55 protein-coding genes and 5 tRNA genes (1 of these 60 cut by a window edge) are annotated in these 56461 nt (G+C 59.3%); 41 read left to right on the plus strand and 19 right to left on the minus strand.

Annotation, left to right across the window (positions count from 1 at the left end; translation table 11 throughout):
- The 13 genes from BFP93_RS06270 to BFP93_RS06330 form a co-directional block, all read left to right on the plus strand.
- Nucleotides 1-1311 (plus strand): FimV/HubP family polar landmark protein (locus tag BFP93_RS06270; protein ID WP_305116872.1); only part of this gene is annotated, 1311 nt, incomplete at its 5' end.
- Between the two features lie 170 nt (nucleotides 1312-1481).
- Nucleotides 1482-2306 carry a tRNA pseudouridine(38-40) synthase TruA gene (gene truA / locus BFP93_RS06275; RefSeq protein WP_065892466.1) on the plus strand — a complete coding sequence of 275 codons (825 nt, stop codon included), beginning with the start codon at nucleotides 1482-1484 and terminating at the stop codon, nucleotides 2304-2306.
- Between the two features lie 64 nt (nucleotides 2307-2370).
- A complete protein-coding gene (locus tag BFP93_RS06280; RefSeq protein ID WP_065892467.1) occupies nucleotides 2371-3003 on the plus strand; it encodes a phosphoribosylanthranilate isomerase in 633 nt (210 codons plus the stop codon).
- 245 nt (nucleotides 3004-3248) lie between these two features.
- Complete coding sequence (gene accD / locus BFP93_RS06285; RefSeq protein WP_005789754.1) at nucleotides 3249-4169, plus strand: acetyl-CoA carboxylase, carboxyltransferase subunit beta; 921 nt, start codon at nucleotides 3249-3251, stop codon at nucleotides 4167-4169.
- Entirely contained in the window at nucleotides 4166-5473 is a 1308-nt protein-coding gene (folC, locus tag BFP93_RS06290; RefSeq protein WP_065892468.1) for a bifunctional tetrahydrofolate synthase/dihydrofolate synthase, read from the plus strand. The genes accD and folC overlap by 4 nt, the downstream gene beginning before the upstream one ends.
- Nucleotides 5457-6119, plus strand: a complete 663-nt coding sequence (locus BFP93_RS06295) for an SPOR domain-containing protein (protein WP_065892469.1) — start codon at nucleotides 5457-5459, stop codon at nucleotides 6117-6119. Before folC ends, BFP93_RS06295 begins: the two co-directional genes overlap by 17 nt.
- Before the next feature lie 242 nt (nucleotides 6120-6361).
- Nucleotides 6362-6919, plus strand: coding sequence for a CvpA family protein (locus BFP93_RS06300; RefSeq protein WP_003234314.1), 558 nt, complete (start codon nucleotides 6362-6364; stop codon nucleotides 6917-6919).
- A 40-nt stretch (nucleotides 6920-6959) separates the two neighbouring features.
- Complete coding sequence (gene purF / locus BFP93_RS06305; protein WP_065892470.1) at nucleotides 6960-8465, plus strand: amidophosphoribosyltransferase; 1506 nt, start codon at nucleotides 6960-6962, stop codon at nucleotides 8463-8465.
- Nucleotides 8466-8529: 64 nt separating this feature from the next.
- Entirely contained in the window at nucleotides 8530-9741 is a 1212-nt protein-coding gene (locus BFP93_RS06310) for an O-succinylhomoserine sulfhydrylase (protein ID WP_065892471.1), read from the plus strand.
- 11 nt (nucleotides 9742-9752) lie between these two features.
- Nucleotides 9753-10517 (plus strand): SDR family oxidoreductase, encoded by a 765-nt coding sequence (locus tag BFP93_RS06315; protein WP_065892472.1) that lies wholly within the window; start codon nucleotides 9753-9755, stop codon nucleotides 10515-10517.
- Between the two features lie 100 nt (nucleotides 10518-10617).
- Nucleotides 10618-10693: transfer RNA gene (locus BFP93_RS06320), tRNA-Val, on the plus strand.
- Nucleotides 10694-10748: 55 nt separating this feature from the next.
- Nucleotides 10749-10825: transfer RNA gene (locus tag BFP93_RS06325), tRNA-Asp, on the plus strand.
- Nucleotides 10826-10930: 105 nt separating this feature from the next.
- Nucleotides 10931-11007: transfer RNA gene (locus BFP93_RS06330), tRNA-Asp, on the plus strand.
- Nucleotides 11008-11164: 157 nt separating this feature from the next.
- On the opposite strand, the gene BFP93_RS06335 is transcribed toward BFP93_RS06330, so the two are convergent.
- The gene (locus BFP93_RS06335; protein ID WP_065892473.1) at nucleotides 11165-12448 is read right to left on the minus strand and encodes an NAD(P)/FAD-dependent oxidoreductase; all 1284 of its coding nucleotides are present in this window, start codon (nucleotides 12446-12448) and stop codon (nucleotides 11165-11167) included.
- 184 nt (nucleotides 12449-12632) lie between these two features.
- On the opposite strand from BFP93_RS06335, the gene BFP93_RS06340 reads away from it, so the two are divergent.
- A tRNA-Val gene (locus BFP93_RS06340) sits at nucleotides 12633-12709 on the plus strand.
- Between the two features lie 35 nt (nucleotides 12710-12744).
- On the opposite strand, the gene BFP93_RS28810 is transcribed toward BFP93_RS06340, so the two are convergent.
- Entirely contained in the window at nucleotides 12745-13218 is a 474-nt protein-coding gene (locus BFP93_RS28810) for a hypothetical protein (RefSeq protein WP_176717552.1), read from the minus strand.
- Nucleotides 13219-13374: 156 nt separating this feature from the next.
- Between BFP93_RS28810 and BFP93_RS06350 the strand changes: the two genes are divergently transcribed.
- From BFP93_RS06350 to pcp, 3 genes are read left to right on the plus strand one after another with little or no spacing between them, the layout of a single operon-like run.
- Nucleotides 13375-14088, plus strand: a complete 714-nt coding sequence (locus BFP93_RS06350; RefSeq protein ID WP_065892474.1) for a DUF969 domain-containing protein — start codon at nucleotides 13375-13377, stop codon at nucleotides 14086-14088.
- Nucleotides 14085-15035 (plus strand): DUF979 domain-containing protein, encoded by a 951-nt coding sequence (locus BFP93_RS06355; protein WP_065892475.1) that lies wholly within the window; start codon nucleotides 14085-14087, stop codon nucleotides 15033-15035. The genes BFP93_RS06350 and BFP93_RS06355 overlap by 4 nt, the downstream gene beginning before the upstream one ends.
- 7 nt (nucleotides 15036-15042) lie before the next feature.
- On the plus strand, nucleotides 15043-15672 hold the full coding sequence (gene pcp, locus BFP93_RS06360) for a pyroglutamyl-peptidase I (protein WP_065892476.1): 630 nt from the start codon (nucleotides 15043-15045) through the stop codon (nucleotides 15670-15672).
- 1 nt (nucleotide 15673) lies between these two features.
- On the opposite strand, the gene BFP93_RS06365 is transcribed toward pcp, so the two are convergent.
- The 3 genes from BFP93_RS06365 to BFP93_RS28815 are packed head-to-tail and all read right to left on the minus strand — an operon-like array spanning nucleotide 15674 to nucleotide 17925.
- A complete protein-coding gene (locus BFP93_RS06365) occupies nucleotides 15674-17071 on the minus strand; it encodes a heavy metal sensor histidine kinase (protein ID WP_065892477.1) in 1398 nt (465 codons plus the stop codon).
- The gene (locus BFP93_RS06370) at nucleotides 17068-17739 is read right to left on the minus strand and encodes a heavy metal response regulator transcription factor (RefSeq protein WP_065887152.1); all 672 of its coding nucleotides are present in this window, start codon (nucleotides 17737-17739) and stop codon (nucleotides 17068-17070) included. Before BFP93_RS06370 ends, BFP93_RS06365 begins: the two co-directional genes overlap by 4 nt.
- Nucleotides 17740-17781: 42 nt before the next feature.
- Nucleotides 17782-17925 carry a hypothetical protein gene (locus tag BFP93_RS28815; RefSeq protein ID WP_158254510.1) on the minus strand — a complete coding sequence of 48 codons (144 nt, stop codon included), beginning with the start codon at nucleotides 17923-17925 and terminating at the stop codon, nucleotides 17782-17784.
- Nucleotides 17926-18025: 100 nt separating this feature from the next.
- On the opposite strand from BFP93_RS28815, the gene BFP93_RS06375 reads away from it, so the two are divergent.
- On the plus strand, nucleotides 18026-18721 hold the full coding sequence (locus BFP93_RS06375; protein ID WP_065892478.1) for an HAD-IA family hydrolase: 696 nt from the start codon (nucleotides 18026-18028) through the stop codon (nucleotides 18719-18721).
- On the opposite strand, the gene BFP93_RS06380 is transcribed toward BFP93_RS06375, so the two are convergent.
- Both BFP93_RS06380 and csrA read right to left on the minus strand, forming a co-directional pair.
- Nucleotides 18703-18966: a hypothetical protein gene (locus BFP93_RS06380; protein WP_065887155.1), complete on the minus strand. Its 264-nt coding sequence runs from the start codon at nucleotides 18964-18966 to the stop codon at nucleotides 18703-18705. The genes BFP93_RS06375 and BFP93_RS06380 overlap by 19 nt on opposite strands.
- 205 nt (nucleotides 18967-19171) lie before the next feature.
- On the minus strand, nucleotides 19172-19366 hold the full coding sequence (gene csrA / locus BFP93_RS06385) for a carbon storage regulator CsrA (protein ID WP_003192511.1): 195 nt from the start codon (nucleotides 19364-19366) through the stop codon (nucleotides 19172-19174).
- Between the two features lie 260 nt (nucleotides 19367-19626).
- Here csrA and BFP93_RS06390 point away from each other — a divergent pair, with 260 nt between their 5' ends.
- Entirely contained in the window at nucleotides 19627-19992 is a 366-nt protein-coding gene (locus tag BFP93_RS06390; protein WP_065887156.1) for an SPOR domain-containing protein, read from the plus strand.
- Between the two features lie 31 nt (nucleotides 19993-20023).
- Here BFP93_RS06390 and BFP93_RS06395 read toward each other — a convergent pair whose 3' ends face one another.
- The 3 genes from BFP93_RS06395 to BFP93_RS06405 all read right to left on the minus strand — a co-directional run bounded on the left by BFP93_RS06395 (nucleotide 20024) and on the right by BFP93_RS06405 (nucleotide 22251).
- Entirely contained in the window at nucleotides 20024-20713 is a 690-nt protein-coding gene (locus BFP93_RS06395) for an endonuclease (protein ID WP_065892479.1), read from the minus strand.
- Nucleotides 20714-20717: 4 nt separating this feature from the next.
- On the minus strand, nucleotides 20718-20969 hold the full coding sequence (locus BFP93_RS06400; RefSeq protein ID WP_170827563.1) for a DUF1654 domain-containing protein: 252 nt from the start codon (nucleotides 20967-20969) through the stop codon (nucleotides 20718-20720).
- 193 nt (nucleotides 20970-21162) lie between these two features.
- Nucleotides 21163-22251, minus strand: a complete 1089-nt coding sequence (locus BFP93_RS06405) for an asparaginase (RefSeq protein WP_065887159.1) — start codon at nucleotides 22249-22251, stop codon at nucleotides 21163-21165.
- Between the two features lie 449 nt (nucleotides 22252-22700).
- On the opposite strand from BFP93_RS06405, the gene BFP93_RS06410 reads away from it, so the two are divergent.
- Genes BFP93_RS06410 through BFP93_RS06440 form a run of 7 tightly spaced genes read left to right on the plus strand, consistent with a single transcriptional unit; the run spans nucleotide 22701 to nucleotide 29669 of the window.
- Entirely contained in the window at nucleotides 22701-23660 is a 960-nt protein-coding gene (locus BFP93_RS06410; RefSeq protein ID WP_065892480.1) for a sugar ABC transporter substrate-binding protein, read from the plus strand.
- A gap of 58 nt (nucleotides 23661-23718) precedes the next feature.
- A complete protein-coding gene (locus BFP93_RS06415; RefSeq protein ID WP_065892481.1) occupies nucleotides 23719-25272 on the plus strand; it encodes a sugar ABC transporter ATP-binding protein in 1554 nt (517 codons plus the stop codon).
- Nucleotides 25269-26246 carry an ABC transporter permease gene (locus tag BFP93_RS06420; protein ID WP_065887162.1) on the plus strand — a complete coding sequence of 326 codons (978 nt, stop codon included), beginning with the start codon at nucleotides 25269-25271 and terminating at the stop codon, nucleotides 26244-26246. Before BFP93_RS06415 ends, BFP93_RS06420 begins: the two co-directional genes overlap by 4 nt.
- 3 nt (nucleotides 26247-26249) lie before the next feature.
- Nucleotides 26250-27272, plus strand: coding sequence for a LacI family DNA-binding transcriptional regulator (locus BFP93_RS06425; protein WP_065892482.1), 1023 nt, complete (start codon nucleotides 26250-26252; stop codon nucleotides 27270-27272).
- 23 nt (nucleotides 27273-27295) lie between these two features.
- Entirely contained in the window at nucleotides 27296-28213 is a 918-nt protein-coding gene (gene rbsK / locus BFP93_RS06430) for a ribokinase (RefSeq protein WP_065892483.1), read from the plus strand.
- Entirely contained in the window at nucleotides 28210-28614 is a 405-nt protein-coding gene (rbsD, locus tag BFP93_RS06435) for a D-ribose pyranase (protein WP_065887170.1), read from the plus strand. Before rbsK ends, rbsD begins: the two co-directional genes overlap by 4 nt.
- Nucleotides 28615-28640: 26 nt before the next feature.
- The gene (locus tag BFP93_RS06440) at nucleotides 28641-29669 is read left to right on the plus strand and encodes a nucleoside hydrolase (protein ID WP_065887172.1); all 1029 of its coding nucleotides are present in this window, start codon (nucleotides 28641-28643) and stop codon (nucleotides 29667-29669) included.
- A 33-nt stretch (nucleotides 29670-29702) separates the two neighbouring features.
- Here the strand turns inward: BFP93_RS06440 and BFP93_RS06445 are convergent, their stop codons facing one another.
- On the minus strand, nucleotides 29703-29909 hold the full coding sequence (locus BFP93_RS06445) for a hypothetical protein (protein ID WP_065887173.1): 207 nt from the start codon (nucleotides 29907-29909) through the stop codon (nucleotides 29703-29705).
- Nucleotides 29910-30065: 156 nt separating this feature from the next.
- On the opposite strand from BFP93_RS06445, the gene BFP93_RS06450 reads away from it, so the two are divergent.
- Together BFP93_RS06450 and BFP93_RS06455 are read left to right on the plus strand one after the other, a co-directional pair.
- On the plus strand, nucleotides 30066-30374 hold the full coding sequence (locus BFP93_RS06450; RefSeq protein WP_065892484.1) for a hypothetical protein: 309 nt from the start codon (nucleotides 30066-30068) through the stop codon (nucleotides 30372-30374).
- Between the two features lie 145 nt (nucleotides 30375-30519).
- Complete coding sequence (locus tag BFP93_RS06455) at nucleotides 30520-30840, plus strand: I78 family peptidase inhibitor (protein WP_065887177.1); 321 nt, start codon at nucleotides 30520-30522, stop codon at nucleotides 30838-30840.
- Nucleotides 30841-30912: 72 nt separating this feature from the next.
- Here the strand turns inward: BFP93_RS06455 and BFP93_RS06460 are convergent, their stop codons facing one another.
- Nucleotides 30913-31125 (minus strand): cold-shock protein, encoded by a 213-nt coding sequence (locus BFP93_RS06460; protein ID WP_003234260.1) that lies wholly within the window; start codon nucleotides 31123-31125, stop codon nucleotides 30913-30915.
- A gap of 289 nt (nucleotides 31126-31414) precedes the next feature.
- Nucleotides 31415-31729, minus strand: a complete 315-nt coding sequence (locus tag BFP93_RS06465) for a hypothetical protein (RefSeq protein WP_083205615.1) — start codon at nucleotides 31727-31729, stop codon at nucleotides 31415-31417.
- 366 nt (nucleotides 31730-32095) lie between these two features.
- Here BFP93_RS06465 and thrS point away from each other — a divergent pair, with 366 nt between their 5' ends.
- From thrS to BFP93_RS28235, 12 genes are all read left to right on the plus strand, one after another.
- Nucleotides 32096-34018 (plus strand): threonine--tRNA ligase, encoded by a 1923-nt coding sequence (gene thrS / locus BFP93_RS06470; protein ID WP_065887180.1) that lies wholly within the window; start codon nucleotides 32096-32098, stop codon nucleotides 34016-34018.
- The gene (infC, locus tag BFP93_RS06475; RefSeq protein ID WP_170827566.1) at nucleotides 34018-34569 is read left to right on the plus strand and encodes a translation initiation factor IF-3; all 552 of its coding nucleotides are present in this window, start codon (nucleotides 34018-34020) and stop codon (nucleotides 34567-34569) included. Before thrS ends, infC begins: the two co-directional genes overlap by 1 nt.
- Before the next feature lie 59 nt (nucleotides 34570-34628).
- Nucleotides 34629-34823, plus strand: a complete 195-nt coding sequence (gene rpmI, locus BFP93_RS06480; RefSeq protein WP_002553160.1) for a 50S ribosomal protein L35 — start codon at nucleotides 34629-34631, stop codon at nucleotides 34821-34823.
- 29 nt (nucleotides 34824-34852) lie between these two features.
- Nucleotides 34853-35209: a 50S ribosomal protein L20 gene (gene rplT / locus BFP93_RS06485; protein WP_003192488.1), complete on the plus strand. Its 357-nt coding sequence runs from the start codon at nucleotides 34853-34855 to the stop codon at nucleotides 35207-35209.
- Between the two features lie 109 nt (nucleotides 35210-35318).
- Nucleotides 35319-36335, plus strand: a complete 1017-nt coding sequence (gene pheS, locus BFP93_RS06490; RefSeq protein ID WP_003192486.1) for a phenylalanine--tRNA ligase subunit alpha — start codon at nucleotides 35319-35321, stop codon at nucleotides 36333-36335.
- A gap of 26 nt (nucleotides 36336-36361) precedes the next feature.
- On the plus strand, nucleotides 36362-38740 hold the full coding sequence (gene pheT, locus BFP93_RS06495; protein ID WP_065892485.1) for a phenylalanine--tRNA ligase subunit beta: 2379 nt from the start codon (nucleotides 36362-36364) through the stop codon (nucleotides 38738-38740).
- A gap of 3 nt (nucleotides 38741-38743) precedes the next feature.
- Entirely contained in the window at nucleotides 38744-39046 is a 303-nt protein-coding gene (ihfA, locus tag BFP93_RS06500) for an integration host factor subunit alpha (protein ID WP_002553164.1), read from the plus strand.
- Nucleotides 39027-39383, plus strand: a complete 357-nt coding sequence (locus BFP93_RS06505; protein WP_003174972.1) for a MerR family transcriptional regulator — start codon at nucleotides 39027-39029, stop codon at nucleotides 39381-39383. The genes ihfA and BFP93_RS06505 overlap by 20 nt, the downstream gene beginning before the upstream one ends.
- A gap of 90 nt (nucleotides 39384-39473) precedes the next feature.
- Nucleotides 39474-39550, plus strand: a tRNA-Pro gene (locus BFP93_RS06510).
- A gap of 325 nt (nucleotides 39551-39875) precedes the next feature.
- Nucleotides 39876-46505 (plus strand): DUF3320 domain-containing protein, encoded by a 6630-nt coding sequence (locus BFP93_RS06515; RefSeq protein ID WP_065892486.1) that lies wholly within the window; start codon nucleotides 39876-39878, stop codon nucleotides 46503-46505.
- Nucleotides 46506-46810: 305 nt separating this feature from the next.
- Complete coding sequence (locus BFP93_RS06520; RefSeq protein WP_241088504.1) at nucleotides 46811-47704, plus strand: hypothetical protein; 894 nt, start codon at nucleotides 46811-46813, stop codon at nucleotides 47702-47704.
- Nucleotides 47705-47790: 86 nt separating this feature from the next.
- A complete protein-coding gene (locus tag BFP93_RS28235) occupies nucleotides 47791-48075 on the plus strand; it encodes a hypothetical protein (protein ID WP_141687947.1) in 285 nt (94 codons plus the stop codon).
- A gap of 527 nt (nucleotides 48076-48602) precedes the next feature.
- Here BFP93_RS28235 and BFP93_RS06525 read toward each other — a convergent pair.
- Nucleotides 48603-49025 (minus strand): winged helix-turn-helix transcriptional regulator, encoded by a 423-nt coding sequence (locus BFP93_RS06525; RefSeq protein WP_065892488.1) that lies wholly within the window; start codon nucleotides 49023-49025, stop codon nucleotides 48603-48605.
- A gap of 113 nt (nucleotides 49026-49138) precedes the next feature.
- Here BFP93_RS06525 and BFP93_RS06530 point away from each other — a divergent pair, with 113 nt between their 5' ends.
- On the plus strand, nucleotides 49139-49873 hold the full coding sequence (locus BFP93_RS06530; RefSeq protein ID WP_065892489.1) for an SDR family NAD(P)-dependent oxidoreductase: 735 nt from the start codon (nucleotides 49139-49141) through the stop codon (nucleotides 49871-49873).
- A 70-nt stretch (nucleotides 49874-49943) separates the two neighbouring features.
- Here BFP93_RS06530 and BFP93_RS06535 read toward each other — a convergent pair whose 3' ends face one another.
- From BFP93_RS06535 to BFP93_RS06555, 5 genes are all read right to left on the minus strand, one after another.
- Nucleotides 49944-51422, minus strand: a complete 1479-nt coding sequence (locus BFP93_RS06535; RefSeq protein ID WP_065892490.1) for a trypsin-like serine peptidase — start codon at nucleotides 51420-51422, stop codon at nucleotides 49944-49946.
- A 115-nt stretch (nucleotides 51423-51537) separates the two neighbouring features.
- A complete protein-coding gene (locus tag BFP93_RS06540; RefSeq protein ID WP_065892491.1) occupies nucleotides 51538-53523 on the minus strand; it encodes an avidin/streptavidin family protein in 1986 nt (661 codons plus the stop codon).
- 159 nt (nucleotides 53524-53682) lie between these two features.
- Nucleotides 53683-55023, minus strand: coding sequence for an MFS transporter (locus BFP93_RS06545; protein ID WP_065892492.1), 1341 nt, complete (start codon nucleotides 55021-55023; stop codon nucleotides 53683-53685).
- A gap of 55 nt (nucleotides 55024-55078) precedes the next feature.
- Nucleotides 55079-55903 carry an aspartate/glutamate racemase family protein gene (locus BFP93_RS06550; RefSeq protein ID WP_065892493.1) on the minus strand — a complete coding sequence of 275 codons (825 nt, stop codon included), beginning with the start codon at nucleotides 55901-55903 and terminating at the stop codon, nucleotides 55079-55081.
- A 33-nt stretch (nucleotides 55904-55936) separates the two neighbouring features.
- Nucleotides 55937-56461, minus strand: the 3' portion of a protein-coding gene (locus BFP93_RS06555) for a hypothetical protein (protein WP_065892494.1). It continues 366 nt past the right edge of the window; only the last 525 of its 891 coding nucleotides appear in the window; its start codon lies off the right edge, out of view; the stop codon is at nucleotides 55937-55939.

Consider the following 56461-nt stretch of genomic DNA (forward strand, 5'->3'; position numbering starts at 1 on the left):
CCTATCGTGCTCGGTGTGCTTGGTGGCGCAGCCGTCATCCTGGCGTTGCTGCTCCTGCTATTGTGGGTACGCCATCGCAACGCCCGTCTTGAAGAAGAGAAGCACCTGCGCATGGCGCGAGCGCTGGCTGAAGAGCCGGAGTTCACATCGAGCCTGGAGCGCGACCTGCCCTCCGACAGTTTCGAAGGCCTGGAAGTGGCGCCGCTGAATGCTGCGCCCACGCCTGCGCCTGCACCCACGCCTGCGCGCGCTCCGGTGGTTGAGCCGGTCGTGCCGAGCGTCGCCTCCGTGCTTGCGCCGCTGGCGGTTGCGGTTGCCCCACAGAACGCCAGCGATGCGCTGGCCCAGGCCCAGTCCCATATCGACCGTGGCCACCTGAACCAGGCGGCCGATGTACTTGAACAAGCAATCAAGCGCGAGCCCAAGCGCAGCGATCTGCGTTTGAAATTGATGGAAGTGTACGGGCTGCAAAATAACAAGGACGGTTTCGTCAACCAGGAGCGTCAACTGGTGGCCAACGGTGAAAACCATGCCCAGGTCGAGCAGCTCAAAAGTCGTTTCCCGGCCATGGCGGTGTTGGCGGCAGGCGTAAGTGCGGCAGTGGCCGCTGCGGCCCTGGACGCGCAGTACGTCAAGGACTTGCTGGAAGACAAGCCGGCTGCGCCTGCGCCAGAGCCTGTGGATACCGATTTCGATCTGAGCCTGGACGAGCTGGAGGCGGCATCGCCGGCTGAGGTCAACGACGATCAGCAGACATTCGAGGCGCTTCTTCAGCAGCAGACGGCAGCCAATGCCAGTGCCGACGACCTGTCGGACTTCGACCTGGATCTGCAACTGGATGCACCGGCGTCCGCGCAATCGGATGATGACTTCCTCTCCGGGCTCGAAGAGCAGATGAAGGATGCGCCTGCCGTCGAGCCGCCGACCCTGGCCCCTACGGCCCTGGATGACTTCGATTTGCCGGAAGATTTCGACCTCTCCCTGGCGGACGAGCCCGAATCGGCGGCCAAGCCGGACGCCTTCGCGTCGGAGCTGGATGACGTCAACGCCGAGCTGGACCGTCTGTCCCAGAGCCTGGAGCATCCCTCCATCGAGCCATCGTTCACGGCTGAAGATGCCGCGCTCGGTGACGATGAGCCCGAGTTCGATTTCCTCTCGGGCACCGATGAGGTCGCCACCAAGCTGGACCTCGCCCAGGCCTATATCGACATGGGCGATGCCGATGGCGCCAAGGACATCCTGTCCGAAGTGCTGACCGAGGGCAACGAGAGCCAGCGCGGCGAGGCCAAGGAAATGCTCGGCCGGATCTGAAGGCTGATAAACCTCCACTGTGGGGCAGGGCGTGCTTCTCCCCACAGTTGGCTTGGCGCCCCTCCCCAACAAAAGCGCCCGTCGCGCAGCCGTCGCCTTTATAATGCCCGCCTTCGCGCAACTCATCAGGCTCTCAGTTCTTGGCAAATATAGATAACGCGGCCGCCGAAATGGCGGCCGCAGGCTTTTACCGCATCGCCCTCGGCGTGGAATACAAAGGCTCGCGCTATCGCGGCTGGCAGCGCCAGGCATCCGGCGTGCTGACGGTGCAGGAAACCCTGGAAAACGCTTTGTCGAAAGTCGCTGACTCGCCGGTGTCGCTGATGTGTGCCGGGCGGACCGACGCGGGGGTGCATGCCTGCGGCCAAGTGGTGCATTTCGACACCCAGGCCGAACGCTCGATGAAGGCCTGGGTAATGGGCGCCAATATCAATCTGCCCCATGACGTCAGCGTCACGTGGGCCAAGGTCATGCCGGCGCATTTTCATGCGCGTTTCAAGGCCATCGCCCGGCGCTACCGCTACGTGATTTATAACGATCAGATCCGCCCGGCGCACTTGAACCAGGAAATTACCTGGAACCACCGCCCGCTGGATGCCGAGCGCATGGCCGAGGCCGCGCAGCATCTTGTCGGGGTGCATGATTTCAGCGCATTCCGTGCCGGCCAATGCCAGGCCAAATCGCCGATCAAAGAAGTCCACCATCTGCGCGTGACCCGTCATGGCAAGATGATTGTGGTGGATATCCGTGCCGGGGCATTCCTGCACCACATGGTGCGCAACATTGCGGGTGTGTTGATGACCATCGGTACCGGCGAACGTCCGGTGGAATGGGCCAGGGAAGTGCTGGAAAGCCGCGTGCGCCGTACCGGTGGGGTGACGGCGCATCCGTTCGGCCTGTATCTGGTGGAGGTGGAGTACCGCGACGAGTTCGAACTGCCGGAGCGTTTTATCGGGCCACACTTCCTCACCGGTTTCAGCGAACTTGGCGGCTGACGCCCTCAAGCGCTTTTGTTACCATCCGGGACTTTCTCGGTTCAATCCCTGAGGTTTCTACGATATGTCAGCCGTTCGCAGCAAGATTTGCGGGATTACCCGCGTCGCAGACGCGTTGGCGGCGGTCGAGGCGGGGGCGGATGCCATAGGTCTGGTGTTTTACGCCAGGAGCCCACGCGCGGTGGATGTGTTGCAGGCCCGGGCCATCATCGCCGCGCTGCCACCGTTCGTGACCACCGTGGGCTTGTTCGTCAATGCCAGCCGGTGTGAACTCAATGAAACCCTGGATGCCGTGCCGCTGGACATGCTGCAGTTTCACGGCGACGAAACCCCGGACGAATGCGAGAGCTACCAGCGTCCCTATATCAAGGCGCTGCGCGTCAAGGCCGGCGACGATATCGCCGCCGCCTGTGCCGCTTATACGGGCGCGCGCGGGATTCTGCTGGACACCTATGTCGAAGGCGTTCCCGGCGGTACGGGCGAAGCGTTCGACTGGTCGCTGATCCCGGCGGGCTTGAGCAAGCCGCTGATCCTGGCCGGTGGGCTCACCCCGTCGAATGTCGGCGCCGCCATCGAGCAGGTTCGGCCGTATGCCGTGGATGTCAGCGGCGGGGTGGAGCAGGGCAAGGGCATCAAGGATCACGCCAGGATTCGCGCGTTCATGCAGGCCGTGCGCAACAGCAGCGGTGCGATGTGACGGCTGGCAGTCTGCCGCCGTCCATAACTACCACTGTGTAAAACAGCACCGGCGCCGCCCGCGGGAGGCCCGGAAACGAAGTGGCAACCCTGCGCTGGCAGGTTGTCTGGAAGGCTGAGGATACAGGCGGGAAATGGCTGGTCGAACCTCTGACCCCGTCCCGCCGACATCATCGCCACATATGAATTTAGCTCAAGGGCATACGCGGGGCTGTGTTCAAGCCACCGGTACTGGAGAAAGAAAGCATGAGCAACTGGTTAGTAGACAAACTGATCCCTTCGATCATGCGTTCCGAGGTGAAGAAAAGCTCGGTTCCTGAAGGTCTGTGGCACAAGTGCCCATCCTGCGACGCGGTGCTGTACCGCCCGGAGCTGGAAAAGACCCTGGACGTTTGCCCCAAGTGCAACCACCACATGCGTATTGGCGCGCGCGCGCGTATCGACATCTTCCTCGACGCCGACGGCCGCAACGAGCTGGGCGCGGACCTCGAGCCGGTCGACCGTCTCAAGTTCCGCGACAGCAAGAAGTACAAGGACCGTCTGGTCGGCGCGCAGAAGCAGACCGGCGAGAAAGACGCGCTGATCTCCGTCAGCGGCAAGCTGCTGGGCATGCCGGTGGTGGTGTCTGCGTTCGAATTCTCCTTCATGGGCGGCTCCATGGGGGCCATCGTCGGCGAGCGTTTCGTGCGCGCCGCCAACTATGCCCTGGAAAACCGCTGCCCGATGATCTGCTTCGCCGCTTCCGGTGGCGCGCGTATGCAGGAAGCGCTGATTTCCCTGATGCAAATGGCCAAGACCTCGGCGGTATTGGCGCGTCTGCGCGAAGAAGGCATTCCGTTCATCTCGGTATTGACCGACCCGGTATACGGCGGCGTTTCCGCCAGCCTGGCGATGCTGGGCGACGTGATCGTCGGCGAGCCCAAGGCCCTGATCGGCTTTGCCGGCCCGCGCGTCATCGAGCAGACCGTGCGTGAAAAATTGCCGGAAGGTTTCCAGCGCAGCGAGTTCCTGCTCGAACACGGCGCCATCGACCTGATCATCCCGCGCGGTGAGCTGCGGCCACGCCTGGGTAACCTGCTGGCGCAAATGATGGGCCTGCCAACGCCTGTCTACGTCGCGCCTAAAGTCGAGCCGATTGTCGTGCCGCCGGTGCCGGCAAACCTATGACCCAACGTACCCTGGGCGAATGGCTCGCCTACCTCGAGCAGTTGCATCCGTCCGCCATCGACATGGGCCTGGAGCGCTCGCAACAGGTAGCGGCCCGCCTGGGGTTGGGTCGCCCGGCACCGCGTGTTATCACCGTAACCGGCACCAACGGCAAAGGCTCGACCTGCGCCTTTGTCGCCGCGCTGCTGCAGGCCCAGGGGCTGAAAGTCGGCGTCTACAGTTCGCCGCACCTGTTGCGCTATAACGAGCGGGTGCAGCTCAATGGCGTCGACGCGAGCGACGCGCAACTCTGCGAAGCCTTCGCCGCCCTCGATGCCGGGCGTGGCGATATTTCCCTGACCTATTTCGAGATGGGCACCCTGGCGGCGCTGTGGCTGTTCGAGCGTGCGCAACTCGATATCGTCGTGCTGGAAGTGGGCCTGGGTGGGCGTCTGGACACGGTCAACGTGGTGGATGCCGATGTGGCGCTGGTCACCAGTATCGGTGTCGACCATGTCGATTACCTGGGCGATACCCGCGAATCCGTGGCTTACGAAAAGGCCGGGATCTTTCGCCCGGGCAAACCTGCGCTGTGCGGTGATCCAGACCCACCGCAACCCTTGCTGGACAAGGTGCGGGAGCTCGATTGCCCGTTCTACCTGCGTGGGCGCGACTTCAATCTCCAGATCAACGATCAGCATTGGCAGTGGTCCGGGCGCGATGCCCGGGGTCAACAGGTAGTGCTGCGCGATTTGCCGCTGCTGAACCTGCCGATGGAGAATGCCGCGCTCGCGCTGCAAGCCTATCTGTTGCTGGATCTGCCGTGGAATGCCGGGCAAATTGCCGCAACCCTGCTGGCGACGCGGGTTGTGGGGCGCCTGGATCGGCGCACCGTCGAGTGGCAAGGCAAGCGTCTTAACCTGCTGCTGGATGTGGGTCATAACCCCCACGCTGCAGAATACCTGGCGCAGCGGCTGACGCGCACGCCATTGTCCGGCCGTCGCCTGGCGGTGTTCGGCTTGCTGGCTGACAAGGATCTTGATGGCGTGGTTGCGCCGTTGCTCGCCAGCGTAGAGTCCTGGGCCGTTGCGCCGCTGGATACGCCGCGTAGCCGTGCGGCGGCTGAACTGCAAATCGCCTTGCAGAACCTTGGTGCGCCGGTGGCGTCGTATGCAAGCGTCACTGCCGCCCTTGAGGCGCAATGTGCGGTGGCGACGGCCGACGACGAGATTCTGTTGTTCGGATCATTTTATTGTGTTGCCGAGGCGCTCGAATGGCTGGCCCGGCGCTCCACGGAGGAAGCTGCACATGGCATTACTCGATAGCGCATACAAGCAGCGAATGGTCGGAGCCTTGGTGTTGGTGGCATTGGCGGTGATTTTCCTGCCGATGCTGTTTTCCCGTCAGGACGAACAGCGCCAGGTAGTGGTTGAAGCGCCCGCTGCGCCCCAGGCGCCGGTGGTGCCCCAGGTTCAGGTGGAACCGGTGGTGGTGCCTGAACCGCAGGCCCTGCCTGAGGAAGAGCCCGTGCCGACCGATGCCGAGGTCGCTGCCCAGCAGGCGCCTTCCATGCCTGTGCAGCCGAGTGTTCCCGTGGTCAAACCGGCTCCGTCAGCGCCTGTCGCAGCCGCCAAGCCTGCCGCGCCGACACCTGCGCCCAAGCCGGTCGCGCCACAGCCTGCCGCGCCGGGCAAGCCGGACGTAGGTCAGAGTCGTATCGACCCGAATGGGTTGCCGATCAGTTGGTCGATTCAAGTGGCCAGCCTGGGCAGCCGTGAAGGCGCCGACGCTTTGCAGAAAAAACTGCGGGCCCAGGGCTACAACGCGTATATCCGCAGCGCCGATGGCAAGAACCGTGTGTTTATCGGGCCGCTGATCGAGCGCGCCGAAGCGGATCGCCTGCGCGATTTGCTCGATCGCCAGCAGAACCTCAAGGGGTTTGTGACCCGTTTCCAGCCTGAGCGCGGCTAGGCGGGACGATAAGGTCAACATGTGGGAGGGGGCTTGCCCCCGATAGCGGTGGATCAGTCAGCACATCTGATACTGAACCACCGCCATCGGGGGCAAGCCCCCTCCCACATTGGTTTTCGGCTGTCTTGAAACAGTGTTCCCATTGCGCAATTCATTGATTTGCAAAGCACCCGTAATCACCGCTTACCGATAGCCCGGCGCTCTGCTAAAATGCGCCGCCTTATCCGTACGTAGGCTGCACTGTGCCATTTACCTGGGTTGATTGGGCGATCGTTGCAATCGTCGCCATCTCCGCGTTGATCAGTCTGAGCCGCGGCTTCGTCAAAGAAGCACTGTCGTTGCTGACCTGGATCATCGCAGGAGTCGTAGCCTGGATGTTCGGTGGTTCACTGTCGGTCTACCTGGCCGGGTACATAGAAACGCCTTCGGCTCGCGTCATCGCGGGCTGCGCCATCATGTTCATCGCCACGCTGCTGGTGGGGGCAATGGTCAATTATCTGATTGGCGAGTTGATACGTGTCACCGGCCTGTCCGGGACCGATCGATTTCTCGGCATGGCCTTCGGCGCCGCGCGTGGCGCGTTGCTGGTGGTCGTGGCGGTCGGGCTGTTGAGCCTGGGGCCGGTACAGCAGGATGCGTGGTGGCAGGAGTCGGTACTCGTGCCAAAATTTCTATTGGTTGCAGATTGGTCCAAGAACCTCATTCTGGGGTGGAGCAGTCAGTGGCTGGCCAGCGGAATCAGCGTACCCGCTGATCTTCCGTTCAAGGAACACCTTTTGCCGGCCAAAACGCCTCAGTAAGAGTGTTCAGTCAAGATTCATTAAGTAGGGGTTGCGTCGCATGTGTGGCATCGTCGGTATCGTCGGTAAGTCGAACGTCAATCAGGCGCTGTATGACGCGCTAACCGTCCTCCAGCACCGCGGCCAGGACGCTGCCGGTATTGTGACCAGCCACGACGGCCGGTTATTCCTGCGCAAGGACAATGGCCTGGTACGTGACGTGTTCCACCAGCGTCATATGCAGCGCCTGGTCGGGCACATGGGCATTGGCCATGTGCGTTACCCGACCGCCGGTAGCTCGACCTCGGCCGAAGCGCAACCGTTCTACGTCAACTCGCCTTACGGCATTACCTTGGCGCATAACGGCAACCTGACCAACGTTGAACAGCTGGCCAAGGAGATTTACGAATCCGACCTGCGCCACGTCAACACCAGTTCCGACTCGGAAGTGCTGCTCAACGTGTTCGCCCACGAGCTGGCCCAGCGCGGCAAGCTGCAGCCCACCGAAGAAGACGTGTTCGCGGCGGTGATCGACGTGCACAACCGTTGCGTCGGTGGTTATGCCGTGGTGGCGATGATCACCGGTTACGGCATCGTTGGTTTCCGTGACCCCCACGGCATCCGCCCGATCGTGTTCGGCCAGCGTCACACCGACGAAGGCGTCGAGTACATGATCGCCTCCGAAAGCGTATCCCTGGATGTGCTGGGCTTCACGTTGATCCGCGACCTGGCACCCGGTGAAGCGGTCTACATCACTGAAGACGGCAAGCTGCACACCCGTCAGTGCGCGGTTGCGCCGACACTCACGCCATGCATCTTCGAACACGTCTACCTGGCGCGTCCGGACTCGATCATCGACGGCGTATCGGTCTATAAAGCTCGCCTGCGCATGGGTGAGAAGCTGGCCGACAAGATCCTGCGCGAGCGTCCCGAACACGACATCGACGTGGTCATCCCCATCCCGGACACCAGCCGTACCGCCGCGCTGGAGCTGGCCAACCACTTGGGTGTCAAGTTCCGCGAAGGCTTCGTCAAGAACCGCTACATCGGCCGTACCTTCATCATGCCCGGCCAGGCCGCACGCAAGAAGTCGGTACGCCAGAAGCTGAACGCCATCGAGCTGGAATTCCGCGGCAAGAACGTTATGCTGGTGGATGACTCGATCGTACGCGGCACCACCTGCAAGCAGATCATCCAGATGGCCCGTGAAGCCGGTGCGAAGAACGTGTACTTCTGTTCTGCGGCGCCTGCCGTGCGCTACCCGAACGTGTACGGTATCGACATGCCGAGCGCCCACGAACTGATCGCCCACAATCGTTCCACGCAAGACGTGGCTGACCTGATCGGTGCCGACTGGTTGATCTACCAGGACCTGTCTGACCTGATCGAGGCGGTGGGCGGCGGCAAGATCAAGATCGCCGAGTTCGACTGCGCCGTGTTCGATGGCAAGTACGTGACCGGTGATATCGATGACGCCTACCTGAACAAGATCGAGCAGGCGCGCAACGACTCGTCGAAGATCAAGACCCAGGCGGTCAGTGCGATCATCGATCTGTACAACAACTGAGTAGACACCGGCCCTGAGGGGCCGGTTTTGTATCTTAAATAAAGAATATGTGAGGAGTGGCAGCATGAGTCAGGAATGGGATGCCGGTCGGTTGGACAGCGACCTCGATGGCGTAGCTTTCGATACCCTGGCTGTGCGCGCCGGCCAGCACCGTACCCCGGAAGGGGAGCACGGTGACCCGATGTTCTTCACCTCCAGTTATGTGTTCCGCACGGCGGCCGACGCCGCCGCGCGCTTTGCCGGTGAAGTGCCGGGCAACGTTTACTCGCGCTATACCAACCCGACCGTACGTGCGTTCGAAGAGCGCATCGCCGCCCTGGAAGGCGCAGAGCAGGCGGTGGCCACGGCGACCGGCATGGCTGCCATCCTGGCGGTGGTGATGAGCCTGTGCAGCGCCGGCGACCACGTGCTGGTGTCGCGCAGCGTGTTCGGTTCGACCATCAGCCTGTTCGAGAAGTATTTCAAGCGCTTCGGTATCGAAGTGGACTACGTGCCCCTGGCGGATGTGTCCGGGTGGGATGCGGCGATCAAGGCCAATACAAAGCTGCTGTTCGTCGAGTCGCCGTCCAATCCGCTGGCTGAACTGGTGGATATCGCCGCGCTGTCCGAAGTGGCGCACGCCAAGGGCGCGATGCTGATCGTGGATAACTGCTTCTGCACCCCGGCCCTGCAACAGCCGTTGAAGTTGGGCGCGGACATCGTGGTGCACTCGGCCACCAAGTTCATCGACGGCCAGGGCCGTTGCATGGGCGGCGTGGTGGCCGGTCGCAGCGAGCAGATGAAGGAAGTGGTGGGCTTCCTGCGCACCGCCGGCCCGACCCTGAGCCCTTTCAACGCGTGGATCTTCCTCAAAGGCCTGGAAACTCTCGGCCTGCGCATGAAGGCCCATTGCGCCAACGCCCAGGCCCTGGCCGAGTGGCTGGAACAGCAGGACGGTATCGAGAAGGTGCATTACGCCGGCCTCAAGAGTCATCCGCAGCACGCATTGGCCCAGCGCCAGCAGCGCGGTTTCGGCGCAGTGGTGAGTTTCGAGGTGAAGGGCGGCAAAGAGGGCGCCTGGCGCTTTATCGATGCCACGCGACTGATCTCGATCACCGCCAACCTGGGCGACAGCAAAACCACCATCACGCACCCGGGCACCACCTCCCACGGGCGCCTGGCGCCGCAGGAGCGCGAGGCCGCGGGCATCCGTGACAGCCTGATTCGCGTCGCGGTCGGGCTGGAAGATGTCGCCGACCTGCAGGCAGACCTGGCCCGCGGGCTGGCGGCTTTGTGATCGAGTGGTCCATGGAGGCCGCAGCGGCCAGTAATGGGCGCGTTGCGCTGGTGACCGGTGCGGCGCGCGGCATTGGCCTCGGGATTGCCGCGTGGCTGATCAGCGAAGGCTGGCAGGTGGTGTTGACCGACCTGGACCGCGAGCGCGGTTCCAAGGTGTCCAAGGTGCTGGGCGAGAATGCCTGGTTTATCACCATGGACGTGGCCGACGAGAAGCAAGTGGCCCAGGGTGTCGCCGAGGTATTGGGGCAGTTTGGGCGCCTGGATGCGCTGGTGTGCAATGCGGCGGTGGCCGATCCACGCAATATCACCCTGGAAAGCCTTGACCTGGCGTACTGGAACCGCGTGCTGGCAGTCAATCTCAGTGGGCCGATGCTGCTGGCCAAGCATTGCGCGCCGTACCTGCGCGCCCATGGTGGCGCTATCGTCAATTTGGCCTCGACACGGGCCCGCCAGTCGGAGCCGGACACCGAAGCCTACGCGGCGAGCAAGGGTGGCCTGCTGGCGCTGACTCACGCCCTGGCGATGAGCCTGGGGCCGGAAGTGCGGGTCAATGCGGTCAGCCCCGGCTGGATCGATGCGCGAGATCCTGCTGCGCGGCGGGCCGAGCCGCTTACCGATGCCGACCATGCGCAGCATCCGGCGGGCCGGGTAGGGACGGTGGAGGACGTGGCGGCCATGGTGGCGTGGCTGCTGTCGCGCCAGGCCGGGTTTGTCACCGGACAGGAGTTCGTGGTGGACGGCGGCATGAGCAAGAAGATGATCTACAGCGAGTAGGGCGGTCTTGAAGCATTTTTGTCTTTTTCAGAAAAACTTCAAGCGGGCTATTGACTTAGGTCCGCTATCTGCGTAAATTTCGCGGCCTCAACGAAGCAAAGGGTGATTAGCTCAGCTGGGAGAGCATCTGCCTTACAAGCAGAGGGTCGGCGGTTCGATCCCGTCATCACCCACCACTTCTTGAGAGTTTTGCCTTAGGGCAAGACGCAACGTTAAAGGTTGCACCGACGCGCAGCGGTAGTTCAGTCGGTTAGAATACCGGCCTGTCACGCCGGGGGTCGCGGGTTCGAGTCCCGTCCGCTGCGCCATATTTTCCAGGTTCGATGTGTCGGACTTGAGATTGAACAACCCAGGTTGATCGATCAGATGTTTAAAGGTGATTGAGGCTTTACGCTCAGTCAGCCAAGCGATACGCAGCGGTAGTTCAGTCGGTTAGAATACCGGCCTGTCACGCCGGGGGTCGCGGGTTCGAGTCCCGTCCGCTGCGCCATATCAGCTTCAAGGCCCACTGAACGCCTTGAAGCACAAGCGAAGCCATTGGCGGACCTTGATTCGATAGCAAAGACCCTGGTCGAAAGACCGGGGTTTTTTGTGTTCGCGATTTGTCGTTCCGGGCAAGAAGCCGGCGAACCGGCTCCCCTTGTTCATCAAAAACCCAGCTTGTCCCGCAGCCCGTAATACCACGCGCCCATTGCGGCAAAGGGCGTGCGCAACAGCTGTCCACCCGGGAACGGGTAATGGGGCAGGTCGGCAAAGGCGTCAAAGCGCTCGGCCTGGCCTCTCAATGCTTCGGCCAAAACCTTGCCGGCCAGGTGCGTATACGTCACGCCATGGCCGCTGCAGCCTTGCGAGTAATAGATGTTGTCGCCGAGGCGGCCCACCTGCGGCAGACGCGACAGGGTCAGCAGGAAATTGCCGGTCCAGGCGTAGTCGATCTTCACGTCCTTGAGCTGTGGGAACGCCTTGAGCATCTTTGGCCGGATGATCGCCTCGATATTCGCCGGGTCCCGTGCGCCATACACCACGCCGCCGCCGAAGATCAGGCGCTTGTCGCTCGTGAGGCGGTAGTAGTCGAGCAGGTAATTGCAGTCTTCGACACAGTAGTCCTGCGGCAACAAGGTCCTGGCCAATTCGTCGCCCAATGGCGCAGTGGTAATCACCTGGGTGCCGCACGGCATTGATTTGGCCGCCAGCTCCGGCACCAGGTTGCCCAGGTAAGCATTGCCCGCAACGATGATGAACTTGGCCCTGACCTTGCCTTCGGCGGTATGCACCACCGGGTTGGCGCCGCGCTCGATGCGCACGGCGGCCGACTGCTCAAAAATTGTGCCGCCGAGGGACTCGACGGCCGCTGCTTCGCCCAATGCCAGGTTGAGTGGGTGGATATGCCCACCGCTCATGTCCAGCAGGCCGCCTACATAGTTGTCACACGCCACGACTTCGCGGATGCGACGCTCATCCAGCAGTTCCAGTTGCGTATGGCCGTAACGCTCCCACAGGCGCTTCTGTGATTCCAGGTGGCCCATGTGCTTGCTGTTGAACGCGGCGAACACACCGCCATCCTTCAAGTCGCACTGGATCTGATATTTGGCCACGCGCTCACGAATGATCCTGCCGCCCTCGAAGGCCATCTCACCCAGCAGCTGCGCCTGCGTGGGCCCGACGCTGCGCTCGATGACATCAATGTCGCGGCTGTAGCTATTGACGATCTGCCCACCATTACGACCGGACGCACCAAAACCTACCTTGGCGGCTTCCAGGACCGTCACGCGAAAGCCGTTCTCGAGCAAAAACAGCGCGCTGGAAAGACCGGTATAACCGGCGCCAATCACACAAACATCGGTTTCGACCTCACCTTGCAGCGCCGGACGCGGCGGAACCGCGTTCGCGGAGGCGGCGTAATACGACTGGGGGTAGGGGGTGTTCGCCATCCTGGAACCTCTGTTTTATATTTTTTACGAGTGCGGCGATCCTACCTGAGTTGAAAATAGCCTGCCAGCCACCCGTAATTCACGGGCGCCTGACCCGCGAATAAAAAATTCGCATATTCATAGGGTTAGCTGCAAAAAAGATGTTGACACCCCTACGGAATTCCGTAGAATGCCGCCTCACAGCAGGCACGTAGCTCAGTTGGTTAGAGCACCACCTTGACATGGTGGGGGTCGTTGGTTCGAGTCCAATCGCGCCTACCAAACAAAATCCGCTCTGCTGGGCGGTCTGGAAGGGCTCACCGAAAGGTGGGCCCTTTTTTGTTGTCTGGAATTTGATCGTTCCCTCGCTCCGCGTGGGAATGCATCGGGTGACGCTCCGCGTCACCATTGCGCATGTCTGAATTTTGCGCTGAAAGCGGGACGCAGAGCGTCCAGTGAGGCATTCCCACGCAGAGCATGGGAACGATCAGGTCAACAGCGTCTTGCGGCGCTGGTGTCTCGGTCAACAGAAGAGCGTCGCCACCGACAGCAGACAAATGATCTGGACCACCATCTGGCAGCGTATCTCGCCAATTGCTGTCGCCATACTGCTCATCTGACCGGCATACATAGCTGGAGCCCTCATTGTCGACAATAGCGCCCTGGATGCTGCGCAGGCGCATCATCGTTGAGTATAGGGCGAATCCCGAATCCCTCCAGTTACCCAATCGCGCAGTACCAATATCCACAAAATTTATTGGTCTGCAGCAACAGTTTTTCTTGTTGGACACCTCCCGCCTCAAGGCAGCAAAGTTGCCGCCACTGCTCGACCTTCCAGGTCAACAATAAAAAAACCGAGCCGACTGCACGCCACTTTCATGCTGTGAGCCCTTTGCTCACATCCTGCTGTAATGGCGCCGCAGCGCGCACTAAAGGACCTCTTCGCCATGCAAACTGTTGTGAATTTATGGCCGTTGATCGGCGTACTTGTCATCGTGGTCGGCTTTGTATTGCGCTTCAATCCGTTGCTGGTGGTTACCGCCGCCGCTATCGCCACCGGGCTCGCCGCCCAGTTCCCGCTGGAGAAAATTCTCGCCACCATGGGGGATGGTTTCCTCCAGACCCGTGCGCTGCAATTGATCCTGTTATTACCGCTGGCGGTGATTGGCCTGTTGGAGCGACATGGCCTGCGCGTGCATGCACAGAACTGGATCGCCCGTTTCGAGCGCGCGACGGTGGGGCGTCTGCTGATCATCTATCTGTTTGTACGTGAATCCACTGCGGCCATGGGGCTGACCAGCCTGGGTGGGCATCCGCAGATGGTGCGGCCATTGCTCGCGCCGATGGCCGAAGGTGCGGCGGATAAACGCTACGGCAAGCTGCCGGACAAGCTGCGTCACAAGGTATTGGCCATGTGCGCCGCCACCGACAACGTGGGGCTGTTTTTCGGTGAGGACATCTTCGTCGCCTTTGGTGCGATCGCCTTGATGCACACCTTTCTGCTGGGCTCGGGGATCGATGTGGAGCCGCTGCATATTGCGGTGTGGGGCATCCCGACGGCGATCTGTGCCTTTATCATTCATGCCATTCGACTGCATCGATTTGATCGACGGTTGACCCGTGAGATGAGCGCCGCCCCCTCGGTGGAGGCTGCGCAATGATTATTTCCATTCAATACCTGTACTGGCTGGCCGGTGTGCTGTTGCTGATCACCGCGGGCATGATCCTGCTGGATCGCACCCATCCCAAGCGTTGGTCGACGTCGCTGTTCTGGCTGCTGTTTGCCATTCCGTTCCTGGTGGGAGAGCGCCTGCCTTCGGTGGTCATCGGTGGCGGCATCGTGGTGATGGCGTTGATTGCCGGCCTGGGGGGCGTCGGCCGTGGCCAGCATGCGCAATTGCATGACAAGGCGTCCCGCGCCAGTGCCGCTCGCCTGGGTCACAAGCTATTCATACCCGCACTGGCCATTCCGCTGACCACGGTGATTGGCTCGGTATTGCTCAAGCACACCGAAATCGGCGGTGTGCCGCTGCTCGATCCGAAGAACACCACCTTTGTCTCTCTCGGCATCGGCTGCCTGATCGCCCTTGGCCTGGCCTGCTGGCTGACTCGCGATACGCCCGTGCAGGCCTTGCGCGAATCGCGTCGCCTGACCGAAGCCCTGGGCTGGGCCATGGTGCTGCCGCAGATGCTGGCCATGCTCGGGCTGTTGTTCAATGAAGCCGGGGTTGGCACGGCGGTCGCCCACATCACCACCACTTACATCAATCTGGATTTCAAATTGGTGGCGGTAATGGTCTATGTGCTGGGCATGGCGTTGTTTACGGTGATCATGGGCAACGGCTTCGCGGCGTTCCCGGTGATGGCCGGCGGCGTCGGGGTGCCGGTGCTGGTGGGCATCTACGGCGGCAACCCGGCGGTCATGGCCGCGATCGGCATGTTCTCCGGCTACTGCGGTACGCTGATGACACCGATGGCGGCCAACTTCAATATCGTACCGGCAGCATTGCTGGAACTGCCGGACAAGAACGCGGTGATCAAGGCCCAATTGCCCACCGCGTTGATGATGCTGGTGGTCAATATCGTGCTGCTTTATCTGTTGATGTGAGGCCAGGATTAAAACCCTATTGCTGACCGGCTTCGAGCCTTTCGACCACGACGTGGTGAACCCCTCCTGGGAGGCGGTGCGCCTGCTTGAAGGGGTAGAACTGAGTGATGACGTGCGGATCGTCGCGCGCCGATTGCCCTGCGCTTTCGCCACTGCTGCAGAGACCTTGCTTCAGCTGATTGAGGAGCTGCAACCGGCCATGGTCATCGCGACCGGCCTGGGCCCCGGGCGCTGTGATATTTCCATCGAGCGCGTCGCGATCAACGTCAATGATGCGCGCATCCCGGACAACCTGGGCGCCCAGCCGATTGACACGGCGGTGGTGGAGGGTGGCCCGGCCGCTTACTTCTCGACATTGCCGATCAAGAGCATGGTCAGGGCGGTGCGTGAGGCGGGTATTGCGGCCTCCGTTTCGCAGACGGCGGGGACTTTTGTGTGCAATCAGGTGTTTTATCGATTGCAGCATGCGCTGGCAGGTTCTGCGGTGCGCAGTGGGTTTATCCATGTGCCGGGCTTGCCGCAGTTCGGTCAGCCGTCGATGGAATTGCCTGTGTTGGTGGAGGGCTTGCGCCTGACGGTCTTGGCGGCTTGGCAAACCCAGGCGGATATCGTGGAAACAGGTGGTCGGGTGAGCTGATTCAGTCTCGAGCGGGAAAAAACAGCTCGAAAGTGGTGATGCCGTCCTCACTGCTGACCCGATACTGCCCGTTATGCAGTTGCATGATGGTGGCCACGATCGACAGCCCCAGTCCATTGGATTGGGAGGAGCGCTCGCGGGACTCATCCACCCGGTAGAACCGTTCGAACAGCCGCGGCAGATGCTCGGCGGGAATGGTCTCACCCTGGTTGCTGACCCTCACGTTGACGCCCTCGTCGGTTGCAATCGCCTGGACGCTCAGCGCCGAGCCCGGCGCTCCATACTTGATGGCATTGGCGCACAGGTTCGCCAGGGCGCGGCGCAGGAGCATCGGCTCAGCCCAGATCACGCCTTTGCCCTGGACAACGATGTGCATGCCCGCGTCAGCGGCCAACCCTTCGAAATAATCGGCGATGCGCTCCACTTCATCTGCCGCGTCCAGCGCCTGGCGTTGGCGCAACGCGCTGGCCGGGTCGGTGCGCGCCAGGAACAGCATGTTGTCGAGCATCCGCGCCAGGCGTTCAAGCTCCTCGACATTGGACGCCAGCAGTTGCTGGTAGCTGTCGACGCTGCGCTGCTGCTGCAGGGCAACTTGGGTTTCGCCGAGCAGGTTATTGATCGGCGTGCGCAGTTCGTGGGCCATGTCGGTCGAGACCTGGCCCAGTTGCACAAAGCCCTTGGACAAACGCTCAAGCATGGTGTTGAACGACTCGATCATCGGTAGCAGTTCTTTCGGGGCGCCCTCGCTGTCGAGGCGCTCGGCCAGGTTGCCGACGCCGATCCCTTGCGCGTGCCGGGCCAGGCGGCGCAAGGGCAGCAAGCCGCGATGCACCAGCAGGTACCCGGCCAATGCCAGGATGATCGCGGCGATGCTCGCCAGGATATAAACGCTCAGTCGATAGCTGGCGAGTACCGCGGTGCGCTCGGTCATCAGGCGGCCGCTGGTGACTTGCAGGCTGCCCAGGTCACCGGCGTTGATGGTCGCCGCGACCGTCGAGAAGGGAATGCCGTTGAGCCCCGGCAAGTGCTGTACATCGCTCAGCGCCAGTACGTGATTTCCGGGCACCGGCTCTATCGCAGGCAGTTCGATATTGGCCGGGTTCACCAGCAGCAAGGGGGGTTGACCGGGGGCCGCAATGCTCAATACGGATTCACGGTTGCCGAGCATGTTCTGGAACAACTCGGGTTTGGTCTTGATCAGGTCCAGGGTATTGCTGTCGCTGAGCAGGTTGCGCAGTTGATCGACGCGGGAGATCAGCGCGGTGTCGTCGCGGCGGATCAACTCGCGCTCCAGCTCGCGGTACAGGGCCACGCCGAGGGTGGCCAGCAAGGCAAAGGCGAGCAGGGCGAAGATCAACGCCAGGCGCAGGGTCAGCGAGTAATGACGGCTGCGGCTCATGGCTGGGTGTCGAAGCGGTAGCCGATGCCACGCACGCTGTGGATCAACTTGAGTTGGAACGGATCGTCGATTTTCAAGCGCAGGCGCCGCACGGCCACGTCGACCACGTTGGTGTCACTGTCGAAATTCATGTCCCATACCCGCGAGGCAATCAGCGAGCGTGACAGCACCTGGTCCTGGTGGGTGGCGAACAGGTGCAGCAGGGCGAACTCTTTATTGGTCAGGGTAATGCGCGTGCCGGCGCGGGTGACGCGGCGCTTGAGCACGTCGATTTGCAGGTCGGCGATCTGCAGGTGTTCTTCTTCCCGAATCGGGCCGCGCCGGGTCAGGGTGCGCAGGCGCGCGACCAGTTCGGCGAAGGAGAAGGGCTTGATCAGATAATCGTCGGCGCCCAGCTCCAGGCCCTTGATGCGGTCAGCGATATCATCGCGGGCGGTCAGGAACAGCACCGGCGTATCGGCCTCCCGGCGCAGGCGGCGCAGCACTTCCCAGCCATCCATTTTCGGCATCATCACATCGAGCACGATCACGTCGAACGGCGTTTCCAGGGCCTGGTGCAAACCGTCCACGCCATCGCGGGCCAGGCTGACGCTGTAGCCCAGTTCCTGCAAGCCATTGAGCAGATAGTTGCCGGCTTTGGGTTCGTCTTCGACTACGAGGATGTTCATGGGAAATGCCCTGATTCAATGGGTTGCGCCAGTTTAGCCTGATCAATTGTCACTGGCGCAACCGATGCCTTGCACCCGGTAATCCAGCACGTGTTCCCGGTCCTGATGAGCCGCCGGCAGTGAGTCCACAGTAACCAGGCGACCTGAACAGCCAACCAACAGGATGATGACAAGTTCGTCATTCAAGGTTTGGGGCGGGGCGCCTGGCAACGTTTACAAGTGGCGAGGTGAACCGTAGATTGCATGGCATCGATCATTTGCTTGAACGCCTGGGGAAAGCCGCGTCGTGTCCAGCCAAAATCCTGCCGTATTTACCCGGCATTACCGTGCCTTTCTGTTCGATATGGACGGGACCCTGCTCAACTCCATTGCCGCCGCCGAGCGGGTATGGAGCCGTTGGGCCGAACGCCATGGCCTGGATGTGGAGGCGTTCCTGACCACCATCCATGGCGCCCGCGCGATTGATACGATCACGCGCCAGGCGTTGCCGGGCGTAAACGCTCAAGCCGAAGCGGCGTGGATTACCGACGCTGAAGTGAACGATGTCGAGGGCATCGTGGCGATTGGCGGCGCGGTTGATTTCCTCAAACGCTTGCCTGCCGGGCAGTGGGCACTGGTCACGTCTGCGCCCAAGGCCTTGGCCCTGCGTCGAATGGAGGCTGCGGGTATTCCCGTGCCGGCGATAATGGTGACGGCCGAAGATGTCGCCAGCGGCAAGCCTGATCCGGCGTGTTACGTGCTCGGTGCCCAGCGCCTGGGCGTGCCGGTGCAGGATTGCCTGGTGTTCGAGGATGCGACGGTCGGCATTCGAGCCGCAGAAGCGGCGGGAGCGGATGTGATGGTGGTGACCTCGACGCACCTGGCTGCCATAGAGACCGAGCATGCCTGTATCGACGGGTATGAAGGACTGCAAGTGCTGCGAGAAGCCGATGGCCGGCTGGCTGTGCGGGAAGGGGAAGACCGTCAGCGTGTTGCTTTTTGATGCGCGCGATGCGCCTCACGCTGGCATAGCTTGCGCAGGACTGTCTTCTGCATCGGCTTGAGGCAGAACGCAAACAGGTAGGCGCACAGCAGTAATGCCAGGTCCAGCCACGAGTGGTCCGCCGCGTCGACAGCCCCCTGGACTTCCAATCGCAGTCCATACCCGAGCGCCAGGAATACCAGGCCTATCAGCAAGGTGATTGTCCAGGACAGGGAAACCATGGGCTGTGTAACGGTTGGCCTCATCGACGTGCTCCTGAATGCACTCGGACCGCAGGATGACGTGGGATTTGGCTGCGAATGATGCAACAAGTTCCTGGCATCATGGCAGTTTCATCTTGCAGCGCGGGGACATGTACGAGGCGTACAGCGTGGATAAAAAAAGCGAATGGGCCGATCAGGTTTTCGCCAGCCGTTACGGTAAAGCAAAAGGCTGGCTACTGGAGGTGCTTCAAGGCGTCTGGTTTTTGTCCGGCGCAGTGAGGCCGGCCTGGATGCGCTGATAAATTTCCTCGCGATGCACGGCAACATCCTTGGGGGCGTTGATGCCGATTCGTACTTGCTGGCCGCTAACGCCCAGGATGGTGATCGTAATGTCATCACCGATGTTTATGCTTTCACCAACTTTTCGGGTGAGTATAAGCATGGACTTCTCCTTGATTACTTTTAAGGACACATGTTCAGACAGGGCAGGTGTCGGATGTGCGTAGCTTACTGCGAAGCGCTTCCCTGTGACTGCCTCTTTTAGGACGCATAGAGGCGACATTAATTCCCATGGCGGCATCATACAGGTCGCGATACATGATTCGCATTGTTTAAGCCAACGTTTATGACGGCCAGAATAGACAGTGAATGGTAAAGTCGCCTCTTTATCTTCGAAGGAGCAGGGCAGTGCGTAAAGTAGCGATGGCAATTGCAGTGTTGGCATTGGCCGGATGCGGCGAAGGTGAGCCTGTCAATGCCCCCAAGGCCAAGCCCGTCGTGACCGAAAGCCAGCCACAAACCGGTGCGATTGCCGCGCAGGAATGGGATGTATGGGTGGGCCCGCCGGATCACAAGCTGCAGGCGCTCACTGACTTGACCGCCTGGTTGCTGGAGCATGGTTTCAATTTTTACATCGTGAAGGCAGACGGCAAGGACCAGGTGCTGCTTGGCCCGTTTGCCACCAAGGCCGAGGCTGAGGCCAAGCAGACGCTGCTCAACGAAAAGATGGCCCGGGCCAAGAAAACCGACACCGTGTCGGAAGTCATCGAACACAAGGTCGCGCAGTAACGGGTCGGGTGGGCGCCGATTGCGCCCACCCTCAGCCGCAGGCCTTCAGGTTCACCGGGCCGACAAATTCATTGCCTCGGCCCATCACACAGCCCACCGTCTGGTTGCGCTGGCGCTCCCAGGGTTGCACCGGGTAGGTCTTGTTCCAGGCTTCATACAGTTGGCGATCCTGTTTCGACAGGCGCAGGCCGTATTGCTTGCTCATATAAAAATAGGTGCGTGCGATCATCCCGCGAATCGATGGGCGCGGCATGACCTTCTTGGCCTTGAAGTCCACCTGGGTCAGGCATGAACCGTATTGCCCGCTTTGCACCGGCAGCCAGCCGAAGCTGAAGTTGTTACGGTCGCCATTCACCTCGCCGACGCTCGGCACCAGGTTGTGCAGGTCGGCTTCGGCACGCTTGAACACGTCGTCATGGCGCGTGCAGTTTTTACGCCCGCCATTTTGCCAGCACTGGCGCTGATGGCCGATCTGCCAGGCGGGCACAATGTGTTCCCACTCGATGCGCGCGGCGCGGTTGGCGTTCTTGCGCGGGATGTAGCCGCAGGCTTTCAGGTCAATGCGGTTGCCGGCGTATTTGCAGCCGCAATAAAACTCGGTGGATTGGGGGGCGTAGAGCTTCCAGGCGATTTTCTTGGCTTCACTGAAGGTTCGTGGGGCTTGGGCGTTGGCGGTGACAGCAAAAAACAGGCAGCACACAGCGAAAAAACGGACACTCATTCAATCAATCTTCCTTCGGCACAACCCAGAAAATCTGCACGCCGCCGTCATCCCTGTAGGCGAGAGTAACGTTGTCGTTTTCCGCAATTTCTTCAAGCAGGCGCGCCCACTCGTCCTCGGGCTCATCCGGCAGGCGGAAGATCAACGCCGCCTTGGCTTTCTGGGCGTTGGTCGAATTAATGATTTTTTGTACGCGAATGGCCAGGCGCTGGTAGGCGTCAGGCGCTGCGGGTGCTGCGGAGGAGGGCTTTGCCACGGAGTATTCCTTAGTAAGCTGTACGCACATACAGTATTTAACTGTAGGTATTTTCGCAACTGCTTAAATTCAAAGACGTCCGTCTGACAGCGAATTTGGAAATTTGCTGTGATTTGTTGCAATAAGTTTTAGGCGTGAACCTGATGTGGCGAGGAAGCACGCTACCTCGCCACCCTTTCAGGAAGGTCTGGAATCAGTATTCCCAGAATATCCGTTGCAGCTCTTTGCTGTCCTGAGTCTTGGTCAGGGCGACCATTGCCAGGATGCGGGCCTTCTGCGGGTTCAGGTCAAGGGCTGCCACCCAGTCGTATTTATCGTCTGGCTGTTCAGCGTTGCGCAGCACCATGCCACCGGCATTGACGTGCGAAGAGCGGATGATCTGCACGCCTTGTTTACGCAATTCCACCAGCGCCGGAACGACCTTGGACGACACCGAGCCATTGCCGGTGCCGGCATGAATGATGGCTTTGGCGCCGGCTTGGGCCAGGGCTTTGTAGGCCGTGTCGCTCACGTTGCCGTAGCCGTAGGCAATTTCAACGTCAGGCAGGCTCTTGATGGTCTTGATGTCGAATTCCGAATCCAGGGTGTGACGCTTGGCCGGCAGGCGGAACCAGTAGGATTTGCCTTCAACGACCATGCCCAATGGGCCCCACGGGCTCTTGAACGCCTCGGTCTTGATATTGATCATCTTGCTCACGTCGCGACCCGATTGGATCTCGTCGTTCATGGTCACCAGCACGCCTTTGCCGCGTGCGTCCTTGCTACCGGCGACGGCAACGGCGTTATACAGGTTGAGCATGCCGTCCGCCGACATCGCAGTACCCGGGCGCATGGAGCCGACCACCACGATAGGCTTGTCGGTTTTTTCAACCAGGTTAAGGAAGTAGGCGGTTTCTTCGAGGGTATCGGTACCGTGGGTGATCACGATGCCATCCACGTCCTTGCTGTCGGCCAATTCGGCGACGCGGCGACCCAGTTGCAGCAGGTTTTCGTTATTGATGCTTTCCGACGCAATTTGCATCACTTGTTCGCCGCGTACATTGGCGATCTGGCTAAGCTCAGGAACACCGGCGATCAATTGTTCGATGCCGACTTTGGCGGCCTGGTAGGTGGCGCTGTTGGCAGCACTGGCACCCGCACCGGCAATGGTGCCGCCAGTGGCGAGGATTACCACGTTGGCGAGCTTGGTCTTGCTCTCGACTTCTTTCGCTTGAGCGGCGACAGGGAACAGCAGCAGGAGGGCCATCGCCCCAGGAACAAAGGATTTCAATGCAGATTTCATTATTTTTCTCTCTGGTTTTGACGAGTGCGGTAGCAGATGTATCCAGAACACCCGGGCGACTCTGAACGTCCGAGGCGCTGAGAAATAGCAGGATTTGTACCAGGCCAATCATGAAAGAATGGATAAAATAACTTATTGATTTAAAACAACTTAAATTGCTTGTTCGGGCTCCTCTGACACGCTGCTGTCCGGCTTTCCGAACGCATGGGGCATTGATGTTCGGTTGTCCGAAAGCCTTGATGGTAATTACCTGGGGTTCTGTGTGAAATCGTCGCCAGCCCTGTCGTTTCAACCAGCGCCGGAGTGAACGGTATCTTCAGGATGAAAGGTGAGTGCCGACCGTTGACAAATCTCGACAAGGTTCTCATAGTTCTGACAACGCAAACGTTTGCGAGATGTTTCTTCGGCGCGAGCGTTGCTCACAATAATCATAAGATCGGAGTACACCCATGAAGCTGCCATTTGCAGGACGTCTTCTCGCTGTCGCTGTGCTTGCCGCCGCATCCGCTGCCCTGCCTCTCTCTTCTGCATTCGCTGACGACGCTGCCGCCAAACCCAAGGTCGGCCTGGTGATGAAGTCCCTCGCCAACGAATTTTTCGTGACCATGCAAGAGGGCGCCAAGGACTACCAGAAATCCCACGCCGCCGACTTCGACATGATCACCAACGGCATCAAGAACGAAACCGACACCAGCGCGCAGATCGATATCGTCAATCAGATGATCCTGGCCAAGGTCAACGCCATCGTCATCGCACCCGCCGATTCCAAGGCGCTGGTCACCGTGCTGAAGAAAGCCTCGGATGCCGGCATCAAGGTGGTCAATATCGACAACCGTCTGGACCCGGACGTGCTGAAAAGCAAGAAACTCGATATTCCCTTCGTAGGCCCGGACAACCGCAAAGGCTCCAAGCTGGTCGGTGACTACCTGGCCAAGCAACTGGCTGCGGGCGACAAGGTCGGTATCATCGAAGGCGTGCCGACCACCACCAACGCCCAGCAGCGGACCGCAGGCTTCAAGGATGCGATGGATGCGGCAGGCATGAAGATCGTCTCCACTCAATCCGGTAACTGGGAAATCGACCAGGGCCAGAAAGTCGCCTCGGCGATGCTGAGCGAATACCCGGACCTCAAGGCACTTCTGGCCGGTAACGACAACATGGCGCTGGGCGCCGTCTCCGCCGTACGCGCGGCAGGCAAGGCCGGCAAAGTGCTGGTGGTGGGCTACGACAACATCGAAGCCATCAAGCCGATGCTGCAGGACGGTCGCGTGCTCGCAACCGCCGACCAGGCCGCCGCCCAGCAAGCCGTGTTCGGTATCCAGAATGCGCTGAAGCTGGTCAAGGGCGAGAAGGTCGAGGCCACCGATGGTGTGATCGAAACCCCGGTCGAACTCGTCCTCAAGAAGTAATCCCGGCAGTAGCCAACAGCGCCCGCTCGTCCTGAGCGGGCGCCTGGAGATTTTTCCTATGTCATCTTCCGCCCCGAACGCTGTCCTCTCGGTCAGCGGTATCGGCAAGACCTATGCCCAACCGGTTCTGTCCGACGTCACGCTCACGCTCAATCGTGGTGAAGTGTTGGCGCTGACCGGTGAAAACGGCGCAGGCAAAAGTACCTTGTCGAAGATCATCGGCGGGTTGGTCACGCCGACCACCGGCAACATGCAGTTCAATGGTCAGGATTATCAACCCGCCAGCCGCACCCAGGCCGAAGCGCTGGGTGTGCGCATGGTCATGCAGGAACTCAACCTGCTGCCGACGCTGACGGTGGCTGAAAACCTGTTCCTGCATAACCTGCCCAGCCGTGGTGGCTGGATAAGCCGCAAACAGTTGCGCGCGGCCGCGACCGAAGCCATGGCCCAGGTGGGCCTGGATGCAATCGACCCGGACACCCTGGTAGGCAGCCTGGGCATTGGTCATCAGCAAATGGTCGAGATTGCACGCAATCTGATTGGTGACTGCCATGTACTGATTCTCGACGAACCGACGGCGATGCTCACGGCCCGTGAAGTCGAGATGCTGTTCGAACAAATCACCCGCCTGCAGGCCCGGGGCGTGGCGATTATCTATATTTCCCATCGGCTTGAAGAGTTGGCCCGTGTGGCCCAGCGCATTGCCGTATTGCGCGACGGCAAGCTGGTCTGTGTCGAGCCGATGGCCAATTACAACAGTGAACAACTGGTGACCCTGATGGTAGGGCGCGAGTTGGGCGAGCACATCGACCTGGGCCCGCGCACTATCGGCGAACCGGCCTTGACGGTCAAAGGCCTGACGCGCGCGGACAAGGTCCGCGACGTGTCCTTCCAGGTGCGCGCCGGTGAAATCTACGGTATTTCCGGCCTGATCGGCGCCGGTCGTACCGAGTTGCTGCGCCTGATTTTTGGTGCCGACCCAGCCGACAGCGGCACGGTGGCGCTGGGGCCGCAGGCCAACGTGGTCAGCATTCGCTCGCCGGTCGACGCGGTCGCCCATGGCATTGCCCTGATCACCGAAGACCGCAAGGGTGAGGGCCTGCTGCTGACCCAGTCCATCAGCGCCAACATCGCCTTGGGCAACATGCCGGAAATTTCTGCGGGCGGGCTGGTCAACAGTCGCGATGAAACCGCCCTGGCCAAGCGCCAGATCGACGCCATGCGCATCCGCAGTTCCAGCCCGGCGCAATTGGTCTCCGAGCTTTCGGGCGGTAACCAGCAGAAGGTGGTGATTGGCCGCTGGCTGGAGCGCGATTGTTCGGTGATGCTGTTCGATGAGCCTACGCGTGGCATCGACGTCGGTGCCAAGTTCGACATTTATGCCTTGCTCGGCGAGTTGACGCGCCAGGGCAAAGCGCTGGTGGTGGTCTCCAGCGATCTGCGCGAGCTGATGCTGATCTGCGACCGCATCGGCGTATTGTCCGCCGGACGCCTGATCGAGACATTCGAGCGCGACCGCTGGACCCAGGACGAATTGCTCGCCGCCGCCTTTGCCGGCTATCACAAACGTGACGCGCTGCTCAACGATGCAGCGCCTAGGAATACCCCATGAAAACAACCACTTCCCCCGGTAAAGCGGGCGGCAACTTCTACGGCCTGGGCACCTACCTGGGCCTGGCGGGCGCGTTGCTGGCGATGATTGCGCTGTTCTCGGTGCTCAGCGATCACTTCCTGTCCTACGACACATTCAGCACCCTGGCCAACCAGATTCCGGACCTGATGGTGCTGGCGGTGGGCATGACCTTCATCCTGATCATCGGCGGCATCGACCTCTCGGTAGGCTCGGTACTGGCATTGGCGGCGTCGGCGGTCAGCGTGGCGATTCTCAGCTGGGGCTGGAGTGTATTGCCGGCCGCCGTGCTGGGCATGGGCTGCGCCGCATTGGCCGGCACGCTTACCGGTTCCATCACCGTGGCGTGGCGTATTCCGTCCTTTATCGTGTCCCTTGGCGTGCTGGAGATGGCCCGGGGCGTGGCTTACCAGATGACCGGCTCGCGCACCGCTTATATCGGTGACTCGTTTGCCTGGCTGTCCAATCCAATCGCGTTCGGGATTTCGCCGTCGTTCATCATTGCGTTGCTGGTGATCATCGCCGCCCAGCTGGTGCTGACCCGCACTGTGTTCGGTCGTTACCTGATCGGTATCGGTACCAACGAAGAAGCGGTGCGCCTGGCCGGCATCAACCCCAAGCCCTATAAAATCCTGGTGTTCAGCCTGATGGGCCTGCTCGCCGGCGTGGCCGCGCTGTTCCAGATCTCGCGCCTGGAAGCGGCGGACCCGAATGCCGGCTCGGGCCTTGAGTTGCAAGTGATTGCCGCCGTGGTGATCGGCGGTACCAGCCTGATGGGCGGGCGCGGCTCGGTCATCAGCACGTTCTTTGGTGTGCTGATTATTTCGGTACTGGCGGCGGGCCTGGCGCAGATCGGCGCGACGGAACCCACCAAACGCATCATTACCGGTGCCGTGATCGTGATCGCCGTGGTCCTCGATACGTACCGCAGCCAGCGCGCCAGTCGGCGGGGCTGAGCCATGGCAACGATCAAGGATGTGGCGGCGCTGGCGGGCATTTCCTACACCACGGTGTCCCATGTGGTGAACAAGACGCGCCCGGTCAGCGAACCGGTGCGCGTCAAGGTCGAGGCGGCGATCAAGCAGTTGGACTATGTGCCCAGTGCGGTAGCGCGCTCGCTCAAGGCCAAGACCACGGCGACGATCGGGCTGCTGGTGCCCAACAGCCTCAACCCGTACTTCGCGGAGTTGGCCCGGGGCATCGAGGATTACTGCGAGCGCAATGGCTATTGCGTGATCCTCTGCAACTCCGACGACAACGCCGAAAAGCAGCGCAGCTATTTGCGTGTGCTGCTGGAGAAGCGCGTCGACGGCTTGATCGTGACCTCGGTGGGCGGCGATGACAGCGGCCTTGCCGCTGGCTTGAGCGCGGTGCGCACGCCCATGGTGATCGTCGACCGGGCGCTGGACGGTATCGACGTCGACCTGGTGCGCATCGATCATGAAGAGGGTGCCTACCTGGCGACCCGGCACTTGCTTGAATTGGGCCATCGTGACATTGCCTGCATCGCCGGCCCTGCCCATACGCGCGTGGCGCAAATGCGCCTGGCAGGCTATCGCCGTGCGCTGCGCGAGGCGGGCGTTGAAGCAGTCGCCGAGCGCATCCGCGAAAGTGATTTCACCAGCACCGGCGGTTATGCCGCCGCCGTGCAACTGCTTGCGCAGCAACCGCCCAGTGCGATTTTTGCCTGCAACGACATGATCGGTTTTGGCGTGCTTCGCGCCGCGGCAGAGCGCAATATTCGCGTGCCGGGCGAGCTGTCGGTGATAGGTTTCGATGACATTCAAATGGGCCGCTATGTCTATCCTGCGTTGACCACGGTCGGGCAGTCGATCGTACAGCTGGGTGAGACAGCGGCCGAATTATTACTGCGACGTATAGCGACACCCCAACTGCCGGTCGATCAACGCATCGTGACGCCAAGCATTGTCTTGCGTGAATCGACGGCGCCGTTGGCGGGTGTGTTTGCCCAATACCGCTGAACCGAATTGATGAGTACTGATGTATGCCAGCGAACGTAGTGGTAGTAGGCAGTTTGAACATGGATCTGGTCACCCGCGCCAGTCGCTTGCCGCGAGCCGGTGAAACGCTGATCGGCCAGACGTTTTCCACCGTCCCCGGTGGCAAGGGCGCCAATCAGGCCGTCGCCCTGGCGCGCCTGGGGGCGGATGTGGCCATGATCGGGTGTGTCGGCAGCGATGCCTATGGCGGCCAATTGCGCGATGCGCTGCTGGTCGAAGGTGTCGACTGTCAGGCTGTCAGCACCGTGGACGGCTCCAGTGGGGTTGCGCTGATCGTGGTGGATGACAGCAGCCAGAACGCGATTGTGATTGTGGCGGGCAGTAACGGTCAGTTGACGCCCCAGTCGTTGACGGCCTGCGATGCGGTGTTGCAGGCTGCCGACGTGATCATTTGCCAGCTTGAAGTGCCGATGGACACCGTCGGGCATGCGCTCAAGCGCGGCCGCGAGCTGGGCAAGACGGTGATCCTCAACCCGGCGCCGGCCAGTGGGCCCTTGCCGGCCGAGTGGTATGCCTCGATCGACTACCTGATTCCCAACGAAAGTGAAGCCAGCGCCTTGAGCGGTGTTGCGGTCGATTCGCTCGACAGCGCCAAGCTCGCCGCGACAGCGTTGATCAAGGCGGGCGCCGGTAAAGTCATCATCACCCTCGGTGCTCAGGGCGCACTGTTTACTGATGGCAACAGCTTCGAGCACTTGGTCGCGCCCAAGGTCCGGGCGGTGGACACCACGGCTGCCGGCGATACCTTCGTGGGTGGCTTTGCCGCGGCGCTGGCTGCGGGCAAGAGCGAAGCCGAGGCCATCCGTTTTGGCCAGGTCGCGGCCGCGTTGTCGGTGACCCGTGCCGGCGCCCAGCCTTCCATTCCTACGCTGCACGACGTACAAGGTTTTGTGCCCTCATGAAAAAGACACCTCTGCTCAATATCGCCCTGTCCCGCGTAATCGCATCACTGGGGCACGGCGACATCCTGGTCATCGGGGATGCCGGCCTGCCGGTGCCGCCCGGCGTCGAATTGATCGACCTGGCGCTGACCCAGGGCATTCCGGATTTCATCAGCACCCTGCGCGTGGTGCTCAGCGAAATGCAGGTGGAAAGCCACGTGCTGGCTGAAGAAATCCTGCTCAAGCAGCCTGCGGCGCTGGTCGAGCTCAATGCGCTGGCCGATCAGGCTGCGCTGGGCGAGCGACGCCTGCTCAGTCATGAAGCGTTCAAGCAATTGAGTGGCAGTGCGCGCGCGGTCGTGCGCACCGGCGAATGTCAGCCTTACTGCAATATCGCGCTGGTATCCGGCGTAACCTTCTAGAGTCCCCCTACGACAAGGAGTGTTTTATGCAACGTGGTCTTCCCTCCCTGAAAAACCTGTTCCGGAGTGTTTTGCTTTTGTCCGCACTCACAGCTGCAAGCGCCCAGGCGGCGGAAAAAATCGACCTGATCATCGATACCGACCCCGGTGCCGACGATGTGGTTGCCTTGCTGTTCGCCATGGCTTCTCCGGAGGAACTGAACATTCGCGCACTGACGACAGTGGCCGGCAACGTGCGCCTGGACAAAACCTCCCGCAACGCCCGCCTGGCGCGCGAGTGGGCAGCACGCGAAGACATCCCGGTCTACGCGGGGGCTCCAGCGCCGCTGCTGCGCAAGCCGATCTATGCCGAGAATATCCATGGCAAGGAAGGTATCTCCGGCGTCACCGTGCATGAGCCGAAACAAGGCCTGGCTGATGGCAATGCGGTGGATTACCTGATCAAGACCCTGACCACCGCCAAACCCCACAGCATCACCATCGCCATGCTCGGTCCGCAGACCAACCTGGCCCTGGCATTGACCCAGGCGCCGGAAATCACCCAGGGCATCAAGGAAGTGGTGGTAATGGGTGGCGCGCACTTCAATGGCGGCAACATTACGCCGGTGGCCGAGTTCAACCTTTTCGCCGACCCGGTGGCTGCGGAAATTGTGCTTAAAAGTGGCGTGAAGTTGACCTACCTGCCGCTGGACGTCACCCATAAGGTGCTGACCAGCGAAGCGCGCCTGAAGAAGATCGCAGACCTGAACAACAACGCGAGCAAGGTCGTCAGCAATATCCTTAACGAGTACGTCAAGGGCGACATGGAGCACTACGGCATTCCAGGCGGCCCGGTGCATGACGCCACAGTGGTCGCCTACCTGCTCAAGCCATCGCTGTTCACTGGTCGCCAGGTCAACGTGGTCGTCGACAGCCGGGAAGGCCCGACCTTCGGCCAGACCATCGTTGATTGGTACGACGGCTTGAAGCAGGAGAAGAATGCGTTTTGGGTCGAGAACGGCGATGCCCAGGGCTTCTTCGATCTGCTGACCGAGCGCCTGGCACGTTTGAAGTAAACCGCTTGCCGGTCGGCGTTCGCCGACCGGTTCCTACTCGCGCGCCTGTGCACCCTCGTAATCGGTCGGGTATTTCTCGAATACCTGGCCGATGAAGGCGTGTGCGCCCTGGGTGCCGAGCTCCTTGACCAGCAGGTCGATCCCAATGATCGCCAACTCCTCCGCACTGCCGGGACTGTAGGAGCTTTGCCCCTGGGGCCATTTGGCTTTGATATCGGCTTGGAGCGTTACGGTGGTCATGGGAAATCTCGCGGGCTTTAGGTACTGGGCGATGCGCTGGCGTGCGGCTTGAGCGGGCGCAGTTAAGCATTTTACGCGGGGTTTGGCACTGCTACTTAGGCATGAGGGGAGGGGTGTGCGACACTGTCGGCCTGTTTATTGGCCGGGAAACACCGCGTGCAGATCGATTTGAATAAGCCTGAGAGTCTTACGCTGGCAGCTGTGCGCCAACTGATTGCCAGTGCCAGTGACGATGAACATGCCCAGCTTCGGGTCACCAGGGCCGGTATTGCCTACATCTCTTCAGGAAAGGTTGTAGGCGGCGTAGATATCGACGGGCTGCTGTTTCGCTTGGAGACCTGGGCGAAGGGGTCGGGGTATGTAGGCAATGTGGCTGCCAGTGACGAGGTCTGGGTGACGCAGATTTTCAACGCGCTGAAGCAGAACTGGCCAGCGCCGTCGTCCGACTACATCGATATCTACTGAGCATGTTCATATCTGGTCACGATTGACTGGACGCTTGCCTGGCATGACTCAGGCAGACTTGCGGGTGAGGCGTTAACGTCTTGAAACCAATCGGTTGCATTGCTGTCGCACGATCTCTGTTCACTTTTTTATCATAGGAGGCTTCATGCCTTGGAAGCTCGCATCATTCGGTACTTTGTTGGCGGCGCTCGCGTTGGCGGGTTGCAGCACCCCGGGTGCCTCTGAGCCAGGCAAGGATGCCGGCGTGACCGACGCCGGTCATAGCCGCTGTGAGTCGAAGGCCGCCGAGTACACGATCGGCCAGAAAGCCTCGCCTCAACTGTTGGAGCAGGCGCGTACCCGTGCCGGTGCCCAGAATGCACGCATCCTCAAGCCCAACGACATGATCACGTTGGAATATCGCTCCGATCGCTTGAACCTGAACACCGACGATAATCTGGTGATCACACGGGTCAATTGCGGCTGATAGCCTGCGGCTTTTGCAGCGCCCATAAAAAACCCCGTCACATGGACGGGGTTTTTTTTAGCTCAGCGGAGATTACTCGCCGCGAACCTGTGCAGCTTGCATACCCTTTTGGCCTTTCTCAGCCACGAAGGAAACGGTTTGGCCTTCTTTCAGGCTTTTGAAACCGTCGCTTTCGATAGCTTTGAAGTGTACGAACAGGTCGTCACCGCCACCTTGAGGAGTGATGAAGCCGAAGCCTTTTTCATCGTTGAACCATTTAACGGTGCCGGTTTGGCGATTAGACATGGTGTATCTCCAAGAAACATATATTTTCAGTAGTGCTGTGCTGCTCAGGCCAACTGGGCACACAGGGCTATCATAGTCGAAATGTTCGGCTTGGGAGCCCCCCCAAGGCATTGTTTGCTAATCAATCGCGTTGCGTTTAGTCGAGTATCCGGCGCAAAGCCCCGTTCTACGGGGCTTTGCGGCGAAATATCAGCTGTTAAAAAAAGCCGTAAAAGCTACGTAATTTGTGAGAAATAGCAGTTTTCAGGCTGTTTTTTTGGCAAAACGGACGTCTGATCAGCAGACGTTCTTACTTTTTCTTGACGACTTTGCAGGACGAAATAGCCGCGACTGCCTTGTTCTTCAGCTCCGGGCTGGCGTTCTGGTTGGTCATCAATTCCTTGATTTCCGCGGTGCTCAATTCGGCGTTGATCTTGTTGGCGCCACATTCGCAATGATCTTTGGCGGTTTTGGCGTCCACGTTCTGGCTGGCCGCAGCGCTGCAGTCTTTGACGAACGCGTCACGGGCGCCGTCTGGCCAGTTCGATGGCGCCGCGGCTTGCGCGCCGAGCGAAATGAATGCCAGGGAAGCGGCGAGGGCGAGGGTCGAGGTAAAACGCATCATGGGATGCTCCTTTGGGTCGAGGACGAACGGCGATTCTCGGGGTGTTTGAGGCGCGACGTACAGCTCAAGTTCACTTTTGCGGCCCTAAAGCATGGAATTTGCCTTTACCCCGGTCGTGGCGGCGCGATGACCGTTCATCTGTGCTAGCATCGTGGGCTTGGCTTTTTCCAGGCGTGCCATTTGCCGCCTTGCCAGGGCTCTTTTTTGTTCACTCCAGTCACTCTGGTTCGATTATCGGTTGGCCGAAAGGCTCCTGCCGCTGTAAGGCAGGCGTTCAGCATTGAACGGCCTGGTGTTGGATCTTGTACTGGCTCATCCCAACCCACGTGACCTTTGGTAGGGGTCACCACTAGGAGAGGAGGCGCCATGCCAACTATTACTCTACCCGACGGCAGTCAACGTTCATTCGATCATCCGGTTTCCGTAGCCGAGGTCGCCGCATCCATTGGTGCCGGCCTTGCCAAGGCCACCGTGGCCGGCAAGGTTGACGGCAAGCTGGTCGATGCCAGTGACCTGATCACCTCCGATGCCAGCCTGCAGATCATCACGCCCAAGGATCAAGAGGGGCTCGAGATTATTCGCCACTCTTGCGCGCACCTGATCGGCCATGCGGTCAAGCAGCTGTACCCAACCGCCAGGATGGTGATCGGTCCGGTAATCGAAGAAGGCTTCTATTACGACATCGCCTATGAGCGTCCTTTCACTCCGGACGACCTGGCCGCCATCGAGCAGCGCATGCACGCGCTGATCGAAAAAGATTACGACGTGATCAAAAAGGTCACCCCGCGCGCCGAAGTGATCGACGTGTTTACCGCCCGTGGCGAAGACTACAAGCTGCGCCTGGTGGAAGACATGCCGGACGAGCAGGCCATGGGTCTGTACTACCACGAAGAATACGTGGACATGTGCCGTGGCCCGCACGTGCCGAACACGCGCTTTCTCAAGTCGTTCAAGCTGACCAAGTTGTCCGGCGCGTACTGGCGCGGCGACGCGAAGAACGAGCAACTGCAACGTATCTACGGCACCGCCTGGGCCGACAAGAAGCAGCTGGCCGCCTATATCCAGCGCATCGAAGAAGCCGAGAAACGCGACCACCGCAAGATCGGCAAGCGCCTGAACCTGTTCCATCTCCAGGAAGAAGCGCCGGGCATGGTGTTCTGGCATCCGAACGGTTGGACCCTGTACCAGGTGCTCGAGCAGTATATGCGCAAGGTTCAGCGCGAAAATGGCTACCTCGAGATCAAGACCCCGCAGGTCGTTGATCGCAGCCTGTGGGAGAAATCCGGGCACTGGGCCAACTACGCCGACAACATGTTCACCACCCAGTCGGAAAACCGCGACTACGCCATCAAGCCGATGAACTGCCCTTGCCACGTGCAGGTGTTCAATCAAGGCCTGAAGAGCTACCGCGAGTTGCCGATGCGCCTGGCCGAGTTCGGTGCCTGCCACCGCAACGAGCCATCGGGTGCGCTGCACGGCATCATGCGTGTTCGCGGCTTTACCCAGGACGACGCCCATATCTTCTGCACCGAAGAGCAGATGCAGGCTGAATCGGCCGCGTTCATCAAGCTGACCATGGACGTTTACCGCGATTTCGGCTTTACCGAAGTCGAGATGAAGCTGTCCACTCGTCCGGAAAAACGCGTCGGCTCCGACGAACTCTGGGATCGCGCCGAAGCTGCACTGGCCGCAGCACTCGACAGCGCGGGCCTTGCGTACGACCTGCAGCCGGGTGAGGGCGCGTTCTACGGTCCCAAGATCGAGTTCTCGCTGAAAGATTGCCTTGGCCGTGTCTGGCAGTGTGGTACCCTGCAGCTCGATTTTAACCTGCCGATCCGTCTGGGAGCCGAATACGTCTCCGAAGACAACAGCCGTAAACACCCGGTTATGCTGCACCGGGCGATCCTTGGCTCGTTCGAACGGTTCGTCGGCATCCTGATCGAGCACTACGAGGGCGCGTTCCCGGCGTGGCTGGCTCCGACCCAGGCAGTGATCATGAATATCACTGATAAACAGGCAGATTTTGCCGCTGAAGTTGAAAAAACACTCAACGAAAGCGGATTTCGTGCCAAGTCCGACTTGAGAAATGAAAAGATCGGCTTTAAAATCCGTGAGCATACTTTGCTCAAGGTTCCCTATCTTTTGGTTATCGGAGATCGGGAAGTCGAGATGCAGACTGTCGCTGTGCGTACTCGTGAAGGTGCTGACCTGGGCTCGATGCCCGTCGCCCAGTTCGCTGAGTTCCTCGCGCAAGCGGTTTCCCGGCGTGGTCGCCCAGATTCGGAGTAATTACTATTAAGCGTGAAATGAGACAAGATAAACGAGCTGCACCGAAAGCCCCGATCAACGAGAATATCTCGGCACGCGAGGTTCGGTTAATTGGGGCTGAAGGTGAGCAGCTTGGGATTGTGTCAATTGAAGACGCGCTTCTTAAGGCTGAAGAAGCCAAGCTCGATTTGGTGGAAATTTCCGCCGATGCTGTACCACCTGTCTGCAAGCTGATGGACTACGGCAAATCGATCTTCGAGAAGAAGAAGCAGGTTGCCGCAGCCAAGAAAAACCAGAAGCAGATCCAGGTTAAAGAAATCAAGTTTCGTCCAGGGACGGAGGAAGGGGATTACCAGGTAAAACTGCGCAACCTGGTACGTTTCCTGAGTGATGGGGACAGGGCCAAGGTATCCTTGCGATTCCGCGGCCGTGAGATGGCCCACCAGGAGCTGGGGATGGAACTCCTCAAGCGGGTTGAAGCTGACCTGCTCGAGTACGGTTCGGTCGAACAGCATCCTAAGATGGAAGGACGCCAGCTGATCATGGTCATCGCCCCGAAAAAGAAGAAGTAATCAACAGGGCACGGCAGGCCTTCTGATTATGTTTATCAACTGAATGCGGAGTACCGAACATGCCAAAGATGAAAACTAAAAGTGGTGCTGCTAAGCGGTTTCTGAAAACTGCTAACGGCATCAAGCACAAGCACGCTTTCAAGAGCCACATCCTGACCAAAATGTCGACCAAGCGTAAGCGTCAACTGCGCGGTAGCAGCTTGCTGCATCCGTCTGACGTGGCAAAAGTCGAGCGCATGCTGCGCCTTCGTTAATTTTGGTTCAAGAATAGAGGAAGTAACTCATGGCTCGTGTTAAGCGTGGCGTCATGGCCCGTAAGCGTCACAAAAAAATTCTGAAACTTGCTAAAGGCTACTACGGCGCGCGTTCACGCGTATTCCGTGTTGCCAAGCAAGCGGTAATCAAGGCAGGCCAATACGCCTACCGTGACCGTCGTCAGAAAAAACGTCAGTTCCGCGCTCTGTGGATCGCTCGTATCAACGCTGGTGCACGTGTTAACGGTCTGTCCTACAGCCGTTTCATCGCTGGCCTGAAGAAAGCGTCCATCGAAATCGACCGTAAGGTTCTGGCTGAACTGGCCGTGAACGAAAAAGCGGTGTTTGCTGCGATTGTCGAGAAAGCTAAAGCCTCCTTGGCTTAAGTACCCCCGACAGTCACCCTGGGCTACTCCTGTAGCCCAAGGTGGTAAACGTCATAAATAGGGGAAGAGCCTTCAAGCTCTTCCCCTATTTTGTATCTGGAGTCTGTACATGGAAAACCTGGACGCGCTCGTCGCCCAAGCCCTTGAGGCTGTGCAAAGCGCTGAAGATGTAAATGCCCTGGAGCAAATCCGGGTTCACTACCTTGGTAAAAAGGGTGAATTGACTCAGGTGATGAAGACCCTGGGGAATTTGCCGGCTGAGGAGCGTCCGCAGGTCGGTGCGCTGATCAACGTTGCCAAGGAGCGCGTCACCGAGGTTCTCAATGCGCGCAAGGCGTCGCTCGAGGAGGCCGATCTTGCGGCCAAGCTCGCCGCCGAGTCCATTGACGTGACCTTGCCTGGCCGTGGCCAGGCCTCGGGCGGTCTGCATCCGATCACCCGGACTCTGGAACGTATCGAGCAGTTCTTTACCCATATCGGCTACGGCATTGCCGAAGGCCCTGAGGTCGAAGACGACTATCACAACTTCGAGGCGCTCAACATCCCAGGCCATCACCCGGCCCGGTCGATGCACGACACCTTCTATTTCAACGCGAACATGTTGTTGCGCACCCATACCTCGCCGGTACAGGTCCGCACCATGGAAGCGAACAAGCCGCCGATCCGCATCGTCTGCCCGGGCCGTGTGTACCGTAGCGACTCGGATATCACCCATTCGCCGATGTTCCACCAGGTCGAAGGCCTGCTGGTCGATCGCGATATCAATTTCGCCGACCTCAAAGGCACCATCGAAGAATTCCTGCGGGTGTTCTTCGAGAAAGAGCTGGCGGTGCGTTTCCGTCCATCCTTCTTCCCGTTCACCGAACCATCCGCTGAAGTCGATATGGAATGCGTGATGTGCAGTGGTAAAGGCTGCCGCGTCTGCAAGCAGACCGGCTGGCTGGAAGTGATGGGGTGCGGCATGGTCCACCCTAACGTGCTGCGCATGTCCGGGATCGACCCGGAAGAGTTTTCGGGCTTTGCCTTCGGCATGGGCGTTGAGCGTCTGGCCATGCTGCGTTACGGCGTGAACGACTTGCGTCTGTTCTTCGACAACGACTTGCGGTTCCTCGCGCAATTTCGCTAGTCGTAACGAATCTTTAGGAGAGCAGGATGAAATTCAGTGAACAATGGCTGCGCGGCTGGGTAAGCCCGCAGGTGGATCGCGACGCGCTGGTTGCGCGTCTGTCGATGGCCGGTCTTGAGGTCGATAGCGTCACCCCGGCCGCCGGTGTATTCAGTGGCGTGGTGGTGGGCGAGGTGCTGAGCACCGAGCAGCACCCGGATGCCGACAAATTGCGTGTGTGCCAGGTCAGTAACGGCGCAGAGACCTTCCAGGTCGTGTGCGGAGCGCCCAATGTGCGCCCGGGCCTGAAGATCCCGTTCGCCATGATCGGTGCCGAACTGCCGGGCGACTTCAAGATCAAGAAGGCCAAGCTGCGCGGCGTCGAGTCCAACGGCATGCTGTGTTCCCAGGCTGAGCTGCAGGTGGGCGAGGGCAACGACGGCTTGATGGAACTGCCGGCCGATGCGCCGGTGGGCCAGGACATTCGTGTTTACCTGGAATTGGAAGACGCCAGCATCGAGGTCGACCTGACCCCGAACCGTGGCGACTGCCTGTCCCTGGCCGGCCTGGCCCGTGAAGTGGGTGCGCTGTACAACGTGCCTGTCATCCGTCCAGTGGTTGCCAGCGTGCCCGCCGTGCACGACGAAGTGCGCTCGATTGAAGTGTTGGCGCCAAACGCCTGCCCACGTTACCTGGGTCGCGTGATCCGTAACGTCGACCTGTCCAGGCCAACCCCGCTGTGGATGGTTGAACGCCTGCGCCGCGCTGATGTGCGCAGCATCGACGCGGCCGTCGACATTACCAACTATGTGATGTTGGAGCTGGGCCAGCCGCTGCACGCGTTTGACCTTGCCGAAATCCAAGGCGGCATCCGCGTGCGTATGGCAGAGGAAGGCGAGAAGCTGGTACTGCTCGACGGCCAGGAAGTCAGCCTGCGCGCCGACACCCTGGTCATTGCCGACCACTCCCGCGCCTTGGCGATTGCCGGCGTGATGGGTGGCGAGCACAGCGGCGTCTCCGCGACCACGCGTGACGTATTCCTTGAAAGCGCGTTCTTCGACCAGATCGCCATCGCCGGCAAGGCCCGTTCCTACGGCCTGCACACCGATGCATCGCACCGCTACGAGCGTGGCGTGGACTGGCAGCTGGCCCGTGAAGCCATGGAGCGCGCCACTGGCCTGCTGCTGGACATCACCGGTGGCGAAGCCGGTCCGATCACCGAGACCGTCAACCAACAGTACCTGCCGTCCATTGCGCCCATCACCCTGCGTGCCAAAAGCGTCGAGCAAATGCTTGGCCTGGTGATTGAGCCTGCCGAGATCGAGCAACTGCTGTCGGCCCTCGGCCTCGCCATCTCTGCGGGTGGGGAAGGGCAGTGGCACGTTGAAGTGCCAAGCCATCGCTTCGATATCAGTCTGGAAGTCGACCTGATCGAAGAACTGGCCCGCCTGTACGGCTACAACCGTCTGCCGGTGCGCTACCCGCAAGCGCGCCTTGCGCCACAACCGAAGGCCGAGGCGCGTGCGCACCTGCCTGAGTTGCGTCGCCTGCTGGTGGCTCGTGGTTATCAGGAAGCGGTGACCTACAGCTTCATCGATCCAAAGCAATTCGAGCTGTTCAACCCGGGCGTTGAGCCGCTGTTGCTGGCCAATCCGATCTCCAATGACATGGCGGCCATGCGCTCGTCACTGTGGCCAGGCCTGGTCAAGGCGCTGTCTCACAACCTGAACCGTCAGCAGGATCGCGTGCGCATGTTCGAAAGCGGCCTGCGTTTCGTCGGTCAACTCGATGGCCTGAAGCAAGAGCCGATGCTGGCCGGTGTGGTCTGCGGCAGCCGCTTGCCGGAAGGCTGGGCACAGGGCCGCGACGCCGTGGACTTCTTCGACGTCAAGGCCGACGTGGAAGCCGTGCTGGGCTTTGCCGGTGCGCTGGACGCGTTCACGTTCCTGCCAGGCAAACACCCGGCGCTGCACCCAGGCCAGACGGCGCGCATCGAGCGCGAGGGTCACTTGGTCGGCTTTGTCGGCGCCATTCACCCGGAACTGTCGAAAACCCTGGGTCTGGACCGTCCAGTCTTCGTTTTTGAACTGGTACTGGCTGAAGTTGCGTCGGGCAAGATGCCGAAATTCAGCGAGTTGTCGCGCTTCCCTGAAGTGCGTCGTGACCTGGCCCTGATCGCCGATCGTGAAGTCGCCGCCACTGCCGTTCTGGAAGTAATTCGAGAAAATGCAGGGGAATGGCTGACGGACCTCAGGCTATTTGACGTCTATCAGGGTAAAGGCATTGATCCGCATAGAAAAAGCCTTGCAGTTGGCTTGACCTGGCAGCATCCATCGCGCACTCTTAATGACGATGAGGTGAATACCACGACACAAAATATCCTCACCTCGCTCGAACAAAGGTTGAACGCCACGTTAAGGAAGTGACGTATGGGGGCTTTGACGAAAGCTGAGATGGCGGAACGTCTGTACGAAGAGTTGGGTCTGAACAAGCGCGAGGCCAAGGAATTGGTCGAGCTGTTTTTTGAAGAGATCAGGCACGCTCTGGAAGACAACGAGCAGGTCAAATTGTCCGGTTTCGGCAATTTCGACCTGCGGGACAAACGCCAGCGGCCTGGCCGCAATCCAAAAACGGGAGAAGAAATCCCGATCACGGCTCGCCGTGTGGTCACCTTTCGTCCAGGGCAGAAGTTGAAGGCCCGAGTTGAGGCTTATGCTGGAACCAAGTCATAACGACGAACTACCCGTCATCCCAGGCAAACGCTACTTCACCATCGGTGAAGTCAGCGAGCTGTGTGCGGTAAAACCGCACGTGCTGCGCTATTGGGAGCAGGAGTTTCCTCAACTCAACCCCGTCAAACGCACCGGGAACCGTCGGTATTATCAGCGCCAGGACGTGCTGATGATCCGACAGATCCGCGCGTTGCTGTACGACCAGGGGTTCACCATCAGCGGCGCGCGCCAGCGCATGTCCGGTGATGAAGCCAAAGACGACACCACCCAATACAAGCAACTGATCCGCCAGATGATCTCCGAACTCGAAGATGTGCTGGTGGTGTTGAAAAAGTGATTCAGGCTTTTAAAATACTTCCACATTTCAAAAGCTTGCGGTATATTCCGATTCGCTTCGTTAAGAAGCAAACCCAGTAACACGCCTAGTCGGGGCGTAGCGCAGTCCGGTAGCGCACTAGCATGGGGTGCTAGGGGTCGAGTGTTCGAATCACTCCGTCCCGACCATACAATTCAAGGGGTTGCGAGATTTTATCTCGCAACCCCTTTTTGTTTTTAAGTGTTTTTACCCCACAGAACACCCGGCTCTTGATGGATTTTTCGATGTGATACCACTATCGAAATTTGCCCGATGGACTTCCGTCCTTTTTCGATATTGAGCTGTGTCGGTCGTAGTATCTGACGTTCGATGATGGCCTGGGAGAACAGTGACGACCAAAGGCACATTACGGCTGTGACTATAAGAGATATCATCCCGCCATCAGCTCAAGAGGGGCTCCCTGGCCGGTCAGTTTCGGCACTCCCTTGAGCATAACGACAAGGATTGTTGCGCATGGACGATATCGTTCAGCCCCTCACACCCCAAGAAGAAGCCCCGCCTAAGGAAGTAAAGGTCCTTGCCACCTTGGTAGCAAAGCTAAATCTTGCAGATTTCCAGAACGCTATCCCTGTGATTCGCGAGCTTCGTATCTCGAACGAAACGAATAATCGTTTCGTCAATGCCACTCTTACGCTTAGCTCTGCCCCCGAGGTATTTAAGTCCAAGATCTGGCGGATCGACGAGATCGCTGCAGATAGCTTTCGGGTCATACCTGGGCTTGATCTTGTCTTGGACGGCCCGTTGTTGAGTCGCCTGACAGAGTCAGAAATGTCGACCTTTACATTTGTCCTCGAAGCCGATGACAAGGAGGCGGAGAGCGGTCGCAAGGAAGTTGCTCGGCTTGAACAGGTCGTAGACCTTTTGCCCAGAAACCAGTGGGGCGGATTGCGGCATATACCAGATATGACTGCGGCTTTTGTTCAGCCGAATGATGCAGCGGTTGAGCGGTTGCTCAAGCAGGCGGCCGAGTTGCTTCGTCTTAGCGATAAGCCGTCGGCACTTGATGGATATGAGGGTGGCCCCAAAAGAGCTTGGCAGTTGGCGTCGGCAGTGTGGGGCGCGGTGGCGCGCATGAAGCTCGACTATGCGTTGCCGCCGGCCAGCTTTGAACAATCAGGACAGAAGACTCGTAGCCCCAGTCAGATTGCTGACTCCGGGTTGGCTACTTGTCTCGATCTGACTCTGCTTTTCTGCGCAGCATTGGAGCAGATCGGTCTTAACCCTGTGATCGTATTCACCCATGGTCACGCTTTTGCTGGTTTGTGGCTTAAGCCAGAAGAGTTCACGACTGCAGTGGTGGATGATGTCACTGCAGTGCGTAAGCGGGTGAAGCTTCAGGAACTCGTGCTATTTGAGACCACTCTTATTACCCACGCCTCGATACCGCCATTCTCTTATGCGGTAGAGATGGGCACGAAACAAGTAGCCGAAGACGCTGAAAGTGTTTTCGAGATGCTGCTAGATATCCGTCGCGCCCGTTTGCAGCGTATCAAACCGCTCGCCAGCTCAGAGGCTCAGATCGCACGTGTCGCCGTTGCTGAGACTGATGAAGCTCCATCGCTTCTTGTGGAGGAAGGGATCGGCCTCGCTGATGACAATAATAAGGTACAGGTTGAAGATCTGTCCAAGCTAGACCCAGCAGATCGCTTGGGCCGGTGGCAGCGGAAGCTTCTGGATCTGTCGCTTCGAAATAACTTGCTCAATTTCAAAATGGGTAAGCGAGCGCTGAAGCTTGAATCGCCTGATCCTGGTGCTCTCGAGGACATTCTTGCAAGTGGACAGTCTCTGAAGCTGCTTACCAGGCCTGACCTGATGGATGGCGCAGATCCGCGTGAGCGCGCACTCTATGAGCAGCGTGAGCGAGAAGATGTTCGCCGCCGTCATGCTGAAGATGCTCTCAAACGTAGGGAAGTATTCGTTGCGCTGACGTCCGCCGAAATGGATGTCCGGTTAACTGAGTTATATCGAAGCGCTCGTACTGCTTTGCAGGAGGGTGGCTCCAACACGCTTTTCCTGGCCATCGGTTTCCTTAGTTGGACGCGTGAGGATAGAGCTGGGCAGAAGTACAAAGCGCCACTGGTCTTGGTTCCTGTCACTTTGGAGCGTAAGAGCGCACGCTCCGGATTCACCATGGTGCTGCACGATGATGAGCCTCGTTTTAACCCGACTCTGATCGAGATGCTGCGTCAAGACTTTGAACTGGGCTTGGGTTCACTGGAGCAGGAGCTGCCTCGGGACGACTCCGGTCTGGATATCGCCGGTATTTGGAACAAGGTTGGTCATGCGATCAAGGACATCGCAGGCTGGGAGCTTAACGAGGACGTTGTGCTCTCGATGTTCTCGTTTGCCAAGTATCTTATGTGGAAGGATCTTGCCGAGAATGCAGAGCACCTTCGACAGAGCCCTGTAGTCCAGCACCTTCTGGATACGCCACGTGATTCGTTCATCTCCGATACCCCGTTTCCGGAGGCGGAGTCACTGGACCGTGATTACGGCCCGACTGATGTGTTCTGCCCACTGCCATCTGATTCATCTCAGCTTGCGGCTGTGATGGCCGCAGCCAAGGGTAAAGACTTCGTTCTCATCGGCCCACCTGGCACGGGTAAAAGCCAAACGATTTCCAACATGATCGCCCAGTCGATCGCTCAAGGGCGCCGGGTGCTGTTCGTGTCTGAGAAAATTGCTGCCCTGGATGTCGTGTACCGGCGCTTGCGTGAAATCGGTCTGGGTGAGTTCTGCCTTGAACTTCACTCCAGCAAAGCTCGGAAAACGGATGTCCTTGCTCAGTTACAGTCGGCTTGGGAAGCGAAAGGGCAGGTAGATGCTGCCGCATGGGAGGTGGAAGCGCAGCGGCTCGCGTCCCTGCGTGACAGCCTCAATATTTATGTCGAGCGTCTGCATCGCCGGCACCGCAACGGCTACACCATCTACGATGCCATCGGGACGGTGACATCGGGTGTTGATGAGGCAGTAGCTCCACTTGGTTGGCCATCTCCGGAAACGCATGATCAGAAGGCCATGCTTGAACTTCGAGAGCTGGGCGACCGCCTTGAAGTGAACGCACAGGCTGTGGGTTACAGTCAGCTGGCAGGCAACGCTTTGTCCGGGGTAGGCCAAGCAGAGTGGTCGCCTCATTGGCAGCAACAATTCGTGCAGGCGGCTCGTGACGTGCTTCCCGCTGTGCTTGAAGTCCAGAGAGCTGCCGATCGCTTTGTTGAGCTGTCTGGGCTTCCTGTTACGGAGTACACCCCAACAGCGCTTGAGGGGCTATCGATCCTTTCTCGAGCACTTCCTGCTGCCGCTGGGCATGATTGGCGTTTCGCACTGCGCCCCGATGCTCGCTCGATTTCTAAACGTCTGAGTGACGGCTGCACTTGGGTCGACGAACACCGGGACATTAACTCCAGACTCTCATCCCTCTGGTCCTCTCGTATTATTGCTGAAGCTAAACAAGGCATTGATTTGCTGCAGCAACGCCGCGCTACGTTCGTTGATCTAGGCTCGGCCTGGCCAGAAAATGTCACTGACGTTCTCGGGCAAGCTGTCACATTGCTGTGTCAGATAGACGACCTCAAGCACCAGCTAACGGCGTCCTACGTTGATGCGATTGAAGTACTTGATACCGAACTCCTGCTGCGCGAGTGGAAAGACGCGGAGGAGTCTTTCTGGCCTAAGTCTTGGTTCGGAAAACGCCGCATCGCTGGGCTATTGGCTCCGACGCAGACGTCAACAGGTGAAGTCGACAATGGCAAGGATCTCGCTACTTGGGTAGAGATTCGGTCGGTGCGTCGAGCAATCGATGAGCTGGAGCCAGGTCATGAGTGTGTTGCTGTTTGGCAAGGTGCCAAATCCGAAGCAACGCATCTCGCGACAGCGATCAAGCTGCAAGAGGCTATGCGGCTTCAGAAAAGTAATTCTGCCTGGATCGATGACGGCTTGCAGTTGGTTGAGCAGGACCAGCTAGGTGATGGCCTGAAGGAGGAACTCCGCCGGCTGCGTGCGCTGACTCGTCTCGATGCTGGGTTAGATGAGCTGGTTGATCTCAGCTCAGCAACTAGCTCTCTCTGGAGCGGTTTGACCACGGATATTGACGTGCTGACTGCAGCTCTGCGCTTCCAGGCTGAACGACGTGGCATAGAAGAACGCGGTCGGCTTGTCGACGACCATCCTCATGTAGAGGAGGGGCGTTGTGGCTCGTCGTTAAAAGCTGATTTTGAGTTGCTCAAGAACAGAGCAGCAGTTGAGCGAGAGTTGGTGGATCTGGCCGATCTGCGAGAAATCGTTCCTGTCTGGAATGACTTGAAAACGAAAGTTGATGTCGTGCGTAGTGCGGCAGCGTTTCAGGGGGAGATGGCTACCGCGGTGGCGAAGCTGGCACTCAATCCTGAGCAGGTCGCGGCCTACAAAACACCGCTTCAAACTCTGTTGGGGGATGGTAACGCACTACTTGAACCGGAGGCTGCTATAGCCAATGCCGGTGTTGCTCTTCGAGAAAAGCTTGAGTTGCTACAGGCGCGAGCGGCGCACCTGACGGCTGTCGGTCATTTCACCGAAATGGGCGTCATCGAAACTGCTCACCTGGCGCTAAGTGATATCAAGACAAACTGCGAAACTGTCGTCTCGTCTGAATCGCGCCTTAAGGCATGGTGCGCTTGGCGGAAGGTTCGCGATGAAGCCTACGCTGTCGGCCTGGCGCCGATTGTTCAATCGATGGAAACAGGAGCCATCAGCTCTGGAAAAGTCCGTCGTGTATTGGAAGTAAATTACGCCCGCTGGTGGCTGAATACGACGGTCGATAATGAAGAGGTGATCCGGACGTTCGTCAGCGTGGAGCATGAGCAACGAATTCGCGATTTCCGGGCTTTGGATGACAAGTTCACCGAGTTGACCAAGGACTGGCTCCGGGCTCGGCTATGTTCCGACCTACCAAGCCAAGACAGTGTAAGTCGCTCTTCAGAGTGGGGCGTTCTGCGACATGAGATGGGCAAGAAGACCAAGCACATCCCATTGCGGGAGCTAATGAGTCGTGCGCCAGAAGCGCTAACCAAGCTGACTCCATGTTTGCTCATGAGCCCTCTATCCATTGCTCAGTATCTGCCTCCTGCCTCGACGCCGTTCGATCTCGTTATCTTCGATGAGGCATCTCAAATACCTGTCTGGGATGCCATCGGCGCAATGGCCCGAGGGAAGCAAGTGGTGATGGTGGGCGACCCCAAACAGCTCCCTCCGACTTCGTTCTTTAACCGAGCTGAGTCGACCGCTGAAGATGAGGATGTAGAGGCTGACCTCGAGAGTATTCTGGACGAGTGCATCAGTGCCAATCTGCCAATGCGTAATCTGAACTGGCACTACCGTAGCCGCCACGAAAGTCTGATCGCTTTCTCGAACCAGCGATACTACCAGTCGAAGCTGGTGACTTTCCCATCACCGTTTACGGCCGACAAAGCAGTACGGTTATGCCCAGTCCCGGGTGTATATGACAAGGGTGGGTCGCGAACAAACTTAATTGAAGCAAGATATTTAGTTGCTGATTTGGTTGCCCGCCTACAGTCTCCGGCCTTCCGCGAAAGCGGGCGGACCGTGGGGGTCGTAACCTTTAACGGCGAGCAACAGAAGCTCATCATGGACATGCTGGATGAGGCTTGCCGGAAAGACCCATCACTCGATTCGTATTTCGCTGAGTCCGAGCTGGAACCTGTGTTCGTCAAGAACCTTGAGAGCGTTCAAGGCGATGAGCGAGACATCATCTATTTCTCGACCACCTACGGAAAAGACGCTGCCGGTGTGCTTTCCATGAACTTCGGTCCGATGAACCGCCCTGGTGGTGAGCGTCGACTGAACGTGGCAATAACCCGTGCTCGCCAGGAGCTTGTGGTGTTTTCGACCTTGCGCCCAGAGCATATTGATCTAGCTCGTACGCAAGCGATCGGGGTTCGAGATCTTAAGCACTTCTTGGAGTTTGCAGAGCGTGGCCCACGGGCTCTCGCAGAGGCTGACTTTGGTAGCGTGGGTAGTTTCGACAGCCCATTCGAAGAGGCGGTTGCAGCGGCCTTGGCTAAAAAGGGATGGCAGATATTTACCCAGATTGGCGTTTCCTCCTTTCGAATAGACCTTGGGGTTGTTCACCCTGACTCACCTGGACGGTACCTTGCCGGGATTGAATGCGACGGTGCTACTTATCACCGCAGTGCGACAGCTCGTGATCGTGACAAGCTCCGTGAGTTTGTACTGCGTGGACTTGGTTGGGAGATCGTTAGGATATGGTCGACAGACTGGTGGGTTGATGCAATTGGAACTGCCGAAAAGGTACATCTACGTCTGAACGAACTCCTTGCTGAGTCCCGAGCCAAGCAGGCTGTCATCGATGCCGCTCAAGAGGCAGAGCGACTGAAAATCGACGCAGCTATGGCTGAGGTCATTGAGGCAGTAAGTCAGGTTGCTGTGGTTGCCACAGTGGACAGTGTGGCCGAATCCAATGACCCGTCAGGCGCGTTGCCTGATTTGAAGTACGCCAAGGCTGCATCTATCACACCAGATGAGGATGTCTTGGATTTTGCTCGTCCCTCTGCATATCTGATTTATAAAGAAGCCGACCCTCGTCAGGCAGTAGGGTTGGTCGATCCAGATCAGTTCTTTGAGGCGAGTTACACGGAAACGTTGGAGCAGATGATTGCTCATGTCGTAACGCAAGAGGGGCCGGTTCTGGACACGGCACTCGCAAGGCGCATTGCCCGTGCTCATGGCTGGGTACGAACCGGCTCACGGATACGTGATCGCGTTGACCAAATTGCCCGGGCACGATTCCGTTCACATGAAGAGGAGCAGACAGGAGTCTTCTTCTGGCCTACTCATATCGAGTCGGATACCAGTGTCGTCTTCCGTAAGCCCGGCGACGAAGATTCCACGAGAGGGCTATCTGAAATCTGCCTGCCAGAACTGCGTGTTTTGGTTGATGAGATGGTACAACGGGGGCACGAAGGGGAGTCCTTGATATACGCGGTCGCGAAGGAAGCTGGTGTAAGCAAGCTTGCTCATGCAGGACGTCAGCGAATTGAGAAGGCCATACGTCAAACGGCGGAGTAGCGAGAAGAAAGGGGGGCCGTGAAGGTACCCCTTATTTGTGAATAAATGGCCCAGCCCTCGCTCTGTGATGCGTGGAGTATATATGCCGTCCTTCTGGGTTCCTTGGTATTTTCAGTTTCCAGGTGTTCAGGTGATTCAGGCAGAACCAGGAGCTATGTTAATGTGCCATCACATTAACGGTATGGAGAGTCGTGATGGGTTGGAAAGGGACTGTACGCTCGTTGCAAGCGTCTGCGCGGCGATCAGAGCGTAACGCTCATCGCCGTCAGCGTGAACTTGAAAAGCGACAGAAAGAGTACGCAAAGATGGAAGCGCTGGAACAAGCAGCGTATGAAGTTGAGGTGTACGAAAATCACGTAGATATCATCCTTTCAATGCACAAGGAGTGTGCCGAGGCTGTGAAATGGAAGCGACTTCTCTCCAATCCTGAACCTAGACAGCCACTCAAGAGCGGTACTCTTGAACAAGAAGCTACGCACGCGGCCGCTACGTATCACCCTAATTTCTGGGCCCGGCTCTTCAAGCTAGAGGCTCGTCAGCGTGCAGCCCTTAAAAGCAAGATTGGCGCCGCGCAGGCGGAAGACGAAAGGCGATATCAGGCTCAGCTTGATGAATGGAAAACTGCCCATACCGAGTGGGCAGAGGAGAGGGACATTGCGATCCGTATCCTTGATGGTGACCGTCAGGCCAAGCTAGATGCCATCGAAGCTTTCGAGTCGTTTGCAGAAATATCACACCTCGGCTCAGCTATTCAGATGATTGTTCATGAAGGTGGTGTCCTAGAAGCCAAAGTCGCTATCCATGGCTCCGACGTGATTCCTACCGAAATCAAATCTCTACTCAAAAGCGGCAAGCTGTCGACCAAGGCTATGCCTGCGGGGCGGTTCAACGAACTTCATCAGGACTACGTGTGCAGTTGCGCCCTGCGAGTAGGTCGAGAGTTGTTGGCAATCCTGCCGGATGACCTAGTCATCGTCACCGCTCTGGACAATGTGCTCAACAGTTCGACAGGTCATATGGAGGAGCAGCCGATTCTGAGTGTTGCGTTCTCTAGGCCAACTGTTGATGGACTCAACCTCGAAACCATCGACCCGTCTGATGCGATGAAGAATTTCGTCCATAACATGAGCTTCAAGAAGGGCGCTGGATTCTCGGCTGTTGCCGCCCTCGATGCTCGGCGCTTCGCCGTGACCGTATAACTGAATCATCTGAGAATCCAGAAAATGGCATGGCAAGCATGAAATAAATTGGCTTGTACGCAGGCATATTGGGAGCGTTGGTATCAGTGGCGGCGCTCGTCTTACCGACCCCTGCGGTTTCGCACAGCTCCAGCGGTAACAACAGTCCGGTCATTTCTGGCAATGGCAATAACGTCAACTATCAATCCGGCTTCCCTGATATTGAAACGATAAAAGCCCAGCGTCCTAATATCAGTGATCAACAATACGCTGCAATTAAGTCCGGTATGACATATGAACAGGTGCTGAATATCGTCAAGACTCCTGGTAAGGAGGCTGCTAGCAGAGGCAATATGCGTGAGGGACGGAAGTTTACGTATACATGGTGGTGACGTTGATAAACGAAGGTTGAATCCACGTCACATTGACGCGACTCATAGTATTGCATCGCCAAGTAGCTTAATGGATACCAGGCGACGCACTTCAGTATTGATCTATTTGCTCCGAGGCTTACCGGCATCACTCCGTTTGTCTCGAATTTGACCATCTTGATTTCGCGAGCGAGGCTGTTGGCCACCGCCGGGCTTCGGAACGGTCACATCTTTGTTGATAGGGCGTCGATCGGTCATCGTAAATTTCCTACGAGTGTGGTTTTTACACCTAATCTCCTAAGCGACTTTCACTAAAACACTTCATATGGTGGTTTGTGTTTGTCGTAAGCACAATATAGCGCGTTTTTTTACGTTGGCAATGATGAGTGTTCTAATCACTCCGTCCCGACCATAATACAAAGGGCCGCGAGATTTTATCTCGCGGCCCTTTTTTATTGTTCGTTTTTTTACCCCTGTAAACGGTAGGTTCTCAGTTGAATCATCACCGCATCTTGTGATGCGAATCTCTGGCCAACCCCCCGTGCCGCCTATGGCACCAATTCTGTCTGAGTTTTCTCCATCTTTCTCTGCGGTTCGTCTGCATCCCGCTCGGCCAAGGCATCGCGCTGGGCGAAGATGCCTGCCATTTGCGCTGCGTTCTCGGTTCCCCAGGTGCACAGCGGGATGATCGCATCGGCCAGGCTACGGCCGAGCGGGGTCAGCGTGTAGTCCACGCGCGGGGGCACTTCCTTGTAGTCGTTGCGTGCAAGCACCTGATCGGCTTCCAGATCCTTCAGCTGCTGGATCAGCACCTTGTCGCTGACGCCAGGGATCAAGCGCTTGAGCTCGCCATAGCGTTTCGGACCGTCGCGCAGGAAAAACAGGACCAGCGGTTTCCACTTGCCCGAGATGATGCGCAGCGTGGCGTTGAGCCCACAACCGGTGTCGCAGATTTCAGTTGTTTTCGTCATTTTTTGATACTTACCAAAAGGTGCATACTTGTCCTTAGGTTATCAGCGCTGCATCCTCGTCTCAAGCAAGCAATTTCCTGCTTGGGTACAACCTCCAACGAAGGATGCACGTCATGACCAGACTGAATGGAAAGACCGCCGTGATTACCGGCGGCGCTACCGGTATCGGCTTTGCCGCCGCAAAACGCTTTATCGAGGAGGGGGCCTTCGTCTTTATCTTCGGCCGCCGCCAGGACGCGCTCGACGCCGCCGTGGCCGAGCTCGGGCCCAATGCGCGTGCGGTGAAGGGCTCGGTCTCCGATCTGGCCGACCTTGATCGACTCTACGCGGCGGTGAAGGCCGAGCGCGGAACCCTCGACATCGTTTTCGCCAATGCCGGGGCGGGAAGCCCGCTTGCGCTCGGCAAGATCACCGCCGAGCACATTGACGAAACCTTCGAGACCAACGTGAAGGGCGTGATCTTCACGGTCCAGAAGGCGCTGCCGCTGATGGCGCAGGGCGGTTCGATCATCCTGACCGGATCGAGTGCTGGCACCACAGGCGCTCCGGCATTCAGCGTCTACAGCGCGAGCAAGGCGGCCGTGCGCAACCTTGCGCGGACTTGGGCGCAGGACCTGAAGGGCACCGGTATTCGCGTAAACGTGTTGTCGCCCGGGCCGACGGCTACCGAACTCGCAAAGGCAGCGCTAGGCGAGGACGGCATGAAGGTTTTCGCCTCGATGAATCCGCTCCAACGCATGGCCGACCCGCAGGAAATCGGCGCGGCAGCCGCGTTTCTCGCGTCGCAGGACAGCAGCTTTATGACCGCCAGTGAGGTTGCCGTCGACGGCGGTCTGGCACAAATCTGATTCGCTACGCCCGGGCGGTCACTTAGTGTCGTCGCGCAAGCCTTTACGGATGCAAGACGGGTCAAAGGCTTCAACCATCCCTTGCACCTTTGATCACGTCTGTACGAATGGCCGACGGTTGCCCGGCGCTGTTACGCGCATAGCTGCATAGCGTGATCGGCAGCTCGGCTATATCAAGAAAAATGCCATCCGTGGCCAGGGTGTAGCGATCGTCGTCAATATCGCCGCAGAGGGTGCTGATCGCCGGGTTCACGCTGTAGTAGTAATGCCGGTTGAAACCGTTGTGCTGGCTTTCCCAGGCGATGTGATAGCGGTGCTTGAGCTGCGGGGCCGGTGCCGGGTTGGTCAGGAATACCGAATGGGTGAACACATAGCGCAGCAATGCTTCGGTCAGCGGCTGCTCGGCCTTTGGCACCCCGAGTATGCATAGCACATGCGGCCCCAGCACTGGGCCGATGGGCTGGTCGATATAGGCCTCGTCAGAGCCGGCAGCGACTTGGTAGCCGTGCGTGCGTGCGCAATCGCTGATGTCATTCACGGCCTTGAATCGGTAGAACGGCTCCTGGATCGAGAACCTCAGGTTCCAGGTCGGACGGGTAATTTGGTCGGCGGCGTCACGTTGCAAGTGCACATACGGTTTCAGATCCCACGGCTCGTCCAGCGTGATGTCAACGGCCTTGAGCTGGCAGGTTGGGGTGTCGTTACGGAAAACACCGTCTACAAAGCAGTAGTACACGTCGTTGGCGGGATAGCTGTAATTGAATTTGGCCGCTTCGCACGCCGAGTTGTTCTGGCAGCTGTTGAGAATGTCCTTCTGAATGGCAGACGCGACCTTGCTGATGATGCTGGTGATTTCATTGGTGTTGCGGTCCAGCATCGGGCTGCCGGAGCTGCCTGGGCGCAGACCGTTGCAGCGGTTGTGCAAGGCGCTGGGAAACACGCCGGGGTGTTCGGCAAAACTGTTCAGGGGCGACTCCACGCAGACACTCATGCGCAGGCCCTTTTTCAGAAAACCGGTCGGCGCGCCCACGTTGATCACTTCTCGATCCGATGTCTGACGATGAGAAGCCAGCTTGAGTGGCATGATCGCGCTGGCCACCAGCACGGCCAGTGACGTATCCAGTTCGAGTACGGCCAGGTCAGTGCCCGCCATGCTGCTCCAATGTGCTGTCTTGACGGCGTAGGTGGCATGCCGTTCGGGGGTGTCATGAAAGTAATTGAAGGTCACATCGGCGTTGAACGCCTGGCGGATGCGCGCTGTACCGTAGCTGTAGAACACACAATGCCCGCTGGTCAGCACATACGCCGGACCGACGGCCTTACCCCGGCGATTGCGCGTGTCCAGCAGAACGGCATTGCAGGTCTGGCCCAAGGCGTTTTTCAGTGAACCGATGCCGGTCCATTGCGGGTACCGTTGGTTTTTATTTTCAAGTGCCACCGAAGGTGACTGTTCGGTAAGGCCCTCGGCCAAGTCTCTGGCGTGGCCAGGCCAGACAGTGCTCAGCAATAGGACATACAGAAAGGCGCAAGCGATGTGAGTCGGTGCCATAAGGGGCCTCGGCAAGGAAGTCATTGATTGGCTGAAACTACCCAATCAGGCCAAGGCCGGTGACATACAGGGCTATTGCGTGAGCCCTTGGCGGGGTCCTCAGTCGCCGTTTTACTTAGGTTTCGAGCGATGGCAGGCATTCGGCGCGCTGCCTCGTGAGTATCCGCTGCGCATCTTGCCGATAGAACGTCAGGGACTTCACCTGCGTCTGCACATAGCTGTGCACAACGCTGGTTGGCGAGCTGGCCATGACCAGGACCGTCAAGCTGTGATCCATCAAGTCGACCGAGCCGGATAGGCACAGCGCGGTGTCGCCTTCGCGTGCTGTTGTCGTCAGGCTTACCGATTGCAAGGGTAGGCCGTTGCCCCGGGCATTGATGTCGGTGAACCCGGATACCTCGGATTCGCCGGTGCTGGCCGACAGTGTGCCGCTGACATAGCCAAACGCATGGTGCTGGCTTGCATGCACACGTAGGCTCAAGCGGCTTCCATCAACGGCGGCCCAGGTACCGCTCAGGGGGTCTGCAATGTCCGGCGTTGATGTGGGCGCGCTAACCGGTGGTTTTTGCGGCTCGCAGGCGACTCTGTGATACAGCAACTTGTCGACGTAGGTGCCCTGGTCAGCAAGCCCCGGGAAGTCACGGGTGGCCACCAGCAGGTGCGAGAGTGCCAGCCTGTCCTGGTCCTTCACGCGCAGCATTTGTCCGCTGAGCCCGGAAGACCAGTGCCAGCTGGGATCAGCGGGGTCATCACCCAAGGAATGCCATTCGATGGCCAGCGCTATTGGAAGGCCTTGTTCTGCGTTGTTGGTGGCGGGTGCTTGATAGCCCGCCACCGCATATTTGCCTGTGGAACCCGTCGAGGATTGGTATGTGCCGCTGATCCGGTTCCCTTCAAGCGTCAGCGTCATGACCGAACCATAGTCATTCTGCCAGGTGCCTGCGGCCGACATCGGCCGCGAAGGCGCTTCGGCGTTGAAGCTGAGCTTTCCATGGCTGAGTGGTCTGGGGGCCGTGTCGAACGGTTGCGAGGACGAACGCGTGATGATCTGCGGACCGCCTGGGCGATTGAAGAGCCACACGCCGGCGGGCGCCAATGAGTACGCACCCGGACGGCATTGGACCACGCGGTACTCATAGACGGTGTAGCAATGTTCCATCACCAATGCGCCCACCAGTATCAGGTCGGCCAGGCCGAGTGGCTCAAATTGAGGCAGGGTTTTGCCTTTGCCGGGGCCTTCCTCAATCAGTACGTTGTAGAGGTTGGCCCCGAGCGTAATCTCGCCATCGGCAAAACCAAGGACCACATCAGGGCAGCCACCTTGAGCGATGCACGCCAGGGTCTGGCGCATCAGCCGGTCGTCTCCCTTGAACCGAGAGGAACCGGAGTCCAGGGCAAAGCTCAGGTCTGTGGCCAGCACCTGGCCGCCGACGGCGTAGGAGGTGAGTGGCGTGGACCAGATGTATTCCACCCCAGCGACCTTGTTGTAGAGCGACCACGGCAGAAATAGGTGCGGGCCGCGGGTCTTGCTGGCATCAACGCCGCCCAACTGACTGCTGCCGCGCCGTGATGCGGCATCCCAATCGAAGGCGATGAAGGGGTGTGTGGGATCAACCTTGCCGCTGTTCATTAACGCCTGAAACACGAACGCGCTACGGCCGTCGACATAGGCGCTGCTGCTGGGCAAGCCAATGCCGCCGTCCCAATCCAATTGGCGAAACTGCACACCGTCGTAGTCCGCCGCCAGTAGCAGTTGGGTGGGTAGCGGCGTCTGGTCGATGTGCAATACGTCCGCGCCCGACTCGACCTGCATGGTTCCCCATGGACCAAAGCTGTAGGGCCGTTGCAGGCAGTCCGTGAAGGTGAAGCTGCTGGACGCCTGACAGTCAAACCGGCCTGCGCTGTAGTGCTGGCACCGATCCGCTGCGCAGAGGCTGGAGGTGACCCAGGTGATGTTGGTGCCCGTGTCCAGCGAGAATTTCAAGGGTTGCCCCGGGGTGCCGAGGTGCAGGGTTGAGTACCAAGGTGTGGCACCGTTGTTCTGGTAGGGGGCACGACGCATGGCGAGGGTAATGCCTTGCACTCGATGTTCATTGTTCATGGTGAATTCCGTTTCTGGTAGTCGTGATCGACGCGGCTGTAGCGGACCCGTGGAAGCGATCCGTTAAGCTCGCGGCGTGCTGCTATTCAAACGCAGTCACTGACGGGCGGATGTCGGTGACCGCCGAGGGGCGCGTGTGAAAGCGCGATGTGTTGCACGTCAGTCCAGTGTCTTGCCTTCGGTTTCGGGAATGAACAGCGTCAGCACCACGGTGACCAGCATGAAGGCGTTGATGAAGGTGGTGGTGATGTTGAACGAGGTGCCATAGGCCACCAGCGCACCGATCAAGGAGGGGGCGAGGATGTTGGCGATGCGTTGGGCCAGAATCGCCCAGGCGTAACCGATGGTGCGTAGCCGGGTGGGGTACAACTCGGCGATCCAGGTGCCCCAGACGCCCCAGGCACCCAGGCTGAAGAACGCCAGCGCGAAGTTGCTCAGGTACAGCATCTCCAGTGTTTGTGAGTTGGCAAAACCATAGCCGGCGATCACCGAGGCGCTGATAAAACCGACGATGATCTTCTTGCGACCATAGCGATGGGTCAACCATGACGCGGCCATGTAGCCGGGGATCATGCACAGCGCTGACAGCGCGATGAAGCCATAGCTCTGCGGCAGGGTCAGGCCGCGTTGTTGCAGCAACGTCGGCAGCCAGGTTTGCAGGCCCCAATAGCCCCAGGAAAACGTGAAATTGACCAGGATCTGCAACGCGCTGACTTTCAACAACGCCGGGGCGAACAGCTCCCGTTGCCGACCGCGGTTGACCGTGTCCACCTGCAGTTGGCAGTCCTGCGGCACCTGCACGGCACCTCGGCTCAGGCGGGCGAGCACGGCGCGGGCCTGCGGCTGGCGCCCCACACTGGCCAGCCAGTACGGCGACTCCGGCACCCAGCGCGCGACCACCAGTGCCCACAGGCCACCGAGTGAACTCACCGCAATGACCGTGCGCCAGCCATAGGGCATTAGCCACACGGTAGCCCCCAGCGCCAGGAGCATGCCGATTGGCCAGCCCGACGCCAGGTATACCGTCAAGGCGCCTCGCTGGCGCACAGGCAACAACTCCTGGTAGTGGGCGAAGGTGACCACCATCATGCCCACGGCCGCGACGCCGGAGAGCAGTCGCAGTACGTACAGGGTGATGTAGTCCGGCGCGAAGGCGCTGGCCAGCGAGATCACGCCGTAACTGGCCAGGCTCCAGATCACCGCCCCCTTGCGTCCGATGCGTTCGGCCAGCTTGCCCCAGATCAACGAGCCCAGCAGCATGCCGATGAACATGGCGCCAATCAGGTGGCCGACGGCTAAAGCGTCCAGCGCAAAGTCCTGGGCGATCAGCGGCGCGGTGTAGACAATGATCATCATCTCCCACGCCTCGATGGCGAAGACGAAGAACAACGCAAGGCAACACTTGAGGTGCTCGCGGGTCAGGGGCACATCGCGGAAAACGTCGCCCACTTGCCGGGTGGAGCGTGCTTCGTGCTTGGGCATTGCAATGGATTCGCTCATGAGGGTGAGGTCCCTTTAAGGGAGATGGCCGCTCGGCCATCTCAAGGTTGAGACGCTAGGCGTCCACGCGATTGCCGATGGGCACGGGGCCCTGGAACAGGCCAAAGGTTGTGATCTCGCTTTCAGGCGGTGGCTCGCAGCTGCCAACGCGACTTGGAGACCAGCCGAAGCGTTGCTTCATGCCGGCCAGCGCCTCGGCCATCTTGAACGCGGCCACGACGGGATCGATGACCGGCACGCCCACCTCACGCTGCACTTGCTCAAAGAAGCCGAACTCAATGGTGCAACCCAGGATAATGGCTTCGGCGCCGTCTTCTTCGACGGCCCGAATGGCTTGTTCAATAATGCGGCGCCGGGTGAGGGCAGGGTCTTTCTGGAATTCATCGACGCCCATTGCGAGTGCGCGCATCGAAGCAAGTCGATCTCCCGCGCCATAGCCACGAACGCGCCCACGCATCTGCTCCATCCACTTGTCACGCCCGACAATAATCGAGTAGCGGTTGGCCAGTTGTGCGGCCACCTGCAGGCTCGACTGGCAGGGCGCGACAACCAGGCAGTTGCCGGAAATTTCTCGCGCGTCCTCCAGCGCCGGATCGTAGAAGCAGCCGATCACCAAGGCGTCGATGTGCTGCTGGGCGCAATCACGCGCAATGCGAACGGTGCGTTCATAGGTCAGTGCCTCATAGGTCCGGTATTCCAGGTGCGTCGGACTGGGCGCCATGTCAAAGGACACCACTTCAACGTGGGTCGACGGTTGTTTAATGCCGTGCAGTAAGTCGGCAATCGGTGCATCAAAGGTGGGGCAGCCAATCGGATTGAGCCAGCGTACCGAAACCGCTACATCGTGGGGCTGGAGGGGAGGGGTTGTTGCAGTATCCATGCGCGATGTCCTCACATCAAAGGGGTGCCAGGGCTAGAAGAACTTCACCAGCGCCATGGTCAGTTCAGTGGAGCGCGGCAGATTGGCGCTGCGGTAGTAATCGAAATTCATATTGGCGGACAGGAAGAGCTCTTGTTGGGCAAACCCGGTGTAGGTCATGGAGGGGCCGATCTTTCCCACACGCGACGATGCAAAGCTTGCGGCCGCGCGGTTATTGACGTGGTAGACGTGATGCACGCCCAGCCAGAGGTCATCGCGCACCAGGTAGCCTGCGGCAATGTCGGCGAACCAGTAGCTGATGCCGCCACGCAGCTGGCGCAGGTCGCCGTCCCCCAGGTCGGTGGAGTTGCGATTGCGTGCGGCGTAATGCACGCCGGCGGGGGTGAAAGTGGCGGCGAATTTGCCCTGCCGCCAATAGTTGGCCACGCTGAAACTGACCGCGTAACGGTTGGCAAAGGCACCGTAGCCGGCGACCTCGTTGTTGCCGTTGGGAAACTCGACCATCAGTGTCGGGTTGACCCAGAACGTGGTGTAGTCCGCAGCGCCGTAGGCACTGGT

Source organism: Pseudomonas sp. 44 R 15, assembly GCF_900004965.1.
Classification (GTDB): Bacteria; Pseudomonadota; Gammaproteobacteria; order Pseudomonadales; family Pseudomonadaceae; genus Aquipseudomonas; species Aquipseudomonas orientalis_A.

Excerpts from the sequence above, each read along its gene's own strand:
- BFP93_RS06535 (WP_065892490.1), bottom strand. The coding sequence starts at position 51,422 with ATGGCACCGACTCACATCGCTTGCGCCTTTCTGTATGTCCTATTGCTG.
- rbsD (WP_065887170.1), top strand. The coding sequence starts at position 28,210 with ATGAAAAAGACACCTCTGCTCAATATCGCCCTGTCCCGCGTAATCGCA.
- BFP93_RS06455 (WP_065887177.1), top strand. The coding sequence starts at position 30,520 with ATGCCTTGGAAGCTCGCATCATTCGGTACTTTGTTGGCGGCGCTCGCG.
- BFP93_RS06310 (WP_065892471.1), top strand. The coding sequence starts at position 8,530 with ATGAGTCAGGAATGGGATGCCGGTCGGTTGGACAGCGACCTCGATGGC.
- BFP93_RS06335 (WP_065892473.1), bottom strand. The coding sequence starts at position 12,448 with ATGGCGAACACCCCCTACCCCCAGTCGTATTACGCCGCCTCCGCGAAC.
- BFP93_RS06505 (WP_003174972.1), top strand. The coding sequence starts at position 39,027 with ATGCTGGAACCAAGTCATAACGACGAACTACCCGTCATCCCAGGCAAA.
- rplT (WP_003192488.1), top strand. The coding sequence starts at position 34,853 with ATGGCTCGTGTTAAGCGTGGCGTCATGGCCCGTAAGCGTCACAAAAAA.
- BFP93_RS06390 (WP_065887156.1), top strand. The coding sequence starts at position 19,627 with ATGGCAATTGCAGTGTTGGCATTGGCCGGATGCGGCGAAGGTGAGCCT.
- BFP93_RS06530 (WP_065892489.1), top strand. The coding sequence starts at position 49,139 with ATGACCAGACTGAATGGAAAGACCGCCGTGATTACCGGCGGCGCTACC.
- rpmI (WP_002553160.1), top strand. The coding sequence starts at position 34,629 with ATGCCAAAGATGAAAACTAAAAGTGGTGCTGCTAAGCGGTTTCTGAAA.
- BFP93_RS06365 (WP_065892477.1), bottom strand. The coding sequence starts at position 17,071 with ATGAGCCGCAGCCGTCATTACTCGCTGACCCTGCGCCTGGCGTTGATC.
- BFP93_RS06355 (WP_065892475.1), top strand. The coding sequence starts at position 14,085 with ATGATTATTTCCATTCAATACCTGTACTGGCTGGCCGGTGTGCTGTTG.
- BFP93_RS06410 (WP_065892480.1), top strand. The coding sequence starts at position 22,701 with ATGAAGCTGCCATTTGCAGGACGTCTTCTCGCTGTCGCTGTGCTTGCC.
- BFP93_RS06405 (WP_065887159.1), bottom strand. The coding sequence starts at position 22,251 with ATGAAATCTGCATTGAAATCCTTTGTTCCTGGGGCGATGGCCCTCCTG.
- BFP93_RS06280 (WP_065892467.1), top strand. The coding sequence starts at position 2,371 with ATGTCAGCCGTTCGCAGCAAGATTTGCGGGATTACCCGCGTCGCAGAC.
- pheS (WP_003192486.1), top strand. The coding sequence starts at position 35,319 with ATGGAAAACCTGGACGCGCTCGTCGCCCAAGCCCTTGAGGCTGTGCAA.
- rbsK (WP_065892483.1), top strand. The coding sequence starts at position 27,296 with ATGCCAGCGAACGTAGTGGTAGTAGGCAGTTTGAACATGGATCTGGTC.
- accD (WP_005789754.1), top strand. The coding sequence starts at position 3,249 with ATGAGCAACTGGTTAGTAGACAAACTGATCCCTTCGATCATGCGTTCC.
- BFP93_RS06445 (WP_065887173.1), bottom strand. The coding sequence starts at position 29,909 with ATGACCACCGTAACGCTCCAAGCCGATATCAAAGCCAAATGGCCCCAG.
- BFP93_RS06520 (WP_241088504.1), top strand. The coding sequence starts at position 46,811 with ATGGAAGCGCTGGAACAAGCAGCGTATGAAGTTGAGGTGTACGAAAAT.
- BFP93_RS06550 (WP_065892493.1), bottom strand. The coding sequence starts at position 55,903 with ATGGATACTGCAACAACCCCTCCCCTCCAGCCCCACGATGTAGCGGTT.
- csrA (WP_003192511.1), bottom strand. The coding sequence starts at position 19,366 with ATGCTTATACTCACCCGAAAAGTTGGTGAAAGCATAAACATCGGTGAT.
- BFP93_RS06465 (WP_083205615.1), bottom strand. The coding sequence starts at position 31,729 with ATGATGCGTTTTACCTCGACCCTCGCCCTCGCCGCTTCCCTGGCATTC.
- BFP93_RS06515 (WP_065892486.1), top strand. The coding sequence starts at position 39,876 with ATGGACGATATCGTTCAGCCCCTCACACCCCAAGAAGAAGCCCCGCCT.
- BFP93_RS06460 (WP_003234260.1), bottom strand. The coding sequence starts at position 31,125 with ATGTCTAATCGCCAAACCGGCACCGTTAAATGGTTCAACGATGAAAAA.
- purF (WP_065892470.1), top strand. The coding sequence starts at position 6,960 with ATGTGTGGCATCGTCGGTATCGTCGGTAAGTCGAACGTCAATCAGGCG.
- pheT (WP_065892485.1), top strand. The coding sequence starts at position 36,362 with ATGAAATTCAGTGAACAATGGCTGCGCGGCTGGGTAAGCCCGCAGGTG.
- folC (WP_065892468.1), top strand. The coding sequence starts at position 4,166 with ATGACCCAACGTACCCTGGGCGAATGGCTCGCCTACCTCGAGCAGTTG.
- ihfA (WP_002553164.1), top strand. The coding sequence starts at position 38,744 with ATGGGGGCTTTGACGAAAGCTGAGATGGCGGAACGTCTGTACGAAGAG.
- BFP93_RS06395 (WP_065892479.1), bottom strand. The coding sequence starts at position 20,713 with ATGAGTGTCCGTTTTTTCGCTGTGTGCTGCCTGTTTTTTGCTGTCACC.
- thrS (WP_065887180.1), top strand. The coding sequence starts at position 32,096 with ATGCCAACTATTACTCTACCCGACGGCAGTCAACGTTCATTCGATCAT.
- BFP93_RS06420 (WP_065887162.1), top strand. The coding sequence starts at position 25,269 with ATGAAAACAACCACTTCCCCCGGTAAAGCGGGCGGCAACTTCTACGGC.
- BFP93_RS06425 (WP_065892482.1), top strand. The coding sequence starts at position 26,250 with ATGGCAACGATCAAGGATGTGGCGGCGCTGGCGGGCATTTCCTACACC.
- BFP93_RS06440 (WP_065887172.1), top strand. The coding sequence starts at position 28,641 with ATGCAACGTGGTCTTCCCTCCCTGAAAAACCTGTTCCGGAGTGTTTTG.
- BFP93_RS06315 (WP_065892472.1), top strand. The coding sequence starts at position 9,753 with ATGGAGGCCGCAGCGGCCAGTAATGGGCGCGTTGCGCTGGTGACCGGT.
- BFP93_RS06380 (WP_065887155.1), bottom strand. The coding sequence starts at position 18,966 with ATGAGGCCAACCGTTACACAGCCCATGGTTTCCCTGTCCTGGACAATC.
- BFP93_RS06540 (WP_065892491.1), bottom strand. The coding sequence starts at position 53,523 with ATGAACAATGAACATCGAGTGCAAGGCATTACCCTCGCCATGCGTCGT.
- BFP93_RS06350 (WP_065892474.1), top strand. The coding sequence starts at position 13,375 with ATGCAAACTGTTGTGAATTTATGGCCGTTGATCGGCGTACTTGTCATC.
- BFP93_RS06415 (WP_065892481.1), top strand. The coding sequence starts at position 23,719 with ATGTCATCTTCCGCCCCGAACGCTGTCCTCTCGGTCAGCGGTATCGGC.
- BFP93_RS06545 (WP_065892492.1), bottom strand. The coding sequence starts at position 55,023 with ATGAGCGAATCCATTGCAATGCCCAAGCACGAAGCACGCTCCACCCGG.
- BFP93_RS06295 (WP_065892469.1), top strand. The coding sequence starts at position 5,457 with ATGGCATTACTCGATAGCGCATACAAGCAGCGAATGGTCGGAGCCTTG.
- BFP93_RS06525 (WP_065892488.1), bottom strand. The coding sequence starts at position 49,025 with ATGACGAAAACAACTGAAATCTGCGACACCGGTTGTGGGCTCAACGCC.
- truA (WP_065892466.1), top strand. The coding sequence starts at position 1,482 with ATGGCGGCCGCAGGCTTTTACCGCATCGCCCTCGGCGTGGAATACAAA.
- BFP93_RS06370 (WP_065887152.1), bottom strand. The coding sequence starts at position 17,739 with ATGAACATCCTCGTAGTCGAAGACGAACCCAAAGCCGGCAACTATCTG.